The following is a 57671-nucleotide window of genomic DNA, read 5'->3' on the forward strand; positions in this document are numbered from 1 at the left end:
ACGAGCAAGATGTCGGGCAACGCCGACGCCACCATGAGCGCGCTCGATGGCCAGAACCCGCTGCCGGCTTCGTTTGCAATTGAGATGGACGATCCGTCCAAGGTCGAGAGCACGGCAGAGAAGCTCAAGAAGAACGCCGATTTCCAGAAGATCGCGGATGACGGCGACGTCAACGCGAGCGTACTGTATGGCCAGGAGGAAGTGAGCCGCCTGTTCCAGGTGACCAACTACATCCGCATCGCCGCCGTGGTGCTCGTTGGCCTTCTGACCTTTATCGCATTCATCTTCATCAACAACACGATTCGCCTGTCCATCACGGCGCGTCGTCGTGAGATTGCGATTATGCGTCTGGTCGGCGCCAGCAACGGCTTCATTCGTGGCCCGTTTATCACCGAGGGCGTACTGCAGGCCATTTTGGGCTCGCTGCTTTCCATCGGCGTTCTGGAGCTGCTGCGTAATCTGATGATTCCGCGTCTGCAGGAGAGCATCGGCTGGATGTCGTTTGCCCTGCCGATGCAGTACTACCTTGTGACCTATGCTGCGCTGATTCTGGTCGGCGTGATTATCGGTCTCTTTGGTTCTGCCATCGCCATGCGCCGCTACCTGCGCGTGTAGGCATGCCTGGAATTCACCCCTTCCAACGGGTCGTCTCTTATGGGGCGGCCCGTTTTTTTGATCCCTAGGGGACGGCAGGATTGCGGATCATCGTGGCGCTGGTCTATCTATGTGATTCGTTTTCCTCCGTCCCCTAAGGACCATTTGGGTAGACTCTTGGGGTGTAAACGACCATCGATAGTTAGGAGGCGCCATGGGGCGCAATAACAAGCATAAGCGTGGAGCTCGCAATAAGCGCGGGCCGGTGCGCAGCGAGCGCCGTCCGAGCCTGACCGGACGCGTGCAGCTCCATGAGCATAGCGCCTATGTCATAACCGAGAATGGCGACTACAAGGTCATGGGCCGCGGTAAGCGCGAGATCATGGACGGCGATACCGTTGCCGTGAGCATTAAGAACAGCCCGCATGGCGAGCGTCGCGCCGTGATCGAGGGCGTGGTTGAGCGCGCAGCTATAAGCGTGGTGGGCACGTACCAGACCGCCGGTCCGCTCGGTGTGATTGAGCCGCTCGATTCGCGCCTGAAGGCCGACTTCTTCATTTTGCCCGAGGATACCTCGGCGGATCGTCTGGGTGTCCACCCGGGTGATGCCGTTGTCGCGCGCATTTTGACCTACCCGACGCGCCTGGAATCGGGCACTGTGACGATCGAACGCCGCATTGGCGGAGATGACGCGCCCGATTTGGGCGTTCAATATGTGATGGCGCGTTACGGCTATACCGATAGCTATCCCGAGGCCGCGCTAGACGAGGCCGAGGGGCTTTCGCTCGATGTGTCCGCGGCGCTTAAGGACCCGCTCCGCCGCGATCTGCGCGACCGCTTTGTCATCACGATCGACCCTGTCGACGCGCGCGACTTTGACGATGCCATTTCGCTGGAGCGCACACCCGAGGGCGGCTACAAGCTGGGTGTGCATATCGCCGACGTTTCGCACTATGTGGCTTGGGACGGGCATATCGATCTTGAGGCTCGCCATCGTACGACATCGGTGTATCTGGCCGATCGCGTGCTTCCCATGCTGCCCGAACGCCTGTCCTGTGACCTGTGCTCGCTTCGCTCTGACGAGGACCGTCTTGCGTTTACCGTCGATATCGAGCTCGATGCGCAGGGTCGCGTGCGGCATTACGATCCGTACCCCAGTGTGATTCGCTCGCGTGTGCGTATGGACTATGACGGCGCCGAGGCGCTGCTGGTGCGTGCCGGTGCGGTTGAGTATTCGGTGCTGGAGGGTGCGGCCGAGGATGTTGCGGCTGCCGAGACCTCGCGCGAGGAAGCGCTTGAGCGCGGTCTTGCGTGCGAGGAGGCCGCCCGCGGCTACAACATCGACCTCGACGACTTCCTTGTCGCCGCTAACGAACTCGCCGAACTTCGCCGTCGTATTCGTCGCGCCCGCGGCTCGGTCGATTTTGACACGGCCGAGATTCGCGCTCTATTGGATGAGGACGGAGTACCCGTGCAGATTGTGGCGCGTGAACGTTCGTGTGCCACGTCGCTTATCGAGGAAGCTATGCTGCTCGCCAACGAGTGCGTTGCAGAGTGGCTGGCAGACCGTGATATCGAGGCCTGCTATCGCGTGCATGAGGATCCGAGCCCCGATAGCCTGCACGGTGCCGCCGTTGCGCTGGCTCAGCTAGGCATCATCGACGATCGCCGTGCTGCCGGTATTGCCCTGGGGAGTCCCGATGAGCTGCAGGCTGCAGTCGATGCTGCCGCCGGTACGGCCAACGCACCGCTCGTCAACACGCTGCTTCTGCGCAGCATGCAGCGCGCGCTGTACAAGCCGCGCAACGAGGGCCACTTTGCGCTCGCCGCGCCGTGCTACTGTCACTTTACGAGTCCCATCCGTCGCTACCCCGATCTGGTGGTGCACCGCGTACTCAAGCTGCAGTTGGCCTATGAGCAGCTCGGCGGCAAGGACGCCCTGGTCCGTACGCCGCGGCTGATCGGCAAGGGGCGCGAGTCGCTGCCGCGCATTCTGCCGCAGATCTGCCGCGCATGCAGCGATGCCGAGCGCGCGGCAGATGCCGCCAGCCATGCGACGCAAAAGATCAAGATTGCCCAGTACTATGAGGACCGTCTGGGCGAGCGCTATGCCGGAACCGTCTCGTGGGTTAGCAGCATGGGCCTCTTTGTGCGCTTGGACCTAACGCAGGTCGAAGGCTTGGTTTCGATCAAGAGCCTGGGCAACGAGTGGTTCGAGTTCGACGAGGATGCACTTACGCTGACGGGCGCCGACACGGGGGCTCGTTACGAGCTGGGGCAGCGCGTGATCATCGAGGTCTCGCGCGTCAATACCACGCGTGGGCACTTGGACTTTAAGCTTATCCATTAGCCAAATCCCGACTCATGGTGGGGGAGCGGAGGGCGGCCTTTCGGGACCGCCCTCCGCATTTGAATCGTGGCTACCTTGCCGTCTGCTCGGCCGCCCGCTTACCTGCTATTTGAGAGGTAAAACCTACCAAAATAAACCTGTCCCTTTTTGGCAGGTTTACAAGAAAGCGGGGATGAGATGGCGACGGTGTATGGTTATGCGCGGGTGAGTTCGCGCGATCAGAATCTGAATCGGCAGCTGGATGCGCTGGGCGCCTATGGCGTGGGCTCGGCGAATATTTATGCCGACCATGCGAGCGGCAAGGACTTCGATCGCCCGAGGTATCGCGAGCTGCTGCACGTCCTGGGAGACGGGGACGTGCTGGTGGTGCTTTCTATCGACCGACTTGGCCGTAATTACTCTGAGATTCTTGAGGAATGGCGACGCATTACCAAGGAGCTCGGGGTTGCCATTGTGGTGTTGGACATGCCATTGCTTGACACGCGCGTCAGGGCCAGCGGCGCGCCGGATGTGACCAACACCCTGATTGCCGATATTGTGCTGCAACTGCTGAGCTACGTGGCGCAGATGGAGCGCGAGAATATCCATCGGCGCCAAGCGGAGGGAATTGCAGCGGCGCGGGCGCGAGGGGTCCGTTTCGGTCGACCTCGCAAGCCGTGCCCTCCTCAGTTTGAGCTGGTGCGCGATAGCTATGAGGCGGGCGATATTACCCGCAGCCAGGCAGCAAAGTGCCTGGGCGTGTGCGTGGGGACGTTCGATCGCTGGATGCGCGAGGCGGGGTAGAGGTTTGCGGCACGTCCGATTGGCGCCCACGCGAGGCGGTATCGGTAACAGCCCTGTTACCGATAATGCGACCTTGTTGAATTATTTTGTGTCGCGCGTATTTCCGAGCGGTCGGATTTGAGGGGCGAGCGGTAGAACGCTCTCCCTTTGTGCGCCACGATGCGGCACAATGTACCGTAAAAGCTGTTTGTATCCGGTACGAATCGTTCGTTGGTCTTTAATTCTTCTCAACGGAGGTGTTTGAGATGGCAAACGGATTGCTTTTGCGGCTTCGCGAGCGTGAGCTCAGCGCGAGCCCGGCGGAACGCAATGTCATCGCATATGTGAGCGCTCATCCGCACGAGGTGGTCGGGCTGTCCGTCCGCGGTCTTGCCGATGCCACGTTCTCCTCGCCCTCGAGCATTTTGCGCTTTTGCAAGCGTTTGGGTTTTGCGGGCTACAAGGAGTTCCAGCGCGAACTGATTGCCGAGCTGGCGCTCTTAGGTGACAAGAAAGACGTAGCCCTCGAGGACATCTCCATGGATGACAGCGTCGAACGTATCGTGGGGAAGGTGATGAAAAGCAACGTGCGCACGATCGAAGCGACGGCGCGAACGCTCGATTACACCGTCTTGGAGCGATGCGCGGCCTATCTTAAGCGGGCGCGCGCAGTCAATCTGTTCGGTATCGGTGCCTCTCGTTTGGTCGCGCACGATCTGGCGCAAAAGCTCATGCGTGTCGACAAAGAGTGCCATCTGTACGACGACTGGCATGATCAGCTCTTGTGTGCCAAGAACATGCATGAGGGCGATATGGCAATCGCCTTTAGCTACTCGGGCTTGACGCAAGAGGTGCTGGACTGCACCGCCGAGGCCCAACGTCACAACTGTCCCGTTGTGGCCGTGACCAAAGTAGATGGATCATCCAAGCTTGCCACCATGGCCGATGCCGTGCTCGGCGTCGCTGCGAGTGAGCCCTTGGTCCGCAGCGGTGCCATGGCTTCGCGTATGGCCCAGCTTATGGTTGTCGATGCCCTGTACGCTGCTTACGTTGCCAGCGACTACGAACGGGCGACGCATGTCATTAAGCAAAACTACATCGAGAAACAGGAAAGATGAGGTGAATGAAATGCTCGATTTAACAAAATTCACGACCGAACAGCGTAATCAAAGGTCTATGGACCTCGATACGATGACATCGCTGCAAATCGTTACGACGATGAACGATGAGGATCTTCGTGCCGTCCAGTCGGTCACAAAAGTGCTGCCCCAGGTTGCCACAGCAATCGACTGGGCTGCTGAGGCACTCGAGCGCGGCGGGCGCGTCTTTTACATGGGCGCAGGCACCAGCGGTCGTCTGGGCGTACTCGACGCTTCGGAGTGTCCGCCCACGTTTGGCGTGTCACCCGATCTGATTGTCGGGCTCATTGCCGGAGGCGAGACGGCGTTTATCAAGGCTGTCGAAGGTGCCGAAGACAGCGAGGAGCTTGGCGCGAGCGACCTGCGGGGGCGTGGACTCTCGGACAAGGATCTTGTCGTTGGCCTGGCGGCAAGCGGTCGTACTCCCTATGTGGTGGGCGGCCTTATGTACGCCAAGGCAACTGGGTGCAAGACCATTGCAATTGCCTGCAACCAAGGGTCGAAGATCGGGGAGAGCGCAGATCTTGCCATTGAACCCGTGCCCGGTCCCGAGGTACTGACCGGCTCAACGAGGCTCAAAGCGGGAACGGTTCAAAAGCTCATTCTCAACATGATTTCGACCGGTGCCATGGTCAAGATCGGCAAGGTATACCAAAACCTGATGGTCGATGTGCAGCAGACGAACGAGAAGTTGGTGGTGCGCGGCCAGAACATCGTGATGGAGGCGACCGGCTGCACGCGCGAGCGCGCTATTCAGGCGCTTGCAGATGCCGGCGGCCACGTAAAAACCGCTATTGTCTCGGTACTGCTGGACTGCGATGCCGAGCAGGCTGCGGTAGCTCTTGAGCGAGCGCGAGGCCATGTCCGTGCTGCGGTGAGTGGCCATGAGAAGAGCAATGCCGATGCCCAATAGGTGCGCGGCGTGAGCTGATATGACATCCAGACGAGATACCCAATACAAGGAGGAGTTATGACGAACAAAGAGCTGGCTCAAAAGCTGCTGGACCTTTTGGGCGGTAAAGACAACGTGCTCGCAAACGCGGCGTGCATGACGCGCCTGCGCGTGACCGTCAAAGACACGGGCAGCGTCGACACGGAGGGTATTAAGGCACTCGACGGCGTGATGGGCTTGGTCGAGGACGACACGATGCAGATCGTGCTGGGGCCGGGCAAGGTGAATAAGGTGCTCGAGGAGTTCTCCAAGCTCACCGGCCTTGCGAAAGGCGTTGCTGACGAGAGCGTGGTTGACGCTGCGGCCACAAACAAGGCCGCGCAGAAGGCCAAGTACGAGTCCAAGCCGGTTCAGGCCTTCCTCAAGAAGATTTCCAATGTCTTCGTCGCCCTGCTTCCCGGCATCATTGCGGCTGGCCTCATCAACGGCATCTGCAACGTCATTAACGTCTCGACGGCAGGCGCGCTTGCAGGCGAGTGGTGGTACCAGGGCATTCGTTCCATGGGCTGGGCCCTGTTTGCCTATCTGCCCATCTTGGTGGGCTATAACGCGGCACGTGAGTTTGGTGGCTCCGCTGCGCTGGGCGGCATCGCCGGCATGATGTGTATTGCCAACAGTGCCATGCCCCTGCTTGCGCCTGGCGCGGCCGATCCTGCCACTGCCATTCTGCTGCCGCTCACCAATGCACAGTACAACCCCGCAGCGGGCGGCATGATCGCGGCTCTTATCGCCGGCGCATTTTTTGCCTGGATGGAGCGTCAGATTCGCAAGGTTATGCCCAACGCACTCGACACGTTTTTGTCCCCGCTGCTGGTGCTCATCATCGGCGCCTTTGCTCTGATGCTCGTCATCCAGCCGGTTGGCGCATGGCTGACGACTGCCATCTTTAGCGTTTTGACCTTTATCTTCGAGAAGCTGGGCGTCCTGGGCGGTTATATCCTGTCGGCAGGCTTCTTGCCGCTGGTTTCCGTCGGCCTGCATCAGGCGCTCACGCCGATCCACGCTATGCTCAACGATCCCGACGGCGCTACCAAGGGCATCAATTACCTGCTTCCCATCCTTATGATGGCTGGCGGCGGTCAGGTCGGTGCCGGTCTGGCGCTGTACTTTAAGACCAAGAACGCCAAGCTCAAGAAGTACGTCGCAGAGTCCATTCCCGTTGGAATCCTGGGTGTGGGCGAGCCTCTGATGTATGCTGTTACGCTGCCGCTCGTTCGTCCGTTTGTGACGGCCTGCCTGGGTGCCGGATTTGGCGGCGCGCTCGCGGCGCTGCTTCACATCGGCACGGTTTCTCAGGGCGTTTCCGGTCTGTTTGGCCTGCTGATCGTCGTTCCTGGCCAGCAGCTCGGTTACGTTGCCGCTATGCTGCTTGCCTATGCCGCCGGCTTTGTCCTGACGTGGTTCTTTGGCGTCGACGAGCAGAAGATCAACGAGTTCTTTGGCGAGTAGTTTGATATCGCGAGCCGTGTTGCTTAGGGCTCGCGGCGCGCGGCAGATTTCTTGATGCTATGGTTGTGCCGGCGGGGCTAACTGCTCCGCCGGCCTTTTTTAAAGGAGTGTTGAAGCGTGAAAACGGGTATTTCGATTTATCTTTCCAGCCCTCTGCAGGATATTGAGCGGACGATTGAACACGGTGCCGCGGCGGGTGCGCGCTATGCGTTCACCTCGCTGCATATTCCCGAGGATGGGGGAGCGGCGTATGCCGATAAGGTCCGTCATGTGCTGTCGCTGCTTTCCGCCCGCGGCATTGCGCTCATTGCCGATGTGGGGCCGCGCACGTGCGATTTGCTCGGGCTTGAGCGCATCGAGGACCTGCGCGATCTGGGGTTGGAATACCTTCGTTTGGACTATGGCTTTAGCGCCCGGCGGGTCGCGGAGCTGTCCGGTGTATTTCGCATTGTGGTCAATGCATCGACGGTGAGTTCTGATGAAATCGCATCGTGGCGTGAGGCCGGTGCCGATGTGACTCGTTTTGCCGCCTGCCACAATTTTTACCCCAAGCCTTATACCGGTTTAGCTCTGGAGGACATTGCTCGGGTGAATCTTCGTCTTGCGGAGCTTGGATTCGAAATCATGGCTTTTGTGCCGGGTGATGCTAACGTTCGCGGGCCGGTATTCGAGGGACTGCCGACGGTCGAGGCGCAGCGCGGTCGCGCGTCAAAGGTTGCTCTCAATATGCTTGAGCTTGCACATGGCGCCGATTGCGACATTGTGTTGGTCGGCGACCCCGATCTTTCCGATGCGGGCTGGACGCAGTTTGCTCATGTTTCCACCGGATACGTGGACCTGCAATGCGAGCTTGAGCCCGGTTATGCCTATGTACGTGGGCAGATTCATCACGACCGACCCGATTCGAGCACCCTCATCTTTAGGTCTCAGGAGTCGCGTACGACGCTTAAGCCGGATTCCGTGCCGATGGATGCCGGTGCCGGCCTGTCACGAAAGACGGGGTCGATCGCTGTGAGCAATAGCGGCTATGGGCGCTACGAAGGCGAGCTTGAGATTGCGCGGGTCGATCTTCCCGGTGACGAGCGCATGAACGTTGCGGGTCATATCACGCCCGAGGCAATGGAGCTGCTGCCGTTCATCAAACGCGGATTCGGGGTACGGTTCGTTTAGCGTGTGACCCGTGGGCTACAATTGGCCCATCATGCGAAGGCGCCTCGTGTGGCGTGTGTCTGCGTTGGCCGATCTATATTCGGAGGATTTCCATGACCGTACTGTTTGTTGAATATCCCAAGTGCTCGACCTGTAAGAAGGCCAAGGCATGGCTGGACGAACACGGGGTAGAGTATATCGACCGCGATATCGTTTTGGACAATCCCACGGCTGATGAGCTTGCGACCTGGATTGCTCGTTCGGGACTGCCGGTGCGGCGCTTCTTTAATTCGTCGGGCATGAAATATCGAGAGCTGGGCCTGAAGGCGCGTCTAGATGCGGGCATGACGGATCGGGAGTGCTACGAGCTGCTGGCGACCGACGGCATGCTGGTTAAGCGTCCGCTGTTGGTGGGCGACGACTTTGCGATTCCCGGCTTTAGGGAATCGGCTTGGGTCGAGGCGTTGCTGTAGCGGCTGCGGAAAGTGCGACCCGTTTTGAGTGCTCAGGGTGGGACGTGTTTTCCATCGGCGGGCTCGCTCGGCTCAATCATCGAGCTGTGCCCATTCGTGCGGATCGTAGACCTTTACGTGCTTGTTGGGCTTGCCGCTCCAGTACTCCTCGTCCATAAAGGGCAGATATACCTGAACGCCGGGGCAGATAAAGGGAATCCGCTGCTGTTGCAGTCGCTCGCGCTGTCGCTGCTCCAGGTGCGCCTCGGATATGACAGTCGGCATACCGGACAGCTCGACGAGGCTTGCCTGGATTCGCTTAAGGTCGGGGAGTCCCGCGTGCCATGACATCCGCATGATCAAAAAGGATGCACGGCGGTAGTTTGCCTGCATCACCGTGATGGCGGGGCGCAGAGTGGGATGGATTTTGTCCCGTTCGGGCCAAAGGTCAGCAGTGATCTCGAGGCCCAGGGTCTCCCATAGGTAATCAAGCTCTTCGTCCATGGCGCCTCGATATCCGTGCAATGATGACGGTTCGATTGTGCCATCAGCCGTGAGTGCTGCATTGTTGTAATCTACCAGCGGTAGATGCGGGATGTTTTACGGGCTTTGGCGCCGTACGTGTCGCTGGCGCTTCACAGGTCCTTCACGTGTCGGCCGTATTTGACTGAATTTCAAAAAAGTCAAAATTGGGGCTTGCGTCACGGCCGGACTTCCCGTATATTTCTTTCTTGCGCAAAGGCACAGCCGAGCGCAGCGATGCAGTCATTGGGATGTCGTCTAATGGCAGGACAGCGGATTCTGGTTCCGTCAATGGGGGTTCGACTCCCTCCATCCCAGCCATTGCATTTGCTACATATGGCCCGTTCGTCTAGCGGTTTAGGACGCCGCCCTCTCAAGGCGGAGATCACCAGTTCGAATCTGGTACGGGCTACCAAAATTGAACGCCCGGGCCTCGTAAGAGACCCGGGTTTTGTGTATTGACCGATATTTAAGGCGCGCGTTGAGTCTGCCGCCCGGACCGAGGAGTTGTCATGGACCTGCCTATCAGCTTGGAAGACATCACGTATGCCGAGAACTATCTGGCGCAGGGCGACCTGGCTACGGCGACGCCGCTGCTGGAGCGTCTGGTGGAGCTTGCCGAGGAGTATATCGACGCTGAATGCAAGACGGAGGAGAAGCGCCAGTACTTTAGCTTCGACAGCAAGTTTGAGCGCCTGGCCTATCGCCGCGTGGAGAAGGATCCGCGCGAGCTGGTGCAGGTCGAGGTTCCCTTTGACCGCCTGTACTCCGACATGGCGTTTGCCTACATTCGCCAGCAGGATTATGTGAGTGCTCGGAATGCCCTGATGCAGGCCGTGCGTTGGGATCCCATGAACTGCAACTATCGCTTGGACTTGGCCGAGCTGTTCCGCGCGCTCGAGGACAAGCAGGAGTGGGCATCGCTCTCGTTCTCGGTGCTGGAGCGCGCGAGCGACGGTAAGTGCGCCGCACGTGCCTACACCAACTTGGGTCAGTACTTCTTGGAGCCCGAGACCGAGAACATTTCGGCAGCCGTGGGCTGCGCGCGTCTGGCGCTGCGCCTGGCGCCCAATGATGCGCATACGACGCGCCTGCTCAACAAGATCCATACCACCTATCCGGATGCCGCGGACGAGAGTGACGACCATGTGATGGGTGAGCTCGCCCTGCAGGGCGTGCCGACCTCGCCTTCGGCTGAGATTGCCATTTGCCTGATCATGTGTGCGACCGATGCTGCAAGCGACGGCGACAAGCAGGAGGCGACGCGCCTGACGGTGCGTGCTCGCGATTTGGTGGGCGAGGAGGCCTGCGCGGCGATTATCAAACTGGTGCGCGAGAGCGACGCCGAGCTCAATGCTGAGCGCAAGGCAAAGCGCGACGCCGCGGGCTCAAACGCCGATGGCGCCAAGGAGGCTGGCGATGCCCAGTAAGCGCGAACGCAAGCTCATTTCCAAGAATCGCTCGGCACATCACGAGTACTTTATCGATGAGACCTTTGAGTGCGGCATTGAGCTGAGTGGCACCGAGGTCAAGTCGATTCGCGAGCGCGCGTGCCAGATCACCGACACCTTTGCACTGATCCGTGGCGGCGAGTGCTGGCTCGTGGGTTTGCATATTCACCCTTATAGCCATGGTGGCGTGTGGAATCGCGACCCTGATCGCCGTCGTCGTCTGCTGCTGCACCGCAAGGAGATTGACTTTCTCGACGGTAAGCTACATAATCGCGGCTATGCCCTGGTGCCGTTGGAGCTCTACTTTAATACCGACGGCCGCGTAAAGCTGCTGCTGGGCCTGGGCCGTGGTAAGAAGCTCTACGACAAGCGCGAGGATATGGCCAAGCGCGATGTCCAGCGCGAGATTGACCGCGCCCTCAAGGAGCGCAACCGTTGACCACCCTTCATAAGTTGCGGTGGAATACGGACTGTTTTGCCTGTTTGAGGAGCTATTCAGTCCCTATTTCACCGCAACTGCGGGTGTCTCATCTTGCTTATACTGTTTTGACACATATGTCTCAAAGGTGGTGTCCGCTATGGGCGCCGCCTTTTTTGTGGGTACATACATCCATGAGGTTCCAACCCGGGTTAGGGGAGTGATCGTTATGGACAAAACTGCGTTCTTTACCATGCCGAGCGGTCTGTACGTGGTAAGCGCCGCGGCAGACGGGCTGCGCGCCGGCTGCGTCATCAACACGGCGGTGCAGGTGACGTCCGCGCCGCCGCGCATCTCGGTTGCCGTGAACAAGGACAACGTCACCTCGGGCGTCATCGTATCGGCCAAAGCGTTCGCGCTGACCGTGATCGATCGGACCGCCGACATGCTCTACATCGGTAACTTTGGGTTCCGCACCAGCAGCGATTACGACAAGTTTGCCAAATACGAGACCCGCGAGACGGCTCTGGGCATGCCCTATGTGCCCGAGCACGCGGCGGCCCTGTTTAGCTGCCGTTTGATCGACACTGTGGATGTGGGCACGCATCTACTGTTTATCGGCGAGGTCGAGGATGCCGAACGCCTGAGTGACGAGACGCCACTCACCTACGATTACTACCATAAGGTCCTGAAGGGCAAGACGCCTCCGAAGGCGTCCTCGTATCAAGGCTAGAAATGTTTTAAAAATACTTGCATTATATTATTGAGAATCTATACTGATAAATGAAGTACATCACCAGTCACGTTCGAGAGGAGAACATCATGGCTGAGGAGAAGAAGACGTATAAGTTCGTGTGCGTCGTTTGCGGTTACGAGGTTGAGGTCGATACGCCCGAGCTGCCCGAGGATTATGTGTGCCCGGTGTGCGGCGTCGGTCCCGATCAGTTTGAGCTCGTCGAGGAGTAGCTCGCAGGCACACGACTTGCAGCAACACATAGCTCTGTCCAAGGGCCCCGGTCGAATTCTCGGCCGGGGCCCTTTTCTTCCGTCCCTAAGGGATCACGGCTGCTGTTAGCCGATCCTGCCTGTCGTGAGTCCGGCCGACCGTTTGTCTCAATCTGTAACATGTGGCGGCTCAAAACGGGCCTATCTGTTACAGATTGAGACAAAAGGTTGGAGCTGAAGAAATGTCTCGATCTGTAACATCTAGAAGCGGAAATTGGGTCCACTTGTTACAGATCAAGACAAACCAAACCCGTTCGGCAGAAGATCTCAATCTGTAACATCTAACGGCGAAAACGGGGTCTATCTGTTACAGATCGAGACAAACGGAGCTGTCCCTCGGAATGGTCTCGATCTGTAACATCTAGACATCAAAAGCGGGTCTAGATGTTACAGATTTAGACGTTTGCCTGGGTAGGTGCCCCGCCCCATTACATCCCTGTCAACAACACGACATCGAGAATCGTCACGATGGCACCGATCCCTACGAGCAGCGCGTTGAGCGGGCGCGAGTTGGCGTGTTTGCCCATGACGCGGGGCGAACTGGTGAGCCGTATGAGCACAAAGACCGTAATCGGCAGCTGAAGCGACAGCAGTGCCTGGCTCCAGATGAGACCTTCAAAAGGATTTGGGACGACCAGGCACGCCGCCACTGCGCCGGCGAAACAGGCCACCACCCCGACCGAGGAATGTCGGTCGTGGATGTCGTATTCCTCGTCGAACATGCCCGCAGTGATGGTTCCCGCCGCCATGCCCGCTGTCACGCTGCTCGATAATCCCGCGAACAGCAGCGCTACCGCAAAGATGGCCGAGCTCGCCGGGCCCAAGATGGGGGAGAGCGTGGCCGCTGCGACGGCGAGGTCGTCTACGACAATGCCGTGCGCAAAGAAGGTCGTTGCGGCCAGGATGACCATGGCCGAGTTGATTGCCCAGCCCACGCCCATCGAAAAGAGCGTGTCGAAGAGTTCGTAGCGCAGACGCTCTTCGATAACCTGCTCGCCTTGGCCTTCGAAGTGCATGGATTGGATGACCTCGGAGTGCAGAAAAAGGTTGTGGGGCATAACGACCGCGCCCAGGACACTCACGATAATCGCGGCAGAGCCAGTGGGCATACTGGGCGTGATCCAGCTTGCGGCGGCTTGCGGCCAGTCGACCTTGACCAGTGCAAGCTCGGCCAAAAACGAGAGTCCTACCACGCCTACGAAGGCGATGATCCAGCGTTCGGCACGCTTGTAGGAGTTGGTCATGAGCATCGCCATCGATACTGCCGCCACGATGACGCAGCCCGCGCGCACGGGCAGCCCAAAGAGCATTTGAAGGGCAATCGCGCCGCCCAGGACTTCGGCCATGGTGGTGGCGATGGTCGCGAGATAGGCGCTGCCGAGCACCGCGCGTCCCACGATGCGGGGGAGAAAGCGGGTCGTGGCCTCGGCAAGACAGGCGCCCGTGGCGATACCCAGGTGTGCCGCGTTGTGCTGCAGCGCAATGAGCATAATCGTGGACAGCGTGACGATCCACAGCAGCGCGTAGCCAAACTGCGAGCCCGCGGCCATATTGGAGGCCCAGTTGCCCGGATCGATAAAGCCGATGGTCACGAGCAGCCCGGGGCCGATATGCCGCGCAATGTCTAGGCCTCCGTGACCACCGGTGCGTCGGGAGCCAAAGCGTTGTTTGAGATGGTTGAGCATGGTGCGCTCCTGTGTGCCGTTTGCTTGACGCCACAAAAGATACCCGTTTTAGGCCAAAAAGTTAACCGAGACTAACAAAATTGTTGTATTTGAATAGGATGGTGAGGGGGGGCTGCCGAAATGTCTCGATCTGTAACAACTAGGGATGGAAATTGGGCCTAGGTGTTACAGATCGAGACAGGAAGAAATGGTCCTATGTAATCTCTCGATCTGTAACAGTTTGCCGCCAAAACCGGCCCTTCGTGTTACAGATCGAGACAAACCAAAACCGTCCCGCAGAAAATCTCAATCTGTAACATCTAGGCGCCAAAATCGGTTCCTCCTGTTACAGATTGAGATGTTTGAAGCGGTGAGCTTACAAGCCGAACTTGGGCGCCTTGTTGCCGCCTTGAGATCTGCGGTGTCGAGTCGCATCATGCAAAAGTCTGCGTGGCCCTCGTTTCCAGAATAATTCAAAGGGTTTGGATGCATATGTGCCGGCTGTCCCTGCACTAAAACGTGTACGTCAGCCTCCAAAGATGTCGTTTTTTGACATGTTTGGAGGCTGATGTACGCGTTTGATGGCAAGACGTAGATGTCCCGCGTGCGTTACGCGATTGTTTCGAAACGGGCGGGAAACACAACGGGCCGGCGATGCTCCTAGTATGCCTATTCAACTGACTGTCTCATATCTAGGGGAGGATCGCGATGCAGGCAGATTCCGCTCAGCAGCAGGGCCTTTATCGCCCCGAATTCGACCACGATGCATGTGGCATCGGCGCGCTTGCCGATATCAACGGTGAGCGCCATCACCAGATTCTGGACGACGCGCTGTCCATTCTGGTCAACTTGGAGCACCGCGGCGGCACGGGACTCGAGAAGAACACCGGCGATGGCGCTGGCATCCTGTTCCAGGTTCCGCATCACTTTTTTCGTAAAGAGGCTCAAAAGTGCGGCCAGATTCTGCCGGCAGAGGGCGACTATGGCGTGGCCATGCTGTTCTTTCCGCAGGACGACAAGGGCGTAGAGGATGCCCGCCGCGTGTTTGAGGAGGGCTGCGCCGAGGCCGGTGTGCCGCTGCTCTTTTGGCGCGAGGTGCCGGTCGACCCGCACGACCTGGGCGAGACGGCCCGCGCCTGCATGCCTACTATCCTGCAGGCCTTCCTGGGCCGTCCGGACGACACACTCGCCGGCGATGCCTTTGAGCGTCGCCTGTACGTGTGCCGCCGCACCATCGAAAAGAAGGCCGATGCCGAGTTTGCCCTGCGCGACAAGATCTTCTATGTGTGCTCCATGAGCTCGCGCACCATCGTGTACAAGGGCATGCTGGTCGCCACGCAGATGCGCCGCTTCTTCATCGACCTCAACGACGCCGCCGTCAAGACGGCCGTGGCGCTCGTCCACTCGCGCTACTCCACCAACACCACGCCCAGCTGGGAGCGTGCGCACCCCAACCGCTTTATCATTCACAACGGCGAGATCAATACCCTTAAGGGCAACGTCAACTGGATTCGCGCCCGCGAGCCCAACCTGTACAGCCCCGTGCTGCAGCACGATCTTGAGCGCGTGATGCCCATCATCAACCGCGAGGGTTCCGACTCCGCGATTCTGGACAATGTGCTTGAGTTTTTGGTCATGAACGGTCGCCCGCTTACGCGTGCCGCGTCCATGTTGCTGCCCGAGCCGTGGGACCACAACGACAGTCTGAGTGAGGAGCGCCGCGCCTACGACGCTTACCAGTCCATGCTCATGGAGCCATGGGATGGCCCGGCGGCCATCGCCTTTACCGACGGTCGCACCCTGGGCGCTGCCCTCGACCGTAACGGCCTGCGTCCGGCTCGCTACTACGTGACGCGCGACGGTCGCTTTATGCTGGCAAGCGAGGTGGGCACCATCGAGGTGAGCCCCGAGAACATCCTGACGAGCGGCTGTCTGGGGCCGGGCCAGATGCTCGAGGTCGACTTTGCCCGCGGGCGCGTCATCTACAACGATGAGTTGCGCGCCCGCTATGCCAAGGAAAAGCCCTACCGTGATTGGATTGCCGAGGAGACGCTGACCGTTGACGCGCTCGATGAGCCCGTTGCGGCAACGCCCGCCGAGGACGCCGAGGTGCCCGCCGCCGTGCGTATGGCCAAGCTCGGCTACCACTGGGATGACGTCGACGAGGTCGTGCGCCCTATGGCCCAGCAGGGCAAGGCCCCGCTCGCCTCGATGGGCATCGATGCGCCGCTGGCCTGCCTGTCCAAGAAGACGCGCTCCTTCTACGACTATTTCTATCAGCTGTTTGCTCAGGTCACGAACCCGCCCATCGACGCCCTGCGCGAGCATATGGTCACCTCGACCACGCTCTACCTGGGCAACCACGGCAACCTGCTCGAGGACTCCCGTACAGCCTGCCAGCTGGTGCGCTTGGAGCGTCCGCTGCTGAGCGAGGAAGACCTTGACCGCATCTGCGCCATCGACCGCGTGGGCTTTAAGACCCGCCGTTTCCGTGCCGTCTACCGCCGCGATGCCGGCGAGGGCGCGCTGCAGGCTGCGCTCAAGCAGCTTGCAGAGAACGTTGAGGCCGCGGTCCGCGACGGCGTGAACATCGTGGTGTTGAGCGATCGTGCCGCTGCGGGCGAGGTGCCCGTGCCGTCGCTGCTCGCTGTGGGCTGCGTGCACAACCACCTGATCCGCGCCGGCGTGCGTACCTTTGCCGACATCGTGGTGGAGTGCGGCGACGCCGTGTCCCCGCATGACTTTGCGGCACTGGTGGGCTACTCCGCGAGCGGCATCTATCCGTACAACGCACATGCGTGCATCCGTGATCTGGCGGCACGCGGCGACCTGGACGTGACGGCCGAGCAGGGCATCGCCAACTACAACAAGGCTGCGACCGCCGGTATCGTCTCCATCATGTCCAAGATGGGCATCTCCACGGTGCAGAGCTACCATTCGGCGCAGATCTTCGAGGCCGTGGGCTTTACGCCGGAGTTCATCAACGCGTACTTCGCCGGCACGGTGAGCCGTGTGGGCGGTATGGGTGTCGAGGACGTCGAGCGCGAGCAAAACGAGCGCTACGACGCCGCGCTCGCTATCCTTAAGAGCCCGGCTCCCGATCAGCTGCCCACGCTGGGTCTGACCAAGTGGCGCCCGCTCGGCGGCGAGGATCACCTGATCGACCCTCAGACTGTCTACCTGCTGCAGACCGCCTGCCGCGAGGACAGCTACGAAACCTTTAAGGAGTACAGCGCCCGCCTGCACCGCACCGGCCGTGCCGTGCGCCTGCGCGACTTGCTCGACTTTAATGCCAGCGGCCGCACGCCGGTTTCGCTCGACGAGGTGGAGCCCGCGCTCAACATCGTCCGCCGCTTTAACACCGGCGCCATGTCGTATGGCTCCATCAGCAAAGAGGCGCATGAGTGCATGGCCATCGCCATGAACCGCCTGCATGGACGCTCCAACTCGGGCGAGGGTGGTGAGGATCCGCGTCGCGAGACCCCGCTGGCTAACGGTGACTCCAAGAACTCCGCCATCAAGCAGGTGGCAAGTGCGCGCTTTGGCGTGACGAGCCGCTACCTGTGCAGCGCCTTCGAGATTCAGATCAAGATGGCCCAGGGCGCCAAGCCCGGCGAGGGCGGACACCTCCCCGGCAAGAAGGTCTACCCCTGGATCGCTGAGGTCCGTCAGTCCACGCCCGGCATCGGCCTGATCTCGCCTCCGCCGCACCACGACATTTACTCCATCGAGGACCTGGCAGAGCTGATCTTTGACCTTAAGAACGCCAACCCCGGCGCGCGCGTGTCGGTCAAGCTGGTCAGCGAGGCCGGCGTCGGCACCATCGCCACCGGTGTGGCCAAGGGTGCTGCCGACAAGATCTTGATCAGCGGCCACAATGGCGGCTCGGGTGCCGCTGCGCGCGATTCCATTTGGCACGCCGGCCTGCCGCTGGAGCTCGGCCTTGCCGAGGCCCAACAGACGCTGCTGCAAAACGGCCTGCGCTCACGCGTGGTGCTCGAGGCCGACGGCAAGCTCATGGACGGCACCGACGTTGCCGTCGCCTGCTTGCTGGGTGCCGAGGAGTTTGGCTTTGCGACCATGCCGCTCATCTCCATGGGTTGCCTCATGCAGCGCGACTGCCAACAGGACACCTGCCCGGCCGGCATCGCTACGCAAAACTGCCGCCTGCGTCGCGGCTTCCGCGGCAAGCCCGAGCACGTCGAGCACTTTATGCTCTTTGTTGCCGAGCAGCTGCGCGAGGTCATGGCGAGCTTGGGCTTCCGCACCGTCGACGAGATGGTCGGCCATCCCGAGTGCCTGCGCCAGATCGAGGTCCCGGGCAACCGCAAGGCCAACCTGCTCGATCTGTCGCCCGTGCTGGCGAGCGCGACCTGCGAGTTCGGTGCCCATATTCCGGGCGCCGACGGTCGCCACTTCCTGCCGCAGATGGCCGCGGACAGCGAGCTCGACAAGACGCTCGACTCCACGTTGTTTGTGCCCTATACGGCCGATGCCCGTGCGCACCTGCGTCCGATTCGTTTCCGCGCCGATATCGCCAACGTCAACCGCTGCGTGGGCACCATCCTGGGCAACGCGGTGACCAAGGCGCATCCCGAAGGTCTGCCCGCTGGCTCCATCACCATCGATTGCGATGGTTCGGCCGGTCAGAGCTTTGGCGCCTTCTTGCCGCGCGGCATTACGCTCAACGTGTGCGGCGACGCCAACGACTACTTTGGTAAGGGCCTTTCGGGCGGCGAGGTGTCGGTGCGCCCCAACCCGCATGCGACCTACAAGTTCGACGAGAACATCATCGTGGGCAACGTTGCGTTCTTTGGTGCCACGAGCGGCCGCGGCTTCATTAACGGTCTTGCCGGCCAGCGTTTTGCCGTGCGCAACTCCGGTGCCACCGTGGTGGTCGAGGGCTGCGGCAACCATGGCTGCGAGTACATGACGGGCGGTCTGGCGCTCATCCTGGGCGAGGTCGGGCAGAACTTCGCCGCCGGCATGACAGGTGGCGTGGCCTATGTCTTTGACCAGTACGGCACGCTCGATGCCCGTGTGAACCACGAGAGCGTTGAGCTCAAGGTCCCGACGGCCGGCGAGCTGGCGCAGATTCGCGAGCTCATCCAGGAGCACGTGGACGCGACGCAGAGCCCGCGCGGCATTAAGTTGCTCTACAGCTTTGAGACGATGAGCAAGCACTTTGTGAAGGTCATTCCGACCGAGTACGAGCGCGTGCTGACGATTGTCTCCGCGGGCGAGGCTGCCGGCAAGACGCATGCGCAGGCCGAGGAGCTGGCGTTTGACATCGTGACCGGTCGTGCGAGTGCCGCGGATGTCGCTCGCTTTGATGCTGCGGGCGGTGCTGCGGGCGCTGCGTCCGTGGCTGCCAGCTCTGCTGCTTCGACCAAGAAGGAGGCGTAAGTGCCATGGGTAAGCCCGGTGCTTTTCTTGATATCGATCGCGTGACCCACGAGCTTCGCCCCGTGGAGGAGCGCAGCCATGATTTTGATCCGCTGTACGTGGAGCTCGATGACGATGCACGTCGCGCCCAGGCGAGCCGCTGCATGATGTGCGGCGTGGCGTTTTGCCAGATGGGCGCGAGTTTTGGCAAGGCGCGCCCGAGCGGCTGCCCGCTGCACAACCTGATTCCCGAGTGGAATGAGCTGGTGTACCGCGGCCGCTGGGACGAGGCTGCCGAGCGTCTGTCGCTCACCTCGCCCATGCCCGAGTTCACGAGTCGCGTGTGCCCGGCGCTGTGCGAGGCCGCGTGCAACCTGGGTTCGGTCGATGGCCAGCCCACGACGATCCATGACAACGAGCGTGCGATCAGCGACCATGAGTGGGCAAATGGCGGTCCGCACCGCTTTGAGCCGGCGGGGGAGGGTGCACCCACGGTTGCCGTGGTGGGCTCCGGTCCCGCTGGTCTGGTGGCAGCATGGGAGCTTGCGCGTCGTGGCGCCCGCGTGACGGTGTTTGAGCGTGACGACCGCCCGGGCGGTCTGCTCATGTACGGCATTCCCAACATGAAGCTCGAGAAGTCCGTGGTCGAGCGTCGCGTGGCGCTCATGCGCGAGCTGGGCATTGTGTTTGAGCTGGGTGCCGATGTGAACGATCCCAAGGTTGCCGCCAAGCTCGATGACTTTGACGCTGTCGTGGTGGCTGTCGGCGCTCGTGCGCCCCGTGGTCTTTCGGCTGCGAACGTGGATGCTCCCGGCGTGGTGTACGCCGTGGACTACCTGACGGCTTTGACCGTCTCGGTGCTCGACGGCGGCGAGCCTGCGGTGAACGCGCGCGGCCTGGACGTCGTGGTCATTGGCGGTGGCGATACGGGCAACGACTGCGTGGGTACCGCGGTGCGCCAGGGGGCGCGCAGCGTGCGCCAGTTTGAGTTCTTGCCGGCTGCGCCCGATAAGCGCGCGGCGAGCAACCCCTGGCCGCAGTGGCCCAATGTGAAGAAGACCGACTATGGCCAGCAGGAGGCCATTGCCGCCATGGGTGGCGAGATGCGTGCCTGGGGCGTGGATACCCTCGAGGTGCTGCTGGACAAGAAGGGCGCGGCTGCGGGTCTGCGCGTGGTCGATCTGGACTGGTCGGCGGGAAAGCCCGAGCGCATCGCGGGTTCCGAGCGCGAGGTGCCGGTGCAGCTGGTGCTCATCGCCTGTGGCTTTACGGGTCCGGAGCACAGCGTGTTCGACGCTGTCGGCGTGCCTGTTGCCACCGCCGGTCGTCCGCTGCCGGTGATGGCTGCCGAGGGCTCGCACCTTGCGGCCCGTGTCGACGGCGTCGCCGCGGATGCCGCGCCGGTGTATGTGGCGGGTGATGCTCGCAACGGCAGCTCGCTCGTGGTGAGTGCCATGGCCGATGCCCTGGCCTGCGTTGCCGAAGTCGCAGACGCGCTGGAGCTGTAAGGTAGTCATTCAAGAACGTCCCCAATGACTAGTCATTGGGGACGTTCTTTTTTGTCTAGTCGTTGGGGACACTCTTTGCGAGCGATTTGCTCGTTTGTCGACGTGTGGGTGCTCATTTGCCGACTTCTTGGGCTGTGGCCACCTGTTATTTCTGTGGTGGCAGCGGGCGTTTGGCTTAAAATGGCGGGTCGGCTGTCTATATCTACCTGCCGTTTCTTTGCGGCGTGCATATTCGGTCAAGTGTCCCGCCAAGTGTTTGGTTAGCATCTGGTTTGCAGCCGGAGGCCTATTTTACCCGTGCCGACAGTGGCTGCCCACCCTCCTCGTAAGCTCAAATTGAGGTCCATCAGTTTGAGGAGGATGCCATGACTGACCAAGTTTTTGACCGAGCAGAGCTGGCTGAAGCCGTCGGCAACGATATTGCCGACATGGCCCATTTTTGGATGCTGCGGAAGTTTCAGTTTCTGGAGCCGGCGCGCGAGCAGTTCGAGATTATCGTCGATCCGTGGCTCAGCTATTGCGAGGAACCTTCTCAAAACGAAATCATGGCCTACAACATGGCATTTACCGATTGGCTGCTCTTTGAGCGCCCCTATCGCCATGGCAAGACGCTGCTCGAGCTGTATGTTGAAGAGCCGCCGACATCGCTTTCGCCTGCCTCGCTCAAGCGGCTCGAGCAGGTACGCGACACGCAGTATTTCTCGCGCTTTGGCATTTTGGACAAGGATCCTGCGACTGGTATGGTCGCGCTGAAGGACACGCGCACCGACCGTCGCTTTGATGTCTACGACCCGCATATCGTGCAAAAGGAGCATTGGAGCGACGGAGCGATTGCGGTGCGCCTCGCCTGCGTCGACGATGTCTGGCTGACGGCGGGACAACTCTATCTGTATGACATCGCACGCCTGAGCGACACGGCGGTCGACGGGCCGGGCGTGGTGCATCCCGAGGACCTGGAGGACGGTTTCGACACCTCGTGCATCAGCTTCTTTTTGCGCCTGGTCCGCGACATCATGGGTGCCCAGGGGCGGTATGTGAAGTCGCTCAACATCTACGAACAGGAATGGGAGTAGGGGATGGACGGTTGTCGCCTGCCTTGCCTTCTGCCTTTATGTCTCGATCTGTAACGTTTAGGGACAAAAAACCGGTCTACCTGTTACAGATCGAGACGAATACCTGGGCGCCGCTGGTTTGTCTAAATCTGTAACGTTTAGGGGCCTGGAGAACGTCTAACTGTTACAGATCGAGACGTTTGGCACCTGGCTGGGGGAATGTCTCAATCTGTAACATCTACAGTCCAAAAATCGGTCTTCTTGTTACAGATCAAGACGTTTGTCGGTGGAGGCAACGGTGACGATGGTCCATTTGTCCGATGTGGTGGTGATGGAAGTGTCTAATACCGTTTTCAAGCACAAGCATACGACTCGCAACACGTTGGCGCGGAATAGGATGCTCGCGCGACTCACGGAGGCGACCGAGCAAGGTGCGCTGCTCGCAACGCATGACAATGCCGAGCTCATGTGGCTGCGGCGTCATGTTGGAACCGACGATATCGCGGAACCCGAGCCGTATTTGTTCTGCTTTCAACATGATTGGGATGCGCTGACGCCGACGGAGCGAGCGCTGCGGGCCATCAAAGGGCTTGCGGAGTTTCATCCCGATTGGGCGTTTTGGGGCTATGACGCGGCACTTTTGTGGGGTCTGGAGGTGCCGAATGATCTGCTTGGGCCACGATATCTTGTTAAGACAGGTTGCTCGGTGCCGCTGAGTGCAGGATGTCGGCTGTTGCGTCCGCAGGCGGCGGGTGCGCTTGAGCGCGTCGACGGCGTGCGAGTGACGCCGTTTTGGCGCACGGTGAAGGATTGTCTGCTGCGTGCGCCGTTTTCGTATGGTCTGGCGATCGCCGATTCTGCGCTGCGGGCGAAGGGCATATCGCGCGACGACCTCTGCGAACGGCTCCAGGCCGATTGCGAGGGCAGACGCGGGTATCGCAGAGCTCAGGTGATTGCGTCGCATGCGGACGGGCTGTCCGAAAACGGTGGCGAGTCTCGTTTTCGGGCGTTCTTTATTGCATACGGTTTTCCGGTGCCAGAGTTGCAAGTGGAGTTTCGTGACCCGCTTGATTCGAGCCAAGTGTTTCGCGTTGATTATTTCTGGAGGCTCGAGGACGGGACGTGCGTGATTGGCGAGCTCGATGGAAAGGGAAAGTATGCCTTACAGAACGACGAGGGTCGGGAGTCGGTCGACCCATTCGTGGCAGAACGTCAGCGAGAGTCCCATCTGACGATGCTCGGACATAAAGTACTGAGGTTTACGTTTGATGAGCTCAAGAATCCGGGGAAGCTGGCTGAAAAGATGAGACTGGCGGGAATTCCACAGCGGGCCGATTTGGCTGAGGAATGGAGACGCCAGTGGTATGGGCGCTGAGGGGTGCAACTGACGCGGATGTGGTTGTTCCTGCCGAGTTTGTCTCGATCTGTAACAACAAGGGGCCGTTTGGCCTCGTAACTGTTACAGATCAAGACAGAAGGTTGGCTGCCGCTAAAAGATCTCAATCTGTAACATCTAGAGGCCGAAAACCTGTCTACCTGTTACAGATTTAGACGTTTGACGACGGGGCTGGAGAATATCTCGATCTGTAACATCTAACGGCCAAAATTCGACCCAACTGTTACAGATTGAGACAAAGGTCGGACGCAGTGCCGAAAGATCTCGATCTGTAACACTTGGAAGGTTAAAGACGGTCTATCTGTTACAGATCAAGACATTTCCCGGATGTCGCTGGGGTGGGACTGCAGTGCATTCCATTCCCCGCATCTCCTCCTTTCTCCGTTAACCGATATGTCTGCAGCAATCCTGCCGTGCTGGGTAATAATGGACAAATGTTCAAGTTAATCGTGAGGGAGGAGCTCGATATGGCGTCTGCTGATCGTCCCACGTTGTTTATCAATGCGACCGTTCTGGATGGTTCGGAGCATATGGAGCCGCAGCCCGATATGGCCGTGGCCGTCGAGCGTGGCATCATCACCTGGATGGGGCCGAGTGCTGTCGCGCAGGCGCCGGCGGGTGCCGAGGTCATCGACCTGGCAGGGGCGTATCTCATGCCGGGTCTCATCAACATGCACGTGCATCTGTGCGGTTCGGGCAAGCCAGTCTCAGCGGGCGATGCGGGCGCGCTGATGAAGAAGCTTGATAATCCGGTGGGCCGCGCCGTCGTGCGCCATATCCTCAAGGGCAGTGCCCAGCAGCAGCTGGCAAGCGGCGTGACCACGGTGCGCGGCGCGGGCGACCCGCTGTTTGCCGACATTGCCGTGCGTGACGCTATCGATGCCGGCAAGTATCAGGGTCCGCGCCTGGTAGCGCCGGGAACGGGCGTCACGGTGCCGGGCGGCCATGGCGCGGGCTTGTTCGCCCAGGTGGCCAACAGCCCCGTCGAGGCAGCCGAGCAGGTGCGCGATCTGTATGCGCGCGGCGCCGACGTCATCAAGCTGTTCGTGACGGGCGGCGTGTTCGACGCGACCGAAGTAGGTGAGCCGGGCGTGCTGCGCATGCCGCTCGATGTCGCCGCGGCAGCGTGCAAGGCGGCGCACGAGGTTGGCCTTCCGGTCATGGCCCATGTCGAGAGCACCGAAGGTGTGAAGGCCGCGCTTCAGGCCGGCGTCGACACAATCGAGCACGGCGCTCCGATGACCTCCGAGATTCTGGAGCTGTACCGCGGCGCCGCGGGAACACAGCTCGAGGGACGTGCGCCGAGTGTGACCTGCACGATTAGTCCGGCGCTGCCGTTTGTACTGCTCGATCCGGGAAAGACCCATTCGACCGACACGCAAAAGAAGAACGGCGACATCGTGTGCTCGGGCATTATCGAGAGCGCTCGTGCGGCGCTGGAAGCCGGCGTTAAGGTGGGCCTGGGCACGGACTCGAGCTGCCCGTTCGTGACCCAGTACGACATGTGGCGCGAGGTGGCCTATTATGCCAAGTACGTGGGCGTGAGCAACGCGTTTGCGCTGCATACGGCCACGCAAGTCAATGCTGAGCTACTGGGCCTGGGTGACGAGACCGGCACGATCGAGTGCGGTAAGGCGGCCGACATTTTGGTGACGCACGAGAACCCGCTCGATGACCTGTGCGCTCTGCGTGAGCCAATGCACGTGATGTGCCGCGGCAACCTGGTGCGAAAGCTCAAGGTGAAGCGCATACCCGAGGTGGACGCTGAGCTCGACGCGATTATGGCCATGCCTGCCGAAGCGCTGGCCGAGGAGCTCGCCCGCGACGGCGTGGCATAGGTGTGACAAAGGGGCGGCCCCTATGCCGCGTTCAAAAAAGCCGAGGTCTCAACACGAGGCCTCGGCTTTTATTTTTCCTATGGTGTAGCTGCTAGGAGCGTGTTTCCATCTTGGCGTGGCACTTGGGGCAGGTGACGCGGATCTTGCCCTTGCCCTTGGGGACGGACAGCATCTGGCCGCAGTTGGGGCACTTGAGGTAGGCCGTGGTCTTGCGACCCTTCCACATCTTCTTGGCCGTGCGCTTGGCACGCTCAAAGTCTTCCTTGCTGGTGCCGGCCGTGCGCGAGGCGTTGGCAGCTGCAGCCCCGCCGCCCAAGCTGGCGACGAACTTGCCCAGGCCTGGGACGTTTGCGGTCGCCGTGACAAAGGCATCGTTCTCCTTGCGGCGCGCGTCGATGTTTTTGGACAGGCCGCGCAGCACGCCGAGCACGATCACGGCGATGGCGATCCAGCTGAGCCACTGAATACGGGCCATCGATCCGATCATCGCGATGATGATGCCGGCAAAACCCATTACGATGGTGAGTTCATCGGCGCCATTGCGACCCTTCATAAAGTCATTCATGCAAATTGCCTTTCGTTCGATATGCTGCACGCCTTTATACCCGATTTAGAGCAAGGGGGACAAGTTCATCTGCACCAATGTGGTGCAAACGTACCTGTCCCCATTGCACCAATTACTTGGCGAGTTTGTCGACGACGCGTTCGATCTCGGCGAGCTTGGCGGCTTTGAGCTCCTCGTCGCCCGATTCGATGGCCGAGGCGACGCAGCCCTCAATGTGGGCCTTGAGCACGTCGGCGTTAATGCGCGCGAGGAGCGCCTGCGTTGCCATGAGCTGCGTGGAAATATCGACGCAGTAGCGGTCCTCCTCGACCATCCGCAGGATGCCGTCGATCTGACCGCGTGCCGTCTTGAGCATGCGGGTCACCGATTTATGGTCTGCCATCATGGCGGGTCCTCGTTTCTGGTCGATGGGGTCGAATGTCTCTGGTAACTGCTACGCGGCAGTCACGGACAGGGCGTGGAACTTCTCACCCGCGGTCTCGACGGCGGCGGCGAGCTGCTCGGCAGTCACGGTGTCGGCGCACTCTACCTGGACGGTCTGGGTCTCATGGTCGGCGTCGGCGTCGGTCACGCCGACCACGTTGAGCAACGCCGTCTCGACGGTGGCGTCGCAGTGGCCGCACATAAGGCCGGAAGTCTTAATCGTGTAACGCATGGGTATTCCTCTCTGTTATGTCGGCTTTCCCAGGCACCCGACCTTGACCTTCAAGCCGTCGCTCGCGTACCAAAGTACGCGTCGCTCCTCTTTCAGGTCAATCTCGGGCACCTGGAAAACCCGTTCTAAATGGACTTAATGGTGAGCCTATTTTGCCACTTTAGGCTTAAAGGATTTCAGGCGCAGCGCATTGCTTACGACGCACACGCTCGATAAGCTCATGGCTGCAGCGCCAAACATCGGCGAGAGTTGCCAGCCGGTGAGCGGGAAGAACACGCCCGCGGCGAGCGGAATGCCGATGCCGTTGTAGAACAGTGCCCAGAACAGGTCCTGCTTGATGTTGCGGATCGTGGCGCGCGAAAGCTCGATGGCGCGGGCGACGTCCATGAGGTCGCTGCGCATGAGCACCACGTCGGCGCCCTCCTTGGCGATGTCGGCGCCGGTGCCAATGGCAAGGCCCACGTCGGCGCGCGCCAGGGCGGGGGAGTCATTGATGCCGTCGCCCACCATGGCGACCTTGCCGCCCGCATCTTGCAGTTCGCGCACGTGGCGTTCCTTGTCGGCGGGGAGGACGTCGGCGATAACCTGTTCGCTGGTGAGTCCCACGCGGCGGGCGATGGCCTCGGCCGTCACGCGGTTGTCGCCGGTGAGCATGCGCACGTCGACGCCGAGCTTGCGGAGCGCGGCGACGGCCTCGGCGCTCGTTTCTTTGACCTCGTCAGCCACGGCGATGGTACCAACGAGCTCGCCGTTCTTGGCAAAGAACAGCGGCGTCTTGCCCTCGGTGGCAAATTGCTCGGCAAGGTCCGTAGGCACGGCGGCGCCCAACTCGTCCATGAAGCGCACGTTGCCGGCAGCGATGACATTCTGTCCCTCGCGCGCCGTAACGCCTCGCCCGGGCACGGCAGCAAAGTCCTCGACCATGCGCGCCACGATTCCGCGCGACTCGCACTCGGCCATAATCGCCTCGGCCAGCGGGTGCTCGCTCGAGCGCTCCAGTGCGGCAGCAAGCTTCAGCAACGCCTTTTCGCTCATGGCGGGCGAGCCGTCAGCGCGCGTCGCTACCACAATGTCCGTCACGGAGGGCTTACCGCGGGTGACCGTACCCGTCTTGTCGAGCACCACGGTGCCCACACTGCGCAGGTTCTCCAGTGCCTCGGCGCTCTTGAACAGGATGCCCATCTCGGCGCCCTTGCCGGTGCCCACCATAATGGCGACGGGTGTGGCCAGGCCGAGTGCGCACGGGCAGCTAATCACCAACACGGCCACGGCGGAGGTGAGCGCCTCGTTTATGCTGCCGGTCAGTGCCGTCCATACCGCAAAGGTCACGGCCGAAATCACGAACACCACGGGCACGAACACGCCGGCGACCTTGTCGGCCAGGCGGGCGATAGGCGCCTTGGTGGCATTGGCGTCCTCGACGAGCTGGATGATCTTGGCAAGCGACGTGTCGGCGCCCACGCGTGTGGCACGGAAGGTAAACGATCCGGTGCGGTTGACCGTGGCGGCGTTGACGGTGTCACCGGCGGCCTTTTCCACGGGGATGGACTCGCCGGTTAGCGCACTCTCGTCCACGGCCGAGCAGCCCTCGAGCACCACGCCATCGACGGGGATGGACTCGCCGGGGCGCACGCGCAGGACCTGGCCGGGCAGAATGGCGTCGACGTCGACGGTGGTTTCGGTACCGTCGTCGGCAACGACGGTCGCGGTCTTGGGCGCCAAGTCGATGAGCGCCTCGATGGCGCCGCCGGTCTTGGATTTGCTGCGCGTCTCGAGATATTTGCCCACGGTGACGAGCGACAGAATCGTGCCCGCGCTCTCAAAATACAGATTGTCCATGCTCGTCATCATGGCCTCGTGCACCTGACCTGCGGCTAGCTGGTCGGCCATGATAAACATGGCGTAGAGCGACCAGGCAATGGAAGCGGTGGCACCGACGGCGATGAGGGCGTCCATGGTGGGCGCGCCGTGAACGAGCGATTTAAACCCGTTGATAAAGTACGCGTCGTTGACATAGATGATGGGGATGAGCAGGACGAGCTCGGTGAGGGCGAGCGTCATGCTATGGGTGTGATCGGTGAAGACACCGGGCAGCGGCCAGCCGAACATGTGTCCCATGCCTATGTAGAACAGCGGAATGAGGAATGCGATCGAGACGATGAGGCGGGTGCGCATGGCAGAGGCGGCGGCCTCCAGCTTTTTGGTCGGCGACTCCATATGGGCGGCGCCGGACCTGGCTTGCGCGTTGCCGCTTGAGCTGGCGCCATCGGTGCCCGAGCTAACGGGCGAGGCCGAATAGCCCGCGCGATCGACGGCGGTGCAGATGTCATCGGGGCTGACCTGCGCGGGGTCGTAGTCGACCAGCATGGAGCCGGCGAGCAGGTTGACCGCAACGCTTTGGACGCCGTCGAGCTTGCTTACGGCACGGTCCACATGCGCCTGGCAGGCGGCGCATGTCATGCCGCCCACGTCGAACTTATCTTGAGCCATGGCTTCTCCTTTCTGTGGCGTAGTGTTGGAAATGTTAACCTGCCGATACTATACACCCATACCCCCAGGGGGTGTCCAGTACAGAAAGAAATGTATGACATTTCGTTACAGATGGGGATTGTTGCGTGGTCGAAGGACCGTCCCTGCCAACCATCTCGATCTGTAACATCTAGCCCCAGTTTTGCCGAGTTACTGTTACAAATCAAGACAAACAATTCGGCGGTTGCTTAACATCTCAATCTGTAACAGTTAGACCGGTTTTTGGGCTCCAGGTGTTACAGATCGAGACAATCGGCCCAGACCCACCCCGTCATCTGTGGTTTACGTGGGGGCATGCGGAGTACGGGTATACTAACCGGCGGCGAATCTGCTCCATCGCTTAGAGCTGCTGCGTCTGGACGGCGCGTGATAGGGCTGCCAAAGCGATCGCCAGCGTGCTGAGCAACGTCCTCTCTGTGCGCACCTGTTTTTGTATGTATTAGCGCACTACCAAGCACGCTCGCGCGGCCGCATGCCGTGCCCATAACGCGTGCAGATAAGGAACAACAACATATGCGTAATTCTGTATCCGATGTCACGGACGCCGAGATTCTGGACGAGACCCGCGAGGCCATGACCCAGGCTGCCTTCGATGCTGCCGACGAGGCCAGCGCCGCCGAGACCGTCGAGTCCGCGACCGAGAACCTGCCCGCCTTTGACGAGCTGGGACTTTCGGACGAGATGCTTCGTGCCATCGAGAACCTGGGCTACACGGCGCCCACGCCTGTCCAGGCTGGCTCGATCCCCGTGGTGCTCGAGGGCCGCGACCTGCTTGCCGCCGCTCAGACCGGCACCGGCAAGACGGCCGCCTTCTTGCTGCCGACCATGAACAATCTGGAGCACATTGCTCCGCCCAAGCCCGTGCGCGAGCACGGCGGCCGCAACCGTCGTCGCGGTGCTAAAAAGCCCGAGGGCAACGGTCGCGGTCCCGTGATGCTCGTCATCACCCCCACGCGCGAGCTTGCCCAGCAGATTGACGAGGTCGCGAGTAAGATCGCCGACGTCACCGGCCATGTTGCCGTGACTGTCGTGGGCGGCGTGAGCTACAAGCCCCAGACCGCGGCGCTCAAGTACGGCTGCGACATTCTGGTCGCCACGCCGGGCCGTCTGGTCGATCTGATCGAGCAGGGCGCTTGCCACCTGGACGAGGTCAAGGTGCTGGTGCTCGACGAGGCCGACCGCATGCTCGACATGGGCTTTTTGCCCGCCGTTCGCCGCATTGTGCGCGAGACGCCGGCCGAGCGCCAGACGCTGTTGTTCTCGGCCACGCTTGACGAGGAGGCCGTGGGCGAGATCACCGACCTGGTGAGCGACCCGGCCCGCGTGGAGATCGCGCCTGCCACGTCGACCGCCGACACCGTCGACCAGTTTGTGTTCCCGGTGTCCATCGAGGCCAAGAACAACCTGCTGCCCGAGTTCCTCAAAAAGGAGGGCCCGGAGCGCACGATCGTCTTTATGCGCACCAAGCACCGCGCCGACAGCTGCTGCCGTCGTCTGGAGCGTAAGGGCATCAAGGCCGCCGCGATTCACGGCAACCGTAGCCAGGCCCAGCGCGAGCGCGCGCTCTCGGCCTTCCGCGACGGCACCGTCGACGTGCTGGTGGCAACCGACGTTCTCGCTCGCGGCATCGACATCAGCGACGTGCGCTATGTCGTGAACTTTGACGTGCCGGCCGAGCCGACTGATTACATCCACCGCATCGGCCGCACGGGCCGTGCCGGTGAGCTGGGCTGGGCCATCACGTTTGTGACCGAGCAGGACGTCGATGAGTTCTACGAGATTGAGAAGCTCATGGACAAGACCGCCGACATCTACGAGGCTGGCGACCTACATGTGGGTCCCAACCCACCCGCCGTTGACCCCGAGCGCGACCCTGCGGCCTTTAAGGTGAAGAAGAAGACCAAGCGCGGCAAGTCCAAGAGCAAGAAGAAGCTCGAGCAGGCACGTCGCGACGGCAAACGCAACGGCGACGATTACGGCGATGTTGCCGGTCGTTCCAACCGCGGTCGCGATGAGCGTCGCGGCGACGGCGAGCGTCCGAGCCGTCCCAAGCGCGGCGGCAAGACCCGCGTGCGCGAGGGCGTTCAGGCTCGCGTGGACGAGGCTGTGGAGAGCGTGGCTCGCGAGGTGGCCGCCGAGGAGCGCGGGGGTGCTGCTGCTGTCGAGCAGACCCCGCGCGGCAACCGTGCCGAGCGCCGTGCCAAGCAGTTCCAGGGCGAAGCGCACCGCCGTCGTCGTGAAGACGAGGACCGTGGCGGTCGTCGCCGTGTTGAGCGCGAAGACGAGGGCCGCGGTTCGCGCGGTGGCAAGCGCGGTTCGGGTGACCGTCGTCGCTCCGGTCGCGATGGCGAGCGCGGCGGGCGCGATGAGCGCCGTGGCGGCGAAGGCCGTGGCTCGCGTGACGAGCGTGGTACCCGCGGTGGCGAGTCCCGCGGCGGCAAGCGCTTTGACGAGCGCGGAGGCCGCGAGGGTGGCCGCGGTGGCGAGCGTCGCGAGGGCGCTCGTGGCAACGGTGGTCGCAGCGGCGCCGGTCGTTCGAATGAGTCGCGTGATCGTCGCGATCCGCGTGCCAGCCGCGATCGTCGCGATGACTGGCGCAACTACGACGACACCCGCGAGGAGCGCCGTGGCGGCTATCGCGGCGGGCGCGGCGGCAACCAGGCCGGCTCCCGCGGCGGTCGTGCCGGCGGTCGCGATAACCGTGGCAGCTATGGCAACAATCGTGGCGGCAAGCGCGGCGGTAGCTCCCGTCGCCCCGGTGACGGCGGCGGCAAGCGCAAGTAACACACGTGTCGCGCGGTAAGGCGAGATGAATTTGGGCCCCGAGCAGACTATGCTCGGGGCCCTTTTTAGTGAGCGCAGTTTGAGGTGGGCCGGCTCCCTAACGAAAATGCACGGAGACGGTCGCGGCGAGAGATGTGGGCTATCGGCTTAGTTGGAGATTCGCGTATGCGGGGTTCTGGCATCGACGGAGAACGTGAAACTCCCCACTGACACGCGGCGGCTGCGGTGCCTGGGCGGACACGCCAGGGATTCCGCTCGCCGTCTGGCGCCCCTGCTGCCATCTGGCTTTCACGCTCGCATTCTTTTGGATGTGAGCGTGTCTTTTCACGGCATGCACGGGTCCCCTCGGGTGCACCGTGCATTTTTGGGAGTATTCAGCAGGCCGGGGCGGCTGCATACGCACCGGAAGCGTTTTTTGGGCCAGCGAGATCCTTCGACAGACTATTTGGGTTGGCGGACGGGGTCCGGCGCGGCAATATCACGCGTTTCGCGTCGCGCCGGGCCCCAAAATGACGCCGATCGCGCGGCTTCCCCGATTCGCGGCGTCGCCGACGGGGACCGCGATGCTGAATACTCCGGTTTTTGCACGGTCCAAGTGAGGGTACGTTGGGACGGGAAGGGGTACCCCCGCCTTTTTATGCATGACGCAAGCGAAATTATGCAAGACAATAGGGCACCATGCACCGGATACCCAGATTGGGGGGGCGACATGCGCCGCGATACGGGGTCGGGTGCCTCACCGGGAATAGCCGCGAGGGTTACAAAACTATAGAGACATCCAAATATCGCCTAAAAACCGTTTATCGAAGAAAAAATACCGCTCACCGGTCATAATGATTGTTCTGGCTTTGGGCTTGTCTACAATAGCTCCCGTAAAAAGAAATGCGGAAGGTTACCGAGTCCCTCGGACGTGGGCCTAACCAAAGTCTTTGAACGGATGTGTCTCTATGGACGCATTCGCTTGATTTTGGTTGGGCTATATTTATGAAGGGACATGCCACCATGGGTTTCTTTTCTCGCCTGATGGGCGGTTCGGATGAGCAGAAGACTGCATCTTCCGAGTTCGAAATCCTCGCTCCCGTTTCCGGCGAGCTTGTTCATCTGGAAAAAACCAATGACCCCGCTTTTAGCAGCCGCGCCGTGGGCGATGGCGTTGCCGTGGTTCCCCAAGAGGGAACGGTGTGCGCTCCTGTTTCCGGCACCGTCGCGGCGTTGTTTCCGACTGAGCACGCGCTGGGCATCATGTCCGACGACAGCTCTGCTCAGGTGATGCTGCATATCGGAATCGACACTGTTAAACTTGAGGGCAAGGGCTTCCATGCGCTTGTTGCTCAGGGTGACCATGTCGACGCGGGCCAGCCCCTCGTCGAGGTCGATTTCGACGCGGTCCGCGCCGCCGGCTTCGATCCCACGGTCTTCGTTATCGTGTGCGAGCGTTCGGAGAACTCGACTCTTCGTGAGCACGCTTCCGGCCCTGTTGCTGTTAAAGAGCCTGTCGTCTGGCTTTCCGAGTAAATTCTTGTGGTGGGTACCGTGGTTATCAAGCGAGTTTTCAACAATAACGTCGCAATGGTCACTTCGGACGATGGCTCCGAGCTCATTGTCATCGGTCGAGGCCTCTGCTTTGGCCGTCATGCCGGCGACGCTGTCGATGAAGCATCGGTCGAAAAGACCTATGCACTGCAGGAGGGCACTTCTCAGGATTCGCGTACGATTGACCGCTTGGCACATCTTTTGGAGTCCATTCCCACCGTCAACCTCGTGATTGCCGAGGACATTGTTCAGATGCTCCGTCGAGAGCTCAATGTTGATGTCAACGACAAGATTCTCATTGCTCTTGCAGACCATATCAGCCTTGCTTTGGAGCGTGAGCGCAAGGGCGTCTCCTGTGAGAATCCGTTGCTGCTCGAGATCCAGCAGTTCTATCGCAAGGAGTATGCGCTTGCGGGCCGTGCGCTGCAGATTATCAAGGAGTATATGGGCTTCCAGATGAGCGAAGAAGAGCAGGGTTTTATTACGCTGCATATCGTCAACGCCACCATGCCGCAGCGCTCTGACCGTCTGATTGTTTCGGTCCAGCTTGTTCGCGACGTGCTCGCGATTGTTTCCGAGCACTATGCCACGACCCTTGACGTCACCTCGTTGCCGTACGAGCGTTTCGTTCGCCATCTGCAGTTTTTTGCGCAGCGAGCGCTCGATCCCGCGGCGGGGCAGGTCAATGGCGACGCGCTGTTCCGTATCGATGAAACGGCGTATCCGAGGGCGTTCTCGTGCGCGGAGTCAATTGCCGACCACTTGGCGTCTACCTATAACGTTGTCGTTGCCGATGCCGAGAAGAGTTATCTCGCATATCACATTGTTAACCTGCTTGGAGAACCTGGTCTCTAGGCATAACGTGCCCACACATCGATTGATATAAGGCAAGGCTCACGGTCTTGTCCAGGGCACACCTATCTCAATTTGCGGAAAAGGAAGGGGAGTACCGCTATGACCGCAAAAAAGAAGTTCAATTTCAAAGCGCCGTTGGAGGTGTTCGCGAAGTCGATCGTTCAGCCGATGATGTATCTCTCGGTTGCCGGCATCCTGCTCATCGTGGGCATTATTCTGACCAACAAGACCATCTGCGCCGTGATTCCTGTGCTGGGCTCCGGTCCGTTCCAGCTTGTGGGCGCCGTTGTCTATCAGTCGCTGATGTTTATCATCAACAACCTCTCGATTTTGTTCTGCGTGGGCATCGCCGGCGCCATGGCAAAGAAGAACAAGGGCCATGCTTCGCTGATCGCCCTGATGTCGTTCTTCCTGTTCCTGCAGGCTAATAACATCGTGCTCAACGCCACTGGTTCTCTTGCCGAAGCGAGCGGCATGCTCGGCCTTACCGGAACCGGCCAGGCCACCGTTATGGGCATTCAGGTCCTCGATACCGGCGTGTTTGGCGGCATCATTCTTGGTTGCATCACCGGTGCCGTGTTCAACAAGTACTCGAACAAGCAGTTCCCCATTGCCCTTTCGATGTTCTCGGGCGTTCGCTTTCCGTTCCTGATCATGATCATCATTTCCTGGATCATGGGCGCTGGCTTCTGCATCGTTTGGCCTCCGGTTCAGGGTGCCATCTCCTCCGTTGCCGGCATCATTAAGGAGTCGGGCAACATCGGTCTGTTTATCTACGGCATGCTCAACAAGCTGCTCGTTCCCACCGGCCTGCACCACCTCATCTACACCCCGTTCCAGTTCTCCGATGTGGGCGGCACCCTTACGCTGGGTGATCAGGTTATCGCCGGCGCCTATCCCATCCGTGTTGCCGAGATGGCGATGACGGGCCAGCCCTTCTCCGATAGCACCTACTTCAACAGCTACACCTTCAACAACCTGTGGCCCTACATCGGTATCGGTCTCGCCTTTATCTTCACCGCTTACAAGGGGAACAAGGATAAGACCAAGGCCGTTATCATCCCGCTGATCATCACCGCCGTGCTCTCCTGCGTGACCGAGCCCATGGACTTCCTCTTTGTCTTTGCCGCTCCCGTGCTCTTTGTCGTTCACTCGATTCTTTCCGGCATCTTCCTGGTTCTGCTCAAGGTCCTCTCCGTGCCCGCTTCGACTGCAGGCGGCATCATCAACATCGTGGTTTCCAACCTGGTCCTCGGTGTCGACAAGACCAACTGGCCGGTTATGCTGGTGCTTGGAGTCGTCAACGCCGCTCTGTACTTCTTCCTCTTCACCTTCCTTATTAAGAAGCTCAACCTTCACACGCCTGGTCGCGAGGAAGAGTCCGAGCTCGCCGAGTCCGTTGCCGAGGGCGAGGCCGCCGCGTCTGTCGCGGTGAAGCAGGGCGCTGTTGCCGCGGCCCCCGCAGAGGGCGTCGATGCAGGTATTGCCGACCTGGTCGCAGGTCTTGGTGGCAAGGACAACATCGAGGAGCTCGAGAACTGCTTTACGCGTCTCCGCGTGAACGTTAAGAACCCGGACCTCATCAATGAGGACCTCATCAACCACGTGCCCAACAGCGGCATCAACCGCAACGGCAACAATATCCAGATCATCTTTGGCATGAAGGTCGCCGAGATGCGCGACAAGGTCGAAAACGCAATTGAGAAGGAGCAGTAAACAATGATCATTACTCTGTGTGGTGGCGGATCCACCTTTACCCCCGGCATCGTCAAGTCCATCGCTCTGCGCAAGGACGAGCTCGACGTTGACGAGATTCGTCTGTACGACATCAACGAGGAGCGTCAGCGCAAGATCGGCGTGCTCGTGGACTGGATTTTGCACGAGGACCTTGGCCTGGACATCAAGCTTACGGTGACCACCGACAAAAAGACGGCTTTTACCGACGCGAGCTTCGTGTTTGCCCAGATGCGCGTGGGCGGCTACGCCATGCGCGAGCAGGACGAGAAGATTCCGCTGCGTCACGGCTGCGTGGGTCAGGAGACCTGCGGCTGCGGCGGCCTTGCCTACGGCATGCGCACCATCTTCCCCATGGTCGAGCTGATCGATGACGTTGAGAAGTACGCCAAGAAGGACTACTGGATTCTTAACTACTCCAACCCTGCCGCCATCGTCTCCGAGGGCTGCCGCGTGCTGCGTCCCAATGCTCGCATCATCAACATCTGCGACATGCCGATCGCGATCATCGACGTGGTTTGCGCCGCGCTCGATATCGACAAGAAGGATGTCGAGTACGATTACTTTGGCCTCAACCACTTTGGCTGGTTCACCTCGATCCGCCACAAGGGCGAGGAGGTGCTCCCGCAGTTGCGCGAGTACATCAAGGAGCATGAGATTCTACTGCCCGATTCTTACCTCAAGGGCATGGGCTCGCTCATGGCAAAGAAGCCCGAGGAGACCGCCGACGAGCACCCCGAGCAGAACCGTCACACCAAGGGCAGCTGGTACTACGTCTGGAAGGGCGAGTACGAGATCATGGAGTGCTTCCCGGAGTACCTGCCCAACACGTATCTGAACTACTACCTGCAGCAGAAGGAGTTCGTCGAGCATTCCAACCCCGAGCGCACCCGTGCTAACGAGGTCGAGGAGACGCGCGAGAAGAACCTCTTCGACGGCATCGACCATTACGAGAAGACGGGCGAGATCGACGAGAGCACGTTCTACGCGGGCAGCCACGGCGACTGGATTGCCGATCTGGCTATCGCTCTGAAGAACGACACCAAGCAGCGCTTCCTGGTCATTTGCGAGAACAAGGGCGCTATCCCCAACATGCCCTATGACGCTATGGTCGAGCTGCCTGCCTACATTGGCAAGAACGGCCCCGAGGTCATCAGCCGCGACAACATTCCTCTGTTCCAGCAGGGCCTCATGATGCAGCAGCTGAACTCTGAGAAGCTCGTGGTCGAGGCTACGATCGAGGGTTCGTACGAGAAGGCGCTCAAGGCCTTTACGCTGAACAAGACCGTGCCTTCGATGAAGGTCGCCAAGGAGGTTCTCGACGACATGATCGAGGCCAACAAGGGTTACTGGCCTGAGCTTAAGTAAAGACAGAAAGTCACTGGCGTAAAAGGCCGCTGGCTGCATAGCTTGAGCAATGCCCCGTTCGCGTATTTGCGCGGACGGGGCATTGCCGTTTGGTGCGAAGGGTTGATATGGGGGTGGGCAGCGCCGTCGCGTCGAGATCGCTCGGGCCCTGCTGTGCCCGGGCGGCGCGGTGATTCTGGACGAGCCCTTTACCGGCTTGGATGCCGCTGCGCGCGATGCGTGCGCCGAGGTCGTGCTCGACTTGCTCGATGGCCGCACGCTCCTTCTCGCCGCGCACGACGCCACCGACGCTCATGCCCTCGATATCTCGGATACCATCACGTTCTAAGTTCTAGCTCAGCAACAAAATGATCCGTTTTCCTCCGTCCCCAAGGGATCAGGTGTGCTATTCTATCTGCGGGGTAATACTTAGGAATACCAAGTAATACCAACGCCGTAGAAACAAACTCCAGATGCGGGCCAATCGGGTTGCCTTCACAGCCCGTCGCCCAGCCGCGTGGCCCGCATCTATCCGCACCACCGTCGTTTCAAAAAGGAAGCGCCATGGCAGAACACATGACCCCGGTTGTAGCGAAGGTCTTGCCTGAGGAAAAGGCGGCCTTCGCGGCGGCAACCCAGCTCGTAGGCACCACGCCGTCCAACGCCATCCGCATGTTCATCGCCGCCTTCAATCACTGCGGCACCTTTCCGTTCGACATTTCGCCCAGCGGGGCCTTTGGCACTGTGCCCGATTCTCATCAATAAGTGATCCGTTTTCCTCCGTCCCCATGGGATCAGCTCTCTGCCGAGTTGTGGTAGAACTAAGGAACGGTTTTGAGGAGGTTGGCATGCTCAATGCGATGGCGTGGGCGCTTGCATGTTTTGGCGTTGTCGCTGCCGATATAGCCCTGAGCGTGGTTCTGTTTTCGGTTCTCGATGCCGTATCGGTGCTGACGGGCTATCCGATCGACAATCTCGATATCCAATGGTTCCAGGCTGCCGCTCAGACGGCGTCGTTTTTGATGGCGCTGCTGTGGTGGCGTTATCTGTGGCCCCGCTCCTTCATGGCGCGCCGGCAAGGTGAACGTCCGCTCGGCGGGGGAGCAAGTGCTGCATGGAAGCGCATCGCTTGCGTTGTCGTGATTGGCCTTGCCCTGCAGGTGCTCGTTGGCTACGTGACCGACGCCGTGCTGTCGCTGTTGCCCGACGCCGCGGCCGACTACAGCGAGCTTATCGAGGAAACAGGTATGGGCGACACCAGCTATCTCGCCGTCCTGACTACGGTGCTCGGCGCCCCATTTTGTGAAGAGCTGCTGGTACGCGGCATTATTTTTGAGTTTTCGCTCCGAGCGTTTAATCCGCAGTGCCGCCCACTTTGGAAGCGCCGGCGTCGTGCGGGTGCGCAGGACGGCGCCATGGTGCCCTGGGCGGCCCCGAGCACGTGGGGTATCACCGCGGCGATTGTGCTGCAGGCGGCAATCTTCGGTTTTATGCACATGAATTGGGTGCAAGGTTGCTACGCGGGTGCCGCTGGCCTCATCTTTGGTTGGGTGCTCGTGACGACCGGAAAGCTCCGCTACACGATCCTGCTGCACTTTGCCTTTAATGCCGGGTCGTATCTCATGACGTTGCTCTGGTTTGTGAACACGCCGTTCGACGTGGTAATCACGGTCACCATCGCCGGCATCATCCTCGTGGAGGCGATGCGCTCACTGCGCCACGCATGCGAGATGGGCATAGCGACAGCACCGCTGCCCTAATTGCGGCGTCCGCCTCCGTTGGCGCCCTGACGCCCCTGAGCTGCACGGTTGCGGCCGGCGGTGTTCTGCGCACGCGACATGCCGCCGTGCCCCTTGCTGCCCTTGGGGCCCTTGCCGGCGCCACCGTGGGCCTTGCCGCCCTTCTTGCCGGTGCCATGCCCGCCGCCGGCAGAGGTCTCGCCCGGGCGTGGCGGCACGGGGCGAATCAGGCAATGCTTGGTGTAGCCGATCAGATCGCGACGGCCAGCCTTTTCCAGTGCCTCGCGCACGAGCTTGTAGTTCTCGGGCTTGCGATATTGGATGAGCGCGCGCTGCATAGCCTTCTCGTGCGGGTCGCGCGCCACATAGATCGACTGCATGGTGCGCGGGTCAACGCCGGTGTAGTACATGCAGGTGCTCATCGTGGACGGGGTGGGGTAGAAGTCCTGTACCTGCTCGGGCATGTAGCCCATGTCGCGCACAGCCTCGGCAAGCTCCACCGCTTCCTTCATCGTCGAGCCGGGGTGGCTCGAGATCAGGTACGGAACCACGTACTGCTTGAGTCCGTATTCACGGTTCAAGCGCTCAAATTTGCGACAGAACGCGTCGTAGACGGCGCGGCTCGGCTTGCCCATTACGGAGAGCACGGCGTCGCTCACATGCTCGGGTGCTACGCGCAGCTGGCCCGAGACATGGTGTTCCAAAAGCTCGCGCAAAAACTCGTCCGAGGTATCGGCCATGGTGTAGTCAAAACGGATGCCGCTGCGCACGAAGACCTTCTTGACGCCTGGCAGCTGGCGCAGGTCGCGCAGCAGCTGCGTGTAGCCGCCCTCATCGACCACCATGTTCTTGCATACGCTCGGCCACAGACAGCGCTTGTTCTTGCACACGCCGTGCTTGAGCTGTTTGTCGCAGGCGGGACGGCTAAAGTTGGCCGTCGGTCCGCCCACGTCGTTGATGTAGCCCTTAAACTCGGGGTCGCGCGTGAGCAGCTCGGCCTCGCGCATGATCGAGTCGTGGCTGCGCATCTGCAGCACGCGGCCCTGGTGGAAGGTGAGCGCGCAAAACGAGCACTCGCCAAAACAGCCGCGGTTGGAGCTAATGGAAAATTTGATCTCGGCAAAGGCCGGCACGCCGCCCGTGGCGTCGTAGTCGGGGTGCCAATCGCGTGCGTAGGGGAGTTCGGCGACCTCGTCCATCTCCTCGGTGGTGAGGGTGGCGCTCGGCGGGTTCTGCACCACATAGACGCTGTTGGGGTAGGGTTCTACCAGGCGATGCCCGGTGATGGGGTCCATATTCTGCTGCTGCACGTTAAAGCTGCGCGCGTAGTTGAGCTTGTCGGCGGTAAGGTCGTCCCAGCTGGGCAGCAGGTCGTAGTCGTAGACATCGTCGAGCGAACCCGTGCGGTAGACGGTGCCGTTGATATAGGTGATCTGGTCGACGGGCAGTCCCGCGTCGAGCGCGTCGGCGATCTCGACAATCGCGTGCTCGCCCATGCCGTAGATGAGGATGTCGGCGCCCGAGTCGAGCAGTACCGAGCGCTTGAACTTGTCCTGCCAGTAGTCGTAGTGGGCCAGACGGCGCAGGCTCGCCTCGATGCCGCCGATAATGATGGGGGCGTCCTTGAACGTCTGGCGGATGAGGTTGCCGTAGACCGTGACGGCACGATTGGGACGGCGCCCCTCCTCGCCGCCAGGGGTATAGGCGTCGGTGTGGCGGCGGTGCTTGGTCACCGAATAGTGGTTGACCATGGAGTCCATGTTGCCGGCGCTGACGAGAAAGCCCAAGCGCGGCTCGCCGAGCACGCTGATGCTGGCGGGATCGGTCCAGTCGGGCTGACAGATAATGCCCACTTTGTAGCCATGCGCGTCGAGTACGCGGCTGATGATGGCCATACCAAAGCTGGGGTGGTCCACGTAGGCGTCGCCGCAGATATAGACGAAGTCGCACTGGTCCCAGCCACGCGCATCCATGTCGGCGCGGCTGACGGGGAGGAACTTGTCGCGGCCCGGACGCCAGGGGCGGACGGGTGTCGCCTTGACGGTTGTGGCCTGTGCCTTACCGCCGCGCTTTCGCTGCTGGCCCTGTTTGCCCTGCTGACTGCGCTGGTTGTTCTGAGCGTGCTGAGGCTTTTTTGCCACGATCCCTCCCGGTGTTTGTATGCTGCACGTAATTGTAACCAGTCTTTTTAGGACGGGGCTAAAAAGACTGGTGGAGTACACGAGGTCTCGGGTGTCGGTGCCGCGCCCGCCGTTTGTTTCCAGACTGTGTATCTGCGCGTTGGAGAACCCGTCTCGCGCGCACGCCATGTTGTCAATGGGTTACAGTATGAACGGCGGCTATGTCTCCGCCAACGCACGAGAGGGTCGTCAACAAGGAGGATGCACGACGATGCAGCGTGCCAAACAGATATCGGAGTCCATTGAGCTGGGCATCATCTTGGCGCTCGCCGGTGGCTTTATGGATGTGTATTCGTACATTGGGCGCGACCATGTTTTCGCCAACGCGCAGACGGGCAACATCCTGCTGGTGGGCGTGAGCATCTCGGAGGGCAATTGGGCACTTGCGGGACGCTATTTCTTCCCCGTGGTGTCGTTTGCCGTGGGCATTATGCTTGCCGACCTGGTACACGAGCGGTTTGGCAGCGTGATTCACTGGCGCCAGGTGACGGTGTTTTTTGAAGCCGTCATCTTGCTGGGCGTGAGCTTTATTCCCGGCGGCGATTTCAACCTGCTCGCCAACTGCCTCACCTCGTTTGCCTGCGGCATGCAGGTCGAGAGCTTCCGCAAGATTCACGGTCACGGCATCGCTACGACCATGTGCATCGGCAACTTGCGCAACGCGCTACAAAACGTGGACGACTACATCATCACCCACAAGCGTGGCTTTTTGGAAAACGGCCTGCTGTACTTTGGCGTGATCTTTACCTTTGTGTTTGGCGCCGTGCTGGGCAACTGGTGTATTGAGCGCATGGGCCTGCACGCCATCGTCGTGGCGAGCGTGCTGCTGTTTGTCGCGTTTGCCATCATGTTCATCGACCGCGAGCGCGACTTGCGTTTTCGCTGGAAGGTTGCGGCCGAGGCTTGGAAAGAGGGCTGTCGAAAGTAGAGGAATGCGGCAAAGGGACAGCCCCTTTGCCGCAATATATTTTCATCTCTATGTAGTACAACATTCAGGAGCCAGAAAAACTATCTAGCTCCTGAATGTTGTTACGAACTGCTTTTTGCGATTTATTCGAGATGCTCTTCAATCCGAGCCCTAAGAAGGGCAATGGCTGTAGGTATTCCAATTGCGGCGGCTAATTCGGCTTTATCCAAAACCTGTATGCTAAAGCACGATTGTTTATCACATTGAAGGACGATAACTGAAGATAGCTTCACTTCCTGTTGGCTGAATATATCGTAATCTCCAAATAGGAAGTTACCTTTTATTACGTAATTCGGTATGTTCGTTACGCACTTCATCTCAAGTCTGTTTAGACCATAATCGAACACCGCAACTTCCTTGTGTTCGATGATGAGCGCAACCCTGGGCATGTTGCTAAAGCCACCGTCGACGACAGTGAAGAGTTTTTCATTCGCATCGTCATAAACGGTATATTTAAGACTCGATAGCTGTCCTAGTGGACCCGTGAACCCATGTCTTTTGATGTTGAGGTTGTCTCCCGCTGGGTTGATGAGAGCCAGAGTATGCGGATAAGGATTACCTTCAATTGAGATTCGATATTCGTTTGTAGCCGTCTTGCTCGATTTAGGACCAGTAGCCATCACGCGTCATCGCCTCGATCGAATTGGAACCGTCTTCTACTTCGTGCGGAGAATTGCGCTGTACGTTGCGGTACATGCAGCTGCAATAACCGCATGGGCAATTTCTAACAAAATGAATGACGCTATTTGCTGCATGCATTTTGTTTACTATAAAGTATCCTTTTATAAACGTATTGTCAAACATATATTGCCAAAACAGAAACAATTTATAGACTGAGTCGGTCGTATTCTTTGGGCGATTGCTCCTATAATCTAGCCTTCGCTGCTGTCGGGAGGGAAGGACTGGGGCTCCGTTATTATGTTGAAACGCTTTAACAATTTTGATGTTCTCACGTGTTTTTTGTTTCAAAAGCGTTAGGATGGGACTCATAGCGTGGGGCGTAATGGGTGCCCCGCACACGATGGGAGGCTATCAATGGCTAATCGTTTCGTTCTCAATACCATTTCTTATCATGGTTCCGGCGCCATCAAGGAGATCCCCGGCGAGCTCCAGCGTCGCGGCTACAAGAAGATCTTCGTCTGCTCTGATCCCGACCTGGTCAAGTTTGGCGTTACCGCTAAGGTGACCGACGAGCTCGACGCCGCCGGCATCGCTTGGAGCCTCTACTCCGAGATCAAGCCCAACCCCACCATCCAGAACGTCAAGGACGGCGTCGAGGCCTTCAAGGCCGCCGAGGCTGACGCTATCGTGACCATCGGTGGCGGCTCTTCCATGGACACCGCCAAGGCCATCGGCATCATCATCAACAACCCTGAGTTCGCCGATGTCCGCAGCCTCGAGGGCGTTGCTCCCACCAAGAACCATGCCGTGTTCACTATCGCCGTGCCGACGACCGCCGGTACCGCTGCTGAGGTGACCATCAACTACGTCATCACCGACCCCGAGAAGGTCCGCAAGTTCGTGTGCGTCGACACCAACGACGCCCCCGAGGTCGCCGTCGTCGACCCCGACATGATGGCTTCCATGCCCGCCGGCCTTACCGCTTCCACTGGCATGGACGCCCTGACCCACGCCATCGAGGGCTACACCACCAAGGGCGCTTGGGAGCTCTCCGACATGTTCCACTTTGAGGCCATTAAGCTGATCAGCGAGAACCTGCGCGACTCTGTCGCCGAGGCCAAGTCCGGTCAGCCCGGCTCCGGCCGCGAGGGTATGGCTCTTGGCCAGTATGTCGCCGGCATGGGCTTCTCCAACGTCGGCCTGGGCATCGACCATGCCATGGCTCACACCCTGTCTGCCCACTACGACACCCCGCACGGCGTCGCTTGCGCCATGCTGCTGCCGATCGCTATGGAGTTCAACAAGCCGGTTTGCGCCGAGCGCCTGGCCAAGGTTGCCGTTGCCATGGGTGTTGACACCACGGGCATGAGCACCGACGAGGCTGCCGACGCCGCCATCGCCGCCGTCAAGCAGCTCTCTGCCGACGTGAACATTCCGCACGTCTGCGAGGCCATGAAGGCTGACGAGATCGAGGTCCTGGCCAAGGACGCCATGGCTGACGCCTGCTTCCCGGGTAACCCGCGCGAGGCGACGCTCGACGACGTCATCGAGCTCTTCAAGAAGATCTGCCCGGCTGAGTAAATTACTCCCGTCGGCGGTCCCGGGCTTCCCTCCGGGCGCGTCCTCGGACATGTAAAAGGCCCCGCTGCGCGCGTTGCGCGGCGGGGTCTTTTACGTCCTGCGGAATGCGCCCGGAGGGAAGCCCGGGATCGCCTGCGTTCTTTTCTCAAATGCCGGGGTGCCGGAAAGGCGGGATGTGAGGGGCGCATTGTTGGATGGCGCCTTGTATCTGCTTATCGTGGCGGGCGCAGTTCTGGGGAGCTCGATGGGTCATCTCGCTAGGTAAAAAGATGGTTCGCGGTGGTATTGTTGCTGTGAGTTTAATTCGATATGAAAGGGTGACTTTGGTGTCCAAGATGGATTCTACGCTCTCCTATATTACTGACCAGTTGAAGGCGCTTACCTCGATTGCTTCGCCTACGGGCTATACCCGTGCGGCGACTGATTATCTGATGGAGACCCTGCGCGATATGGGCTTTGGGCCCGAGCGTTCTAATAAGGGTAACGTGCTCGTTGAGCTTGGTGGCGAGGGCGAGCCGCTCGTGTTGGCGAGCCATGTCGATACTCTGGGCGCTATGGTGCGCTCCATTAAGGACAATGGTCGCCTGCGCCCCACGACGCTCGGCGGGCATCAGTGGTCTACGGCCGATGGCGAGAACTGCACCGTTTACACGCGCGACGGCAATGTTTACACGGGCGTGGTCCTCAACACCGAGCCCTCGGCGCATGTGGCCGATGAGCCGGTCAAGACCATCGAGAAGAATATGGAAATCCTGCTCGATGAGAATGTCGACAGCAAGGACGACGTACTTGAGCTGGGCATTCAGACCGGCGACATCATCGCTATGGATCCGCGCACCACGGTGACGGAGAGCGGCTACATCAAGAGTCGTTTCCTTGACGACAAGCTGTCCGCGTCGATTCTGCTGGGTTTGGCCCGCGCCGTTGCTGGCGGCGAGGTGACGCTTTCGCGCAAGGTATCGCTGCTCTTTACCGTGTACGAGGAGGTCGGTCACGGCGGCGCTTTCGTGTCGGCCGATACGTGCGAGATGATCAGCGTTGACATGGGCTGCGTGGGCGACGACCTGGGCTGCACCGAGCGCATGGTGTCGATTTGCGCCAAGGATTCGGGTGGCCCCTACAACTACGATCTGGTAACCACGCTGTCCAATATCGCGCGCGAGCTGGAGCTCGATTACGCCATCGATGTGTACCCGCACTACGGCTCCGACGTCGAGGCCACGCTCTCTGCCGGCTACGACATTCGCCATGGTCTGATCGGCCCCGGCGTGTATGCGAGCCACAACTACGAGCGCAGCCACATCGACGGCGTGCGCAATACCTACGAGCTCGTCCGCGCCTACGTTCAGCGCTAGACGCATCGACAATGCTCATCGAGCCTGCCGCCCCGGTTGTTGCAGCGATGCCAGCCGGGGCGTCCTCTATAACTTGCGGTGGCGGGGAGCTGTTATTTGATGGCTGACGTAACGGTGCCGCCGCCCAAGACGATGTCGCCGCGGTAGACGACGACTGCCTGGCCGGGGGCGATGGCTCGCTGTGGCTCGTCAAAAGTTAGCAGCATTTGCCCGTCTTCGCCACGTGTAAGGGTTGCTGCCTGGTCCTTTTGACGGTAGCGGTACTTGGCGCCCACGTGAATGCCGCCGGCGTCGAGCTCTGCCTCCATGCGGTCAGCAGGGGCGCTCCAGATCCAGTCGTTGGCCGTGAGTGCTGCGGCCGTCAGGTCCTCGGCCTCGCCCAGATGCACGGTGTTGTTGGCGGCGTCGACGCCCGTCACATACACGGGATGCGCCATTGCGACGCCCAGGCCCTTGCGCTGGCCGATGGTGTAGCGCAGCGCGCCGTTGTGGCGTCCGACCACGCTGCCGTCGCGCCACACAATGTCGCCCGGTGCAGCGGGATGTCCGCAGCGGCGCTCGATATAGCCCGCGTAGTTACCGTCTGGAATAAAGCAGATATCCTCGCTTTCGGCCTTCTTGGCGTTGATGAAGCCCTGCTCGGCGGCAATCCGGCGCACGTCGCGCTCCTTGTCCAGACCCGCCAGCGGAAAAATCGTGCGCGCCAGACGCTCCTGCGTAAGCGAATACAAAAAGTAACTCTGGTCCTTTTTGGGGTCCTCGCCGCGATGCAGCTGCCAGGTGCCGTCTGCCGCCTGGCTTGTTTTGGCGTAATGGCCCGTGGCGATGTAGTCGCAGCCCATGTCCAGCGCTGCATCGAGCAGCGCGCCAAACTTAATGTGGCGGTTGCAGATAATGCACGGATTGGGCGTCAGCCCCTCCTGGTAGGCGTTCACAAAGCGCTCGATTACGTTACGGTCGAAGGTTTGCTGCAAGTCGAGCACATGGTGGGGAATGCCTATGCGCTCGGCGACGGCCTTTGCATCGGCGATGTCGCGGTCGAACTTACTCATGCCCGTGGTGGGATCGGGCGCGGGGCAGGTGAGGCGCATGGTGGCACCGACACATTCGTAACCCTGACTTTTGAGCAGATACGCGGTCACGCTGGAATCGACGCCGCCGCTCATGGCGACGAGCACGCGCTTGTTGTGCATGGGGAGGTTCTCCTTGGTGGCATGTGGCCAAAAAAGAAAAGCGGCGCGGGAGGCTGGTTCCGCGCCGCAGACATTGTAGCAAGTTCGGGCGTCCTGTGGGACACCCTGTTGGGATGAGCTCAGGCTGCCAGAAGAGAGGGGAGACCGGCGTGCCTTGGACTCGTTCTAGGAACGAGAGCTCTAGTCCTGGAAGAGTGCCGTGGACAGGTAGCGCTCGCCGGTGTCGGCGAGCAGCGCCACGATGGTCTTGCCCTCGTTCTCGGGGCGCTTGGCCAGCTGCAGTGCGGCCCACACGGCGGCGCCGGACGAAATGCCCACGAGCACGCCCTCCTTGTGGCCCACGGCGCGGCCGGTGGCAAAGGCGTCGTCGTTCTCGACGGGGATGATCTCGTCGTAGACCTGGGTGTCGAGGACGTCGGGCACAAAGCCGGCACCGATACCCTGGATCTTGTGCGGGCCGGCCTGGCCTTTAGAGAGCACCGGGGAGGTGGCGGGCTCGACGGCGACGACCTGAATCTCGGGGTTTTGCTCCTTGAGGAACTCGCCCACGCCGGTCACGGTGCCGCCGGTGCCGACGCCGGCGACGAAGATGTCGACCTTGCCGTCGGTGTCGTCCCAGATCTCGGGGCCGGTCGTGGCCTTGTGAATGGCCGGGTTCGCGGGGTTCACAAACTGGCCGGCGATGATGCTGTTGGGGGTCTCCTTCTGCAACTCTTCGGCCTTGGCGATAGCGCCCTTCATGCCTTTGGAGCCGTCGGTGAGCACGAGCTGCGCACCGTATGCCTGCATCAGCTTGCGGCGCTCGACGGACATGGTCTCGGGCATGGTGATGATCACCTTGTAGCCGCGGGCGGCCGCCACCGAGGCGATGCCGACGCCGGTGTTGCCGCTCGTGGGCTCGATGATGGTGTAGTCGCCGCCACGCACGAGCTTGCCTGCCTTCTCGGCCTCGTCAATCATGTTCTTGGCGACGCGGTCTTTAACGGATCCGGCGGGGTTGAAGTATTCCAGCTTGACGAGCACGCGGGCCTTGAGGTCCTCATCGGCCTCAAAGTGAGTGAGCTCCAGAAGCGGAGTGTGGCCGATAAGCTGATCGATGGATGTGTACACATTGCTCATGGTGAACCTCCAAAGTGTTCAAATGACTGGATACCGTGTGGCTTCACGGCGCGTGTGGCAGCTAAACCCATAAACCTTATAGGTTGTTCGTTTAGCTGTTGGGAAGCATACTAGACACTAAAGCCTAGTAATGCAATAGGAAATAGAAGATTATTGCGAGTCGATTAACCATCTTGACCGGAACGGGTATTTTCAAAACTATTTTTCGGCTAGAATTTCTACGGACTAAATGACCGAAAGGCAGCACTATACATGTTGGTTTCTACTAAGGGCAGATATGCCCTGCGCGTTATGGTCGATCTGGCCGAGCACCAGGCGGCCGGTCGCATTCCGCTCAAAGAGATCGCCGCGCGACAGGGGATTTCCGAGAAATATCTCGAGAACATCTTGGCTACGCTCGTGCGCGCCAATATGCTCTCGGGCATGCGCGGCAAGGGCGGCGGCTATGTGCTCACGCGCCCGCCCGAGCAGTACACGGTGGGCGAAATCTTGCGCCTGACCGAGGGCAGTCTGGCGCCGGTCGCCTGCCTGGATGGCGACTGCAAGGGCTGCTCGCGATCTGATAAGTGTCCCACGCTCGACGTGTGGAAGAACCTGGACAAGCTCATCAACAATTACCTCGACGGCGTGACGCTCGACCAGCTCGTCGCCCCCAACGAAGGCTACGACTACATCATCTAACCCCACTTGCCATGTGGGGGCAGGGTGGGAATGGTAGATTTTCTTGCCCTCTGAGACTTGGCAAATAAGAAGGCCGCCCATTTTTGCGATGGGCGGCCTTTGATTTGGTCCGATGCGTCTGTGTCGGGGGCGTTCTACTCTTCGGCAATGCTATCGAGGATGCTGCGCATGATGGACACTAGGATGCTGCCCATAAAGGCCGAGCCAAAGCCGGCGATGGAGATGCCGACGCCCAACAGGTTGACCGACAGGTAGCTGGCGAGCTCCAGCATAAAGCTGTTGAGCACGAGCTGGAAAATGCCGAGCGTAATGATCGTGAGCGGCAGCGAGATGACCGTGAGGAACGGCTTGACGAACGAATCGACGATGTTGAGGAACAGTCCCACAAAGGCAAAGCAGACCCAGGCCTCGGCAAAGCCGAAAGGTTGGATACCGGGGACGAGGAACGTGGCGATCGCGATGGCGATCGAGGTGAAGAGCCAGTTAAGCATAAAGCGCATGGCGTGAATCCTTTCTTGCGCCGGGGTTGCTGGCGTCGCGTGAAGCGGCTTGCGGCGGCGACATGGATGGTTGCGCGCGCCGCGGTGTTTGGGCGCCCATTGTCTCAAATATTCGTGGAGCTTACGTGCGCATTCGGCTTCTAAGCGGCGTTCGTCCTGAAAAACGTGCCGCTGACAGAGAGTCTTGTCGCTTTAGTTTAGTGGTGTGCTACACTGCTACGGGCAAATGCCCCATGCATTGTTTTATTGCATAGAACGGGCGAACGATGCCCGATGTCAGTATCAACTTCGATGCCTTTTGGCGGGTTTGGCGGTGATCGATGAATATCGAGAACATGTTTGACAAGCCTGATGTCAAGCAGCTGGTCCACGCATTTAGTCTTTTGGACGACGAGAACGATATCCAGGCGTTTTTAACCGATATCTGTACACCGCGCGAGATCTGCGATCTTTCTCAGCGCCTGCAGGTTGCGCGTTATCTGGATGAGGGCGAGCCCTATGTTGAGGTTCAGGCCCGCACCGGCGCTTCGTCCACCACGGTGAGCCGCGTGTCCAAGGCACTTAATGGCGAGTACGGTGGCTATCGCAAGATCCTCATCAAACTGGAGGATGGCGAGTAGGCCAGCGGCAAAAACGAATTGCGCAGAACCGTCCCTTCGGGGGCGGTTTTTTGATCCCTTGGGGACGGAGGAAATCTGCTGGCGTGGGGCAAATCTGTCCGCGTGGGCGGGTAGGATGGATGCATTGATTATTACGAACGGTTTGAGTGGAGGACCATGCCTGTTCGAATCTATACCACCCATACCGGTACGGACTTGAGCGATGCCGAGGCGGCGTTGCTCGCCGACCTGGTTGCCCGCCACGGGCGTGCCGTTTTGCTGGCGCCCTCGTTTGGCGAGCTCGACCTGTGCCGTCATGATGCTGCGGTTGCTGGCGCCTCGCTGGGCGTTGACTACAAAACCCCCGCGTCGTGGCTTCGTTCGCTGTGGGAGCTTATGGGCGATGGCCGCAGCTTCGTCGACAACATGCAGCGCCAGATGCTGTTCTCGGACATGATCGCCCGTCGCGGCGATGCCGACCTGCAGCCGCTTTCGCACAGTCAGGGCACGGTGCGCATGCTCGCGCGCATGGCCCGCGATGTGCTGCCGGGCGTAGCGGGAACGGGTGCCGAGCGCTGCTGCGGCGACGTTTGCCGGCCCAATCCCAAGAGCGACGCCGAGGCTCGCGTGTTCGAGCTGTTGAGTGCCTATGCGAGCGGCTTGGACCGTCGAGACATGGTCGAGCCCTGCGAGGCGGCTGACCTTATGGCCGAGGTGCTGGCCGACAACCTTCCGGCGTGCGCCCGCGCGGTATGTGTGCGCGGCATCACAACGTTTACGCACGGCCTGCTCGAGCTGCTGTCGGCCGTGGCGAACAATGGGGGAGAGGTCGTTGTGCTGCTTGCCCGCGAGCAGGCGGCAATGCGCGAGGAACTTGCCGCGGCATTTGTTGCCCGCGGTGTGCTGTTTGAGGCCGCGCCGCTGGGCGAGGGTGCCGCCGCGCCCCAGACTGCCTCCAAGTCCGCCGCTCAGCCTACCTTTGTAGAGGTTGCCGGCCCTCACGCCCGCGCCCACGCCTATGTGGATGCGATCGATGAGCTGGTAAAAACGTGTGAGGACGCCGCGGTCGACGGCGGTGTCGCGGCGTCCGCGGACCCCGTGCGCGTGCTCGTGGTGTCTGCCCGGGCGCCCCAGCTGTTTGGTGAACTCGCTGCCCGTTTGGCGGCGCGTCATATTGCGGCCGAGACAACCGAGTTCACGGCATTTTCCCAATCCATCGCGGGCAGGCAGTTCACGGCGCTCGCCAATCTGATTGAGCGCATGAAGGCCGCCGACGAGGGCACCGCCTCCAAGACCGAGTGGTGGCCCGCGCCGGAGCTTACCGACTGGATTTACAGTCCGCTTTCGGGTGCCGATGCCGCCAGCGCGCGCACCTTCGACAAGAACATGCGCCTGTCGCGCGGCAAGACCACCTCGGCCGTCAAGAGCCTGCTGCAGAGCGTGCAGGGCCAGGTCAGGGGCACGCGCAAGGCTGCCAGTGATGAGAACTGGTTTAAGAACGTGCCGTGCGTGGCCTCGGACGTGTTCCAGGCTCTGTGGCGCGACAAACCCGTGACGGCGCTCAAGGCAATGCTCGCCGTCGCCGAGGCGTTGCCCGATCGCGCTCTAGGCGGCCTTGACGGCCAGGCCCGTCGCCAGGCAGAGACGGCTCTGCTGCGCCATGCCATCGACATCCTTATGAACGACGCCCGCGCGCTCGACGTGTCGCAGGCCGCGACCGTGCCCGTGCTCGACGGCGTTCGTACCAAGGTGGACAAGCGCAGCACCGCATACGATTACGGGACCTACGAGGTCGACCGCGCGCCGCGCGCCCAGGTGTGCTTTGCGTCGCTTGCCGATGCGGCAGCCCTGCGCCCCGACAGCTACGATGCCGTGCTGTTTGCCGACGTCGATCTGGACAGTTACCCGCTCTCACATGAGGAGGGCCCGCTAGCTACGCTGACGGCCGAGCTGGGGCGCAGCGGCGTGACGCTTGAGCCCACGGCCCTGCTGCGCGTGCGCTTTGACCGTGCGATGCAGGCGGCACGCGGCCCCGTTGTGCTCGCCCGCGTGACCCACGATCGCCAGGCGCGCGAGTGCTATCCGGCTGCCGTGTGGACCGAGTTGCGGGCGCATGCCGAGGCCGCTGGCGCCGTCAAGGTTGCGCGCGTGGGCGAGGGCGGTATCGTCGCCGATTTTGATCCAGCGGCCGGCGAGGGCATCGAGTGCAAGCGCGTCGCGTGTGAGGCTCCTCAGCATTTGAGTGAGGCGGCTGTGCCGTACCTGATCCTGCGCCACCGCGATGGCGAGGGCGAGGATGCGCCGCTGGTGCCGCGCCTGACGTCTGCCTCGCAGATCGAGGCCTATTCGACCTGCCCGCTATGCTGGTTCGTCTCGTACCGCGTGAAGCCCCAGTCGATCGACGCTGGCTTTGGCAATATGGAGAAGGGCAACTTTGTCCACGACGTGCTGGAACACTTGCATGCCCGTCTGCCCCAGGAGGGCATGGAGCGCGTGACACCCATGAATCTGCCACGCGCGAAGGAGCTGCTGCGCGAGGTCTTTGACGAGACCTTGGCCGAGCATGCGGGCAAGCGCGGTACCGAGGGCCCGCTCGTGCCGCTCTCCCCGGTGGAGGAGCGCCAGGTGGCCGAGATTTTGCCGCAGCTGGAGGGCGTTCTTGCCTACGAGTCCGAGGCGCTCGCGCCCTTCGCGCCGCGCTACCTGGAGTTTGCGTTCAACGAGCTCCAGGTCGAGTATGCCGGCTGGCCGCTCGGCGGGCGCATCGACCGCGTGGATGTGGATGCCGAGAATCGCGCCGTGGTAATCGACTACAAGCATCGCACGGGCGTTGAGGAGTTTAAACTCGCCGACCCCACGGTGCGCGACGAGGAATCGGGCGAGGCCGCCATCGACGACCCGCGGTGGCTGCCGCCCCATACCCAGACGCTTATCTATGCGCAGGCCATGCGCCGGGCGCTGGATCTGGATGCCCGTGCGGCGCTCTATTTTTCGACCAAGGGCGGCAAACCGGCGCTGCGCGGCGCCGCGAGTGCCGAGCTGCTCGAGGAGGAGCGTGGTGACGGCCGCATCCCGGGGCTTAAGAAGGGCTTTCCCGGCGAGGGTGGCAGCATGGACTTCGACGCCCTGCTCGATCGCGTGGAGGCCGGCATCGCCGAGCGCCTGCACGAACTCGAGGCAGGCGACGTTGCCGCCGTCGACCCGACGTCGGCTCAGGCCGCGCATGCGCGCTGCTCGTATAACCACGAAGGAACGTTTGTAAGGAGGGACGTGTAGACCATGGATCTTTCGACTTTGATGCCGCAACAGCTGCAGATCGTCAAAACGCTCGACCGTCCGCTGTTTGTCTCGGCGGGTGCCGGTTCGGGCAAGACCTTTACCCTCACGCGCCGCATCGTCTACGCGCTCTCGCCCGAATCCGGTCCGTTCGTTGAGCATCTGGATCAGGTGCTCGCCATTACCTTTACCAAAGACGCCGCGGCCGAGATCCGTGACCGTGTGCGCCGCGCGCTCATCGACGAGGGCATGGACGAGGAAGCCCTGACCGTCGACGATGCGTGGATCTCGACCATTCACGGCATGTGCTCGCGTATCCTGCGCGCACATGCGTTGGAGCTGGGCATCGATCCCGAGTTCACGGTGCTCACCGATACCGACGAGCTTATGGACCAGGCTGTTGAGCATGTGCTGGCCCGCGCGACGGCGCCCGATGCCGCCCCCGAGCTCGCCGCTTCGCTTAAGGCCCTCTACGCTTGGTATCCCATGGCGGGCGAGGGTGGGCCGTTTGGCGCCGGTACCACCATTAAAGGACTGGTGCGCGACCTGCTGGAGCTATCGAGCCAGCTGCCGGGCGGCATGGACGATGTGTGCGTGGCGCGCGGCCAGGCTGACACCTCGGCGCTTGCCGACGCCTATCGCGCGGCGTTGGGTGCGAGCAAGGCCGCGACCGAAAAGGCACAGGTGGCACTCGACGCCATCGACGCGTTTGAGGCGAGTGGCAAAACCATGGAGGATGCGGCGCGACTCATGATGTCGTGCAGCATGCCTCGGGCGAGCAAGGCGTTTTCTAAGGAGCAGGTGGAGCTACTCAAGGCCGAGGCTGCCGATGCGTTTATCAATATCGTGCTGGCCTGCGGTGCCCCCGCGCTCGATGCGCTGGTGGGCCTGGCCCGTTCCGTGGAGGCTGAGTATCGCGCACTGAAGGCCGGCCAGTCCGCGCTCGATAACAACGACCTACTGCGTATGGCGTACGAGGCGCTGCGCGACTACCCGGCTATTCGAGCAGCCTATGAGGGCCGCTTTAAGATGGTCATGATCGATGAGTTCCAGGATACCGACCAGATGCAGGTTGACCTGATCCGTTACCTGACCGGCGCGGGTGAGCGTGCGCTGTGTACCGTGGGCGATGCGCAGCAGTCGATTTATCGTTTCCGCGGCGCCGAGGTCGAGGTGTTCCGTCGCCAAGAGCGCAAGGTGGGCTCGACGGCGGCGTCCGAGACGGTCGACACGCTGGATGTCCCCGCCGGCGAGCTCGTCAAGCTCGTGCGCAACTTCCGCAGCCACGACGAGGTGCTGCGCTACGTGGCACGCGTCTTCGACGGCGATGACGGCGGCCTGATGCAGGGCTTTTTGGACCTTGAGGCGAGTGACGGCCGCAAGGACACGCTGGTGGCAGACGCCTCGCGTCGCCAGGCGCTCTTTGTTGCCGGCGGCAGTACGCAGGAGCGCACACAGGCCAAGGCCCGCGCGATCGCGGAGCGGTTCCGCGCGCTTGCCGATGCCGGTCAGCCCCAGGGCGGCATGGTGCTGCTGCTGGGCCGCATGACCAATGCCGATGTTTACGCACAGGCGTTTCGCGACCAGGGGCTCGACTGCGTCATCGCGGGCGGCTCGGTCTTTGCCCAGGCTGCCGAGGTCCAAACGGTGCGTGCCCTGGTGTGCGCGCTTGCTAACCCGGCCGATACGGCGCAGGGTCTTATGCCGCTGCTGGCCTCGCCGATGTTTGCGCTCGGCGCTCAGGAGTTCCTGGCGCTGGCGACCAAGCTGGACGACCAGACGGGGGAAACCTCGCGCCGCAACATCGACGTGGGCATCATGAGCGATTCCGATGTGCCGGGTTTGCAAGACTTGCCGCTCGTGACGCGCGCCCGCGAGGTGCTGCGGTATGCGCTCCGTCGCGTGGGCCGCGATTCGTTCGCCGCCATCGCGCGCGACGTGGTCAACGCCTCCGGCTGGTTTGTGCGTCTGGCACAGCGTGGTCCCGAGGGCAAGGCCATTGCCGCCAACGTGCTCAAGGCGCTCGACGCCGTGGCCGAGGCAGAGGCCGAGCTCGGCAACTCGCCGCGCTCCATTGCGCTCGCCTTCGACCGCTTCTTGGCGGGCAAGGAGGCCCCGGGCGCGCTCAACGAGGAGGGCGACGGCGCGGTACGCATCATGACGGTGCATGCGTCCAAGGGTCTGGAGTATCCGGTCGTAGCGGTTGCCGAGTGTTTTGGCGTTCGTAAGTCCTCGGGTGCGGCACAGATGGGTCGCGTCGAGGGCGGAGCGCAGATCGTGGCGCTGCCGGCACGCTTCGACGGCGTTAAGCTCGCCGACGGAACCTTTGTGAAGGGCGACGACGTCAAAAAGCAGTTTGAGCATGCGTTTAAGGGCAAGGGCACGTCGTTGTGGCTGCCGCCAGAGCTCATGGAGGACGTCTGTGCGACGGGCTCTCCCGCCGAGGCATTTGCCCGCCTGCGCGACGACGACCTGCAGCTTTCGCTCGAGGAGCGGGCCCGCTTGCTCTATGTTGCCATGACGCGTGCGCGCGAGCTGGTCATTCTGGCGATGGATGCCGGCGTGAGCCGTGGCAAGGTGACGGCGCCGACCTTCGACGTCGAGACCGATCTGACCTACGACGTGCTGCGTCGTATTCTGCCGACGGACGGCCTGGACATGCCGCAGCTCGATGCCGACCGTTTGGTGTTCGACAACTCCCAGCCGGGCGACTACGAGCTCATCTCGCTGGCTGACTTTGCTTTTGGTGAGCAGTCGTTTGAGGCCAATGCTTCTCTGGATGCCGAGGGCAGGCTTGTCCGCGGCGATGCCGATGCCGCCGATAATGCTGCGCACTCAACTGTGCCCGGTCCTGCCGACCCCGAGCCCGATGCGTTTGAGCTCGTGTATCCCCAGGCGGTGGGCGTGCGCATGGGCACCTGCCCGTATCCGGCGCGCGATTCGTACAGCTACTCGTCAATTGCCGCGGCGCTGCATGCCGAGACGGAAGACCGTGCCGCCGAGACTCGTGTTCCCATGGACGAGGCAGGCGATGATGCAGAGTCGGATGGCTCGGAGATGGCCGATGCAGACGTGGCTGCTGTCGAGCCCGCCGGCAACCCCATGGCGCTGGGCTCGGCGTTCCATGCCGCCTGCCAGTGGCTGATCGAGGTGGGTGCCGATGCGCTGCCCGCTGAGCGTGCCGATGCGCTGACGCGCCTGTGGCACCTGACGCCGGAGCAGCGCGAGCGCTTCGACGTTGCCCTGGACCGCTGGCTCAAGTCGGCGGTCCGTGCCGAGCTGCTTGCCTGGCCGTGCATCCGTGCCGAGGTGCCGTTCTTCTCGCTGGGCTGCGAGGACGAGGACATCGCCCGCTACGGTGCCTATGCCGAGGGCGCCATTGATGCACTGGCGACGAACCCGGCGGATTCGTCACGCGCGCTGGTCATCGACTACAAGACGGGCGGCACACCGGACGAGACGCCGGAACAGCTGCAGGAGAAGCACGCCCTGCAGGCGCGCGTCTACGCCGATGTGTTGCACAAGGCGGGCTTTGAGGCCGTGACCGTCAAGTTCGTCCGCGTGGAGCAAGTCGACCCCGCCAACCCCTGCGAGCCCCAAGTGGTCACCTACAGCCTCTAGCCACCTCAGGCTTTATGGTGCTATTTGGTTGGTTTTGCGGCCGTAAGGCCCTCAATCGTCCAAATGGCACCGCAACGCATGGGAGAGCTTGGGGCGGTACAATGGCCCGAACGGTTCAAACGAATAAGGGGCCATCATGCAGCTCACCAAAACGCTTAAGGTGACGCCGGAGGAGCTTTTTGACGCTCTCGCGGGGTCCATCATGCAGGATATCGAGAACGTCACGGGCAAACGTCCTAGCCGCAATAAGCTCAACGGCTATAAGTACGAGAAGCGCGCCCAGTCCGCAAAAGGCAAGACCAAGGGCACGGCGATCAAGGTTAAGATCAAGCACTTTGACTACCCGTGCCTCTATGAGGTCCGTTTTCAGTATGCGGCGGGCATCAATACCATGCGCTATGAGACTGCACCTGCTGGCGATGGTGCTTGCGAGCTCACCTATACCGAGGATTTTCAGGGTGCGGGTGGCAACACGTCTGGCATGCGCGGCAAGCTCGGCCTCTTCTTCTACGAGCGCAAGCTCAAGAGCCACGCCAAACAGACGATTGATCAAATCGTCAAATACATCGAGGGTGAGCGCCGCGTAAAGGCTAATCCCGCCTTCGCCGATGATACTGCCGAAAACGCTTCGGATGTATTCCATTGATACCCTGTGCAAAAGCTTTACCGCTCTTCACATCAACTGTGAACACTTCAGGCTTCGAGTCAGTAGCGAGCGGCCCGACAAAATTAGTTGATGGAAGTGCCGAATGAATAAGAATGCCGCTACGCAACTGCACATCTATTCCACCTTTTTCGTTCTCGCGGGATTTGTTTTAAATCGGGGAGTGTTTCTACTTTTCCTTGCGGAGAAAGGAATGTCTGTCACGGAAATCGCGCTTTATCAAGCCCTGTTTAACATTGCAACGGTCGTCCTCGAGCTGCCAACAGGGCTGATAGGCGATTTCTTTGGAAAGAAGTTTTCGATTCAAGTGGGCGTGCTGCTGCTTTTCTTCCATACGGCTGGCATGCTGTTGCTCTCAGGCCCCTTTCTTGTCGTGCTTTCCCTTGTTGAGGCACTCGCCTACTCCCTTCAATCGGGATCCGAACAAGCACTTTTATATGAAATTGCCCGGAATGCCGGTCAAGGAGAGCGCTTCCTCACCATCAAT

General features: G+C 60.9%; 45 protein-coding genes and 2 tRNA genes (2 of these 47 only partly in view). 36 read left to right on the forward strand and 11 right to left on the reverse strand.

The features are described from left to right. The 8 genes from ftsX to DW211_RS03355 form a co-directional block, all read left to right on the forward strand. Positions 1–615, forward strand: the 3' portion of a protein-coding gene (ftsX, locus tag DW211_RS03320) for a permease-like cell division protein FtsX (protein ID WP_117778507.1). 306 nt of this gene lie to the left of the window's left edge; only the last 615 of its 921 coding nucleotides appear in the window; its start codon lies off the left edge, out of view; it ends in the stop codon at positions 613–615. Between the two features lie 193 nt (positions 616–808). Beyond that, complete coding sequence (locus DW211_RS03325; RefSeq protein WP_118259190.1) at positions 809–2944, forward strand: ribonuclease R family protein; 2136 nt, start codon at positions 809–811, stop codon at positions 2942–2944. A 177-nt stretch (positions 2945–3121) separates the two neighbouring features. Then, a complete protein-coding gene (locus tag DW211_RS03330) occupies positions 3122–3727 on the forward strand; it encodes a recombinase family protein (protein ID WP_118259192.1) in 606 nt (201 codons plus the stop codon). A 245-nt stretch (positions 3728–3972) separates the two neighbouring features. Next, positions 3973–4824, forward strand: coding sequence for a MurR/RpiR family transcriptional regulator (locus tag DW211_RS03335; RefSeq protein ID WP_099432014.1), 852 nt, complete (start codon positions 3973–3975; stop codon positions 4822–4824). A 10-nt stretch (positions 4825–4834) separates the two neighbouring features. Next, positions 4835–5758 carry an N-acetylmuramic acid 6-phosphate etherase gene (gene murQ, locus DW211_RS03340; RefSeq protein ID WP_118259358.1) on the forward strand — a complete coding sequence of 308 codons (924 nt, stop codon included), beginning with the start codon at positions 4835–4837 and terminating at the stop codon, positions 5756–5758. Positions 5759–5815: 57 nt separating this feature from the next. Continuing rightward, positions 5816–7246, forward strand: a complete 1431-nt coding sequence (locus tag DW211_RS03345) for a PTS transporter subunit EIIC (RefSeq protein ID WP_117634809.1) — start codon at positions 5816–5818, stop codon at positions 7244–7246. Positions 7247–7363: 117 nt separating this feature from the next. Continuing rightward, positions 7364–8416 carry a MupG family TIM beta-alpha barrel fold protein gene (locus DW211_RS03350; RefSeq protein WP_118259194.1) on the forward strand — a complete coding sequence of 351 codons (1053 nt, stop codon included), beginning with the start codon at positions 7364–7366 and terminating at the stop codon, positions 8414–8416. Positions 8417–8508: 92 nt separating this feature from the next. Continuing rightward, positions 8509–8868: an arsenate reductase family protein gene (locus tag DW211_RS03355; protein ID WP_117564210.1), complete on the forward strand. Its 360-nt coding sequence runs from the start codon at positions 8509–8511 to the stop codon at positions 8866–8868. 72 nt (positions 8869–8940) lie between these two features. On the opposite strand, the gene DW211_RS03360 is transcribed toward DW211_RS03355, so the two are convergent. Beyond that, positions 8941–9351: a hypothetical protein gene (locus DW211_RS03360; protein ID WP_118259196.1), complete on the reverse strand. Its 411-nt coding sequence runs from the start codon at positions 9349–9351 to the stop codon at positions 8941–8943. 265 nt (positions 9352–9616) lie between these two features. Here DW211_RS03360 and DW211_RS03365 point away from each other — a divergent pair. The 6 genes from DW211_RS03365 to DW211_RS03390 all read left to right on the forward strand — a co-directional run bounded on the left by DW211_RS03365 (position 9617) and on the right by DW211_RS03390 (position 12204). Next, positions 9617–9690: transfer RNA gene (locus DW211_RS03365), tRNA-Gln, on the forward strand. A 17-nt stretch (positions 9691–9707) separates the two neighbouring features. Then, positions 9708–9784: transfer RNA gene (locus DW211_RS03370), tRNA-Glu, on the forward strand. 97 nt (positions 9785–9881) lie between these two features. Then, positions 9882–10799, forward strand: a complete 918-nt coding sequence (locus DW211_RS03375; protein WP_118259198.1) for a hypothetical protein — start codon at positions 9882–9884, stop codon at positions 10797–10799. Further along, the gene (gene smpB / locus DW211_RS03380; RefSeq protein ID WP_118259200.1) at positions 10789–11259 is read left to right on the forward strand and encodes an SsrA-binding protein SmpB; all 471 of its coding nucleotides are present in this window, start codon (positions 10789–10791) and stop codon (positions 11257–11259) included. The genes DW211_RS03375 and smpB overlap by 11 nt, the downstream gene beginning before the upstream one ends. A gap of 208 nt (positions 11260–11467) precedes the next feature. Next, on the forward strand, positions 11468–11971 hold the full coding sequence (locus DW211_RS03385; protein WP_118259202.1) for a flavin reductase family protein: 504 nt from the start codon (positions 11468–11470) through the stop codon (positions 11969–11971). An 89-nt stretch (positions 11972–12060) separates the two neighbouring features. Next, positions 12061–12204, forward strand: coding sequence for a rubredoxin-like domain-containing protein (locus DW211_RS03390; RefSeq protein WP_055251878.1), 144 nt, complete (start codon positions 12061–12063; stop codon positions 12202–12204). A 467-nt stretch (positions 12205–12671) separates the two neighbouring features. On the opposite strand, the gene DW211_RS03395 is transcribed toward DW211_RS03390, so the two are convergent. Then, entirely contained in the window at positions 12672–13928 is a 1257-nt protein-coding gene (locus DW211_RS03395) for an Nramp family divalent metal transporter (protein WP_118259204.1), read from the reverse strand. Positions 13929–14615: 687 nt separating this feature from the next. On the opposite strand from DW211_RS03395, the gene gltB reads away from it, so the two are divergent. From gltB to DW211_RS03420, 5 genes are all read left to right on the forward strand, one after another. Continuing rightward, complete coding sequence (gene gltB / locus DW211_RS03400; RefSeq protein ID WP_118259206.1) at positions 14616–19313, forward strand: glutamate synthase large subunit; 4698 nt, start codon at positions 14616–14618, stop codon at positions 19311–19313. A 5-nt stretch (positions 19314–19318) separates the two neighbouring features. After that, positions 19319–20800: a glutamate synthase subunit beta gene (locus DW211_RS03405; protein WP_118259208.1), complete on the forward strand. Its 1482-nt coding sequence runs from the start codon at positions 19319–19321 to the stop codon at positions 20798–20800. A 365-nt stretch (positions 20801–21165) separates the two neighbouring features. Then, a complete protein-coding gene (locus DW211_RS03410; protein ID WP_118259209.1) occupies positions 21166–21873 on the forward strand; it encodes a hypothetical protein in 708 nt (235 codons plus the stop codon). A 265-nt stretch (positions 21874–22138) separates the two neighbouring features. Continuing rightward, on the forward strand, positions 22139–23227 hold the full coding sequence (locus tag DW211_RS03415; protein WP_147357233.1) for a hypothetical protein: 1089 nt from the start codon (positions 22139–22141) through the stop codon (positions 23225–23227). Positions 23228–23715: 488 nt separating this feature from the next. Next, on the forward strand, positions 23716–25086 hold the full coding sequence (locus DW211_RS03420; RefSeq protein ID WP_233540934.1) for an amidohydrolase family protein: 1371 nt from the start codon (positions 23716–23718) through the stop codon (positions 25084–25086). 91 nt (positions 25087–25177) lie between these two features. Here DW211_RS03420 and DW211_RS03425 read toward each other — a convergent pair whose 3' ends face one another. The 4 genes from DW211_RS03425 to DW211_RS03440 all read right to left on the reverse strand — a co-directional run bounded on the left by DW211_RS03425 (position 25178) and on the right by DW211_RS03440 (position 28796). After that, positions 25178–25651, reverse strand: coding sequence for a hypothetical protein (locus DW211_RS03425; RefSeq protein WP_118259215.1), 474 nt, complete (start codon positions 25649–25651; stop codon positions 25178–25180). Positions 25652–25763: 112 nt separating this feature from the next. Continuing rightward, positions 25764–26036, reverse strand: a complete 273-nt coding sequence (locus DW211_RS03430; RefSeq protein WP_117583949.1) for a metal-sensing transcriptional repressor — start codon at positions 26034–26036, stop codon at positions 25764–25766. 48 nt (positions 26037–26084) lie between these two features. Continuing rightward, complete coding sequence (locus DW211_RS03435) at positions 26085–26306, reverse strand: heavy-metal-associated domain-containing protein (RefSeq protein ID WP_118259217.1); 222 nt, start codon at positions 26304–26306, stop codon at positions 26085–26087. A gap of 147 nt (positions 26307–26453) precedes the next feature. Then, positions 26454–28796, reverse strand: coding sequence for a cation-translocating P-type ATPase (locus tag DW211_RS03440; protein WP_118259218.1), 2343 nt, complete (start codon positions 28794–28796; stop codon positions 26454–26456). 552 nt (positions 28797–29348) lie between these two features. Between DW211_RS03440 and DW211_RS03445 the strand changes: the two genes are divergently transcribed. From DW211_RS03445 to DW211_RS03475, 8 genes are all read left to right on the forward strand, one after another. Next, positions 29349–31619, forward strand: coding sequence for a DEAD/DEAH box helicase (locus DW211_RS03445; protein WP_199576665.1), 2271 nt, complete (start codon positions 29349–29351; stop codon positions 31617–31619). Between the two features lie 1002 nt (positions 31620–32621). Beyond that, positions 32622–33134 carry a PTS glucose transporter subunit IIA gene (locus DW211_RS03450; protein ID WP_158558588.1) on the forward strand — a complete coding sequence of 171 codons (513 nt, stop codon included), beginning with the start codon at positions 32622–32624 and terminating at the stop codon, positions 33132–33134. An 18-nt stretch (positions 33135–33152) separates the two neighbouring features. Then, positions 33153–34007 carry a PRD domain-containing protein gene (locus tag DW211_RS03455; protein ID WP_233540935.1) on the forward strand — a complete coding sequence of 285 codons (855 nt, stop codon included), beginning with the start codon at positions 33153–33155 and terminating at the stop codon, positions 34005–34007. Positions 34008–34106: 99 nt separating this feature from the next. Continuing rightward, positions 34107–35723, forward strand: a complete 1617-nt coding sequence (locus tag DW211_RS03460; protein WP_118259220.1) for a PTS transporter subunit EIIC — start codon at positions 34107–34109, stop codon at positions 35721–35723. 3 nt (positions 35724–35726) lie between these two features. Continuing rightward, the gene (locus DW211_RS03465) at positions 35727–37109 is read left to right on the forward strand and encodes a 6-phospho-alpha-glucosidase (RefSeq protein ID WP_118259221.1); all 1383 of its coding nucleotides are present in this window, start codon (positions 35727–35729) and stop codon (positions 37107–37109) included. A gap of 169 nt (positions 37110–37278) precedes the next feature. Continuing rightward, positions 37279–37437, forward strand: a complete 159-nt coding sequence (locus DW211_RS10105; RefSeq protein ID WP_158568475.1) for a hypothetical protein — start codon at positions 37279–37281, stop codon at positions 37435–37437. A gap of 215 nt (positions 37438–37652) precedes the next feature. Then, positions 37653–37853, forward strand: a complete 201-nt coding sequence (locus DW211_RS03470; RefSeq protein WP_118259223.1) for a hypothetical protein — start codon at positions 37653–37655, stop codon at positions 37851–37853. 83 nt (positions 37854–37936) lie between these two features. Beyond that, positions 37937–38848 carry a CPBP family intramembrane glutamic endopeptidase gene (locus tag DW211_RS03475; protein ID WP_158568476.1) on the forward strand — a complete coding sequence of 304 codons (912 nt, stop codon included), beginning with the start codon at positions 37937–37939 and terminating at the stop codon, positions 38846–38848. Here the strand turns inward: DW211_RS03475 and DW211_RS03480 are convergent. Further along, a complete protein-coding gene (locus tag DW211_RS03480) occupies positions 38845–40968 on the reverse strand; it encodes a YgiQ family radical SAM protein (protein ID WP_233540936.1) in 2124 nt (707 codons plus the stop codon). The genes DW211_RS03475 and DW211_RS03480 overlap by 4 nt on opposite strands. A 250-nt stretch (positions 40969–41218) precedes the next feature. Here DW211_RS03480 and DW211_RS03485 point away from each other — a divergent pair, with 250 nt between their 5' ends. Next, positions 41219–41935 carry a YoaK family protein gene (locus DW211_RS03485; protein WP_089572184.1) on the forward strand — a complete coding sequence of 239 codons (717 nt, stop codon included), beginning with the start codon at positions 41219–41221 and terminating at the stop codon, positions 41933–41935. Positions 41936–42057: 122 nt separating this feature from the next. On the opposite strand, the gene DW211_RS03490 is transcribed toward DW211_RS03485, so the two are convergent. Further along, positions 42058–42594: a hypothetical protein gene (locus DW211_RS03490; protein ID WP_118259228.1), complete on the reverse strand. Its 537-nt coding sequence runs from the start codon at positions 42592–42594 to the stop codon at positions 42058–42060. 415 nt (positions 42595–43009) lie between these two features. Here DW211_RS03490 and fucO point away from each other — a divergent pair, with 415 nt between their 5' ends. Continuing rightward, positions 43010–44176: a lactaldehyde reductase gene (fucO, locus tag DW211_RS03495; protein ID WP_117634860.1), complete on the forward strand. Its 1167-nt coding sequence runs from the start codon at positions 43010–43012 to the stop codon at positions 44174–44176. Positions 44177–44511: 335 nt separating this feature from the next. Continuing rightward, positions 44512–45531 (forward strand): M42 family metallopeptidase, encoded by a 1020-nt coding sequence (locus DW211_RS03505; RefSeq protein WP_118259363.1) that lies wholly within the window; start codon positions 44512–44514, stop codon positions 45529–45531. Between the two features lie 92 nt (positions 45532–45623). On the opposite strand, the gene mnmA is transcribed toward DW211_RS03505, so the two are convergent. After that, on the reverse strand, positions 45624–46847 hold the full coding sequence (gene mnmA, locus DW211_RS03510) for a tRNA 2-thiouridine(34) synthase MnmA (protein WP_255413558.1): 1224 nt from the start codon (positions 46845–46847) through the stop codon (positions 45624–45626). 57 nt (positions 46848–46904) lie between these two features. Then, the gene (cysK, locus tag DW211_RS03515; protein ID WP_055250951.1) at positions 46905–47843 is read right to left on the reverse strand and encodes a cysteine synthase A; all 939 of its coding nucleotides are present in this window, start codon (positions 47841–47843) and stop codon (positions 46905–46907) included. A gap of 252 nt (positions 47844–48095) precedes the next feature. On the opposite strand from cysK, the gene DW211_RS03520 reads away from it, so the two are divergent. After that, a complete protein-coding gene (locus DW211_RS03520; protein WP_118259232.1) occupies positions 48096–48524 on the forward strand; it encodes an Rrf2 family transcriptional regulator in 429 nt (142 codons plus the stop codon). 134 nt (positions 48525–48658) lie between these two features. Here DW211_RS03520 and DW211_RS03525 read toward each other — a convergent pair whose 3' ends face one another. Then, the gene (locus DW211_RS03525; RefSeq protein ID WP_022094856.1) at positions 48659–49024 is read right to left on the reverse strand and encodes a phage holin family protein; all 366 of its coding nucleotides are present in this window, start codon (positions 49022–49024) and stop codon (positions 48659–48661) included. A 320-nt stretch (positions 49025–49344) separates the two neighbouring features. Here DW211_RS03525 and DW211_RS03530 point away from each other — a divergent pair, with 320 nt between their 5' ends. From DW211_RS03530 to DW211_RS03550, 5 genes are all read left to right on the forward strand, one after another. After that, positions 49345–49644 carry a YerC/YecD family TrpR-related protein gene (locus DW211_RS03530; protein ID WP_006235366.1) on the forward strand — a complete coding sequence of 100 codons (300 nt, stop codon included), beginning with the start codon at positions 49345–49347 and terminating at the stop codon, positions 49642–49644. Between the two features lie 156 nt (positions 49645–49800). After that, positions 49801–52899 (forward strand): PD-(D/E)XK nuclease family protein, encoded by a 3099-nt coding sequence (locus DW211_RS03535; RefSeq protein WP_118259234.1) that lies wholly within the window; start codon positions 49801–49803, stop codon positions 52897–52899. A gap of 3 nt (positions 52900–52902) precedes the next feature. Then, complete coding sequence (locus DW211_RS03540; protein ID WP_118259236.1) at positions 52903–56520, forward strand: UvrD-helicase domain-containing protein; 3618 nt, start codon at positions 52903–52905, stop codon at positions 56518–56520. A 136-nt stretch (positions 56521–56656) separates the two neighbouring features. Further along, positions 56657–57166, forward strand: a complete 510-nt coding sequence (locus tag DW211_RS03545) for a DUF3284 domain-containing protein (protein WP_118259238.1) — start codon at positions 56657–56659, stop codon at positions 57164–57166. A gap of 103 nt (positions 57167–57269) precedes the next feature. Beyond that, a protein-coding gene (locus tag DW211_RS03550) for an MFS transporter (protein ID WP_118259240.1) crosses the window boundary here: on the forward strand, positions 57270–57671 show its start. The gene runs 798 nt beyond the window's last position; 402 of the gene's 1200 nt are visible here — the first part of the coding sequence; the start codon lies at positions 57270–57272; its stop codon lies beyond the right edge, outside the window.

Source organism: Collinsella sp. AM18-10 (assembly GCF_003471585.1).
Lineage (GTDB): Bacteria > Actinomycetota > Coriobacteriia > Coriobacteriales > Coriobacteriaceae > Collinsella.

Bases quoted from the DNA above. Each gene is read 5' to 3' on its own strand.
- DW211_RS03335 (WP_099432014.1), top strand. From the start codon at position 3,973: ATGGCAAACGGATTGCTTTTGCGGCTTCGCGAGCGTGAGCTCAGCGCG.
- DW211_RS03540 (WP_118259236.1), top strand. From the start codon at position 52,903: ATGGATCTTTCGACTTTGATGCCGCAACAGCTGCAGATCGTCAAAACG.
- DW211_RS03385 (WP_118259202.1), top strand. From the start codon at position 11,468: ATGGACAAAACTGCGTTCTTTACCATGCCGAGCGGTCTGTACGTGGTA.
- cysK (WP_055250951.1), bottom strand. From the start codon at position 47,843: ATGAGCAATGTGTACACATCCATCGATCAGCTTATCGGCCACACTCCG.
- DW211_RS03345 (WP_117634809.1), top strand. From the start codon at position 5,816: ATGACGAACAAAGAGCTGGCTCAAAAGCTGCTGGACCTTTTGGGCGGT.
- DW211_RS03520 (WP_118259232.1), top strand. From the start codon at position 48,096: ATGTTGGTTTCTACTAAGGGCAGATATGCCCTGCGCGTTATGGTCGAT.
- DW211_RS03530 (WP_006235366.1), top strand. From the start codon at position 49,345: ATGAATATCGAGAACATGTTTGACAAGCCTGATGTCAAGCAGCTGGTC.
- DW211_RS03445 (WP_199576665.1), top strand. From the start codon at position 29,349: ATGCGTAATTCTGTATCCGATGTCACGGACGCCGAGATTCTGGACGAG.
- DW211_RS03465 (WP_118259221.1), top strand. From the start codon at position 35,727: ATGATCATTACTCTGTGTGGTGGCGGATCCACCTTTACCCCCGGCATC.
- DW211_RS03355 (WP_117564210.1), top strand. From the start codon at position 8,509: ATGACCGTACTGTTTGTTGAATATCCCAAGTGCTCGACCTGTAAGAAG.
- DW211_RS03460 (WP_118259220.1), top strand. From the start codon at position 34,107: ATGACCGCAAAAAAGAAGTTCAATTTCAAAGCGCCGTTGGAGGTGTTC.
- DW211_RS03470 (WP_118259223.1), top strand. From the start codon at position 37,653: ATGGCAGAACACATGACCCCGGTTGTAGCGAAGGTCTTGCCTGAGGAA.
- DW211_RS03430 (WP_117583949.1), bottom strand. From the start codon at position 26,036: ATGATGGCAGACCATAAATCGGTGACCCGCATGCTCAAGACGGCACGC.
- DW211_RS03420 (WP_233540934.1), top strand. From the start codon at position 23,716: ATGGCGTCTGCTGATCGTCCCACGTTGTTTATCAATGCGACCGTTCTG.
- DW211_RS03505 (WP_118259363.1), top strand. From the start codon at position 44,512: ATGGATTCTACGCTCTCCTATATTACTGACCAGTTGAAGGCGCTTACC.
- DW211_RS03545 (WP_118259238.1), top strand. From the start codon at position 56,657: ATGCAGCTCACCAAAACGCTTAAGGTGACGCCGGAGGAGCTTTTTGAC.
- gltB (WP_118259206.1), top strand. From the start codon at position 14,616: ATGCAGGCAGATTCCGCTCAGCAGCAGGGCCTTTATCGCCCCGAATTC.
- DW211_RS03360 (WP_118259196.1), bottom strand. From the start codon at position 9,351: ATGGACGAAGAGCTTGATTACCTATGGGAGACCCTGGGCCTCGAGATC.
- DW211_RS03440 (WP_118259218.1), bottom strand. From the start codon at position 28,796: ATGGCTCAAGATAAGTTCGACGTGGGCGGCATGACATGCGCCGCCTGC.
- DW211_RS03435 (WP_118259217.1), bottom strand. From the start codon at position 26,306: ATGCGTTACACGATTAAGACTTCCGGCCTTATGTGCGGCCACTGCGAC.
- DW211_RS03395 (WP_118259204.1), bottom strand. From the start codon at position 13,928: ATGCTCAACCATCTCAAACAACGCTTTGGCTCCCGACGCACCGGTGGT.
- DW211_RS03330 (WP_118259192.1), top strand. From the start codon at position 3,122: ATGGCGACGGTGTATGGTTATGCGCGGGTGAGTTCGCGCGATCAGAAT.
- DW211_RS03325 (WP_118259190.1), top strand. From the start codon at position 809: ATGGGGCGCAATAACAAGCATAAGCGTGGAGCTCGCAATAAGCGCGGG.
- DW211_RS03475 (WP_158568476.1), top strand. From the start codon at position 37,937: ATGCTCAATGCGATGGCGTGGGCGCTTGCATGTTTTGGCGTTGTCGCT.
- fucO (WP_117634860.1), top strand. From the start codon at position 43,010: ATGGCTAATCGTTTCGTTCTCAATACCATTTCTTATCATGGTTCCGGC.
- DW211_RS03375 (WP_118259198.1), top strand. From the start codon at position 9,882: ATGGACCTGCCTATCAGCTTGGAAGACATCACGTATGCCGAGAACTAT.
- DW211_RS03410 (WP_118259209.1), top strand. From the start codon at position 21,166: ATGACTGACCAAGTTTTTGACCGAGCAGAGCTGGCTGAAGCCGTCGGC.
- DW211_RS03535 (WP_118259234.1), top strand. From the start codon at position 49,801: ATGCCTGTTCGAATCTATACCACCCATACCGGTACGGACTTGAGCGAT.
- smpB (WP_118259200.1), top strand. From the start codon at position 10,789: ATGCCCAGTAAGCGCGAACGCAAGCTCATTTCCAAGAATCGCTCGGCA.
- DW211_RS03490 (WP_118259228.1), bottom strand. From the start codon at position 42,594: ATGGCTACTGGTCCTAAATCGAGCAAGACGGCTACAAACGAATATCGA.
- DW211_RS03405 (WP_118259208.1), top strand. From the start codon at position 19,319: ATGGGTAAGCCCGGTGCTTTTCTTGATATCGATCGCGTGACCCACGAG.
- DW211_RS03485 (WP_089572184.1), top strand. From the start codon at position 41,219: ATGCAGCGTGCCAAACAGATATCGGAGTCCATTGAGCTGGGCATCATC.
- murQ (WP_118259358.1), top strand. From the start codon at position 4,835: ATGCTCGATTTAACAAAATTCACGACCGAACAGCGTAATCAAAGGTCT.
- DW211_RS03525 (WP_022094856.1), bottom strand. From the start codon at position 49,024: ATGCGCTTTATGCTTAACTGGCTCTTCACCTCGATCGCCATCGCGATC.
- DW211_RS03390 (WP_055251878.1), top strand. From the start codon at position 12,061: ATGGCTGAGGAGAAGAAGACGTATAAGTTCGTGTGCGTCGTTTGCGGT.
- DW211_RS03450 (WP_158558588.1), top strand. From the start codon at position 32,622: ATGGGTTTCTTTTCTCGCCTGATGGGCGGTTCGGATGAGCAGAAGACT.
- DW211_RS03425 (WP_118259215.1), bottom strand. From the start codon at position 25,651: ATGAATGACTTTATGAAGGGTCGCAATGGCGCCGATGAACTCACCATC.